Origin of the sequence: Acrocarpospora pleiomorpha, assembly GCF_009687885.1 — a bacterium.
In the GTDB taxonomy this organism is placed as follows: Bacteria; Actinomycetota; Actinomycetes; order Streptosporangiales; family Streptosporangiaceae; genus Acrocarpospora; species Acrocarpospora pleiomorpha.
This window is the reverse complement of the sequence record NZ_BLAF01000008.1, coordinates 1-55,753: the sequence shown is the minus strand read 5'-3', so window position 1 is coordinate 55,753 and position 55,753 is coordinate 1. Positions and strand designations below refer to the sequence as shown.

58 protein-coding genes (1 of these 58 cut by a window edge) are annotated in these 55,753 nt (G+C 68.9%); 24 read left to right on the top strand and 34 right to left on the bottom strand.

The features are described 5' to 3' along the window. The 6 genes from Aple_RS07480 to Aple_RS07455 all read right to left on the bottom strand — a co-directional run. On the bottom strand, window positions 1-575 hold the start of the coding sequence (locus Aple_RS07480) for an immune inhibitor A domain-containing protein (protein ID WP_246264226.1). The gene continues 2,254 nt to the left of window position 1, outside the view; 575 of the gene's 2,829 nt are visible here — the first part of the coding sequence; the start codon lies at window positions 573-575; its stop codon lies off the left edge, out of view. Window positions 576-805: 230 nt separating this feature from the next. Further along, entirely contained in the window at window positions 806-1,147 is a 342-nt protein-coding gene (gene frdD / locus Aple_RS07475; protein ID WP_218038172.1) for a fumarate reductase subunit FrdD, read from the bottom strand. Beyond that, on the bottom strand, window positions 1,144-1,512 hold the full coding sequence (locus Aple_RS07470; protein ID WP_155343750.1) for a succinate dehydrogenase/fumarate reductase transmembrane subunit: 369 nt from the start codon (window positions 1,510-1,512) through the stop codon (window positions 1,144-1,146). The genes frdD and Aple_RS07470 overlap by 4 nt, the downstream gene beginning before the upstream one ends. After that, the gene (sdhB, locus tag Aple_RS07465; RefSeq protein ID WP_155343749.1) at window positions 1,509-2,219 is read right to left on the bottom strand and encodes a succinate dehydrogenase iron-sulfur subunit; all 711 of its coding nucleotides are present in this window, start codon (window positions 2,217-2,219) and stop codon (window positions 1,509-1,511) included. Before sdhB ends, Aple_RS07470 begins: the two co-directional genes overlap by 4 nt. After that, window positions 2,216-3,970 carry a fumarate reductase (quinol) flavoprotein subunit gene (frdA, locus tag Aple_RS07460; RefSeq protein WP_155343748.1) on the bottom strand — a complete coding sequence of 585 codons (1,755 nt, stop codon included), beginning with the start codon at window positions 3,968-3,970 and terminating at the stop codon, window positions 2,216-2,218. Before frdA ends, sdhB begins: the two co-directional genes overlap by 4 nt. Next, window positions 3,960-4,193, bottom strand: a complete 234-nt coding sequence (locus Aple_RS07455; RefSeq protein ID WP_155343747.1) for a hypothetical protein — start codon at window positions 4,191-4,193, stop codon at window positions 3,960-3,962. The genes frdA and Aple_RS07455 overlap by 11 nt, the downstream gene beginning before the upstream one ends. A 124-nt stretch (window positions 4,194-4,317) precedes the next feature. Here Aple_RS07455 and Aple_RS07450 point away from each other — a divergent pair, with 124 nt between their 5' ends. From Aple_RS07450 to Aple_RS07410, 9 genes are all read left to right on the top strand, one after another. Then, entirely contained in the window at window positions 4,318-5,670 is a 1,353-nt protein-coding gene (locus Aple_RS07450; RefSeq protein ID WP_246264224.1) for an FAD-binding oxidoreductase, read from the top strand. 43 nt (window positions 5,671-5,713) lie between these two features. Further along, window positions 5,714-7,219 carry a serine/threonine-protein kinase gene (locus tag Aple_RS07445; protein ID WP_246264222.1) on the top strand — a complete coding sequence of 502 codons (1,506 nt, stop codon included), beginning with the start codon at window positions 5,714-5,716 and terminating at the stop codon, window positions 7,217-7,219. Window positions 7,220-7,267: 48 nt separating this feature from the next. Continuing rightward, window positions 7,268-8,863 carry an acyl-CoA carboxylase subunit beta gene (locus Aple_RS07440; protein ID WP_155343745.1) on the top strand — a complete coding sequence of 532 codons (1,596 nt, stop codon included), beginning with the start codon at window positions 7,268-7,270 and terminating at the stop codon, window positions 8,861-8,863. A 5-nt stretch (window positions 8,864-8,868) separates the two neighbouring features. Beyond that, a complete protein-coding gene (locus Aple_RS07435; protein WP_155343744.1) occupies window positions 8,869-10,776 on the top strand; it encodes an acetyl/propionyl/methylcrotonyl-CoA carboxylase subunit alpha in 1,908 nt (635 codons plus the stop codon). Between the two features lie 4 nt (window positions 10,777-10,780). Further along, window positions 10,781-11,545 carry an enoyl-CoA hydratase family protein gene (locus tag Aple_RS07430; RefSeq protein WP_155343743.1) on the top strand — a complete coding sequence of 255 codons (765 nt, stop codon included), beginning with the start codon at window positions 10,781-10,783 and terminating at the stop codon, window positions 11,543-11,545. A 65-nt stretch (window positions 11,546-11,610) separates the two neighbouring features. After that, window positions 11,611-13,239 carry an acyclic terpene utilization AtuA family protein gene (locus Aple_RS07425; protein WP_246264243.1) on the top strand — a complete coding sequence of 543 codons (1,629 nt, stop codon included), beginning with the start codon at window positions 11,611-11,613 and terminating at the stop codon, window positions 13,237-13,239. An 84-nt stretch (window positions 13,240-13,323) separates the two neighbouring features. Continuing rightward, window positions 13,324-13,530 (top strand): hypothetical protein, encoded by a 207-nt coding sequence (locus Aple_RS07420; RefSeq protein WP_155343741.1) that lies wholly within the window; start codon window positions 13,324-13,326, stop codon window positions 13,528-13,530. A gap of 80 nt (window positions 13,531-13,610) precedes the next feature. Beyond that, window positions 13,611-14,462 carry a helix-turn-helix domain-containing protein gene (locus Aple_RS07415; RefSeq protein WP_155343740.1) on the top strand — a complete coding sequence of 284 codons (852 nt, stop codon included), beginning with the start codon at window positions 13,611-13,613 and terminating at the stop codon, window positions 14,460-14,462. Between the two features lie 71 nt (window positions 14,463-14,533). Continuing rightward, window positions 14,534-14,791: a hypothetical protein gene (locus Aple_RS07410; RefSeq protein WP_155343739.1), complete on the top strand. Its 258-nt coding sequence runs from the start codon at window positions 14,534-14,536 to the stop codon at window positions 14,789-14,791. On the opposite strand, the gene Aple_RS07405 is transcribed toward Aple_RS07410, so the two are convergent. Genes Aple_RS07405 through Aple_RS07395 form a run of 3 tightly spaced genes read right to left on the bottom strand, consistent with a single transcriptional unit; the run spans window position 14,764 to window position 18,909 of the window. Next, a complete protein-coding gene (locus Aple_RS07405; protein WP_155343738.1) occupies window positions 14,764-16,164 on the bottom strand; it encodes an aspartate aminotransferase family protein in 1,401 nt (466 codons plus the stop codon). The genes Aple_RS07410 and Aple_RS07405 overlap by 28 nt on opposite strands. A gap of 1 nt (window position 16,165) precedes the next feature. Then, a complete protein-coding gene (locus Aple_RS07400) occupies window positions 16,166-17,290 on the bottom strand; it encodes an aromatic ring-hydroxylating oxygenase subunit alpha (RefSeq protein WP_155343737.1) in 1,125 nt (374 codons plus the stop codon). After that, window positions 17,287-18,909 (bottom strand): phytoene desaturase family protein, encoded by a 1,623-nt coding sequence (locus tag Aple_RS07395; RefSeq protein WP_218038171.1) that lies wholly within the window; start codon window positions 18,907-18,909, stop codon window positions 17,287-17,289. Before Aple_RS07395 ends, Aple_RS07400 begins: the two co-directional genes overlap by 4 nt. 142 nt (window positions 18,910-19,051) lie before the next feature. On the opposite strand from Aple_RS07395, the gene Aple_RS07390 reads away from it, so the two are divergent. The 3 genes from Aple_RS07390 to Aple_RS07380 all read left to right on the top strand — a co-directional run bounded on the left by Aple_RS07390 (window position 19,052) and on the right by Aple_RS07380 (window position 22,280). Continuing rightward, on the top strand, window positions 19,052-20,248 hold the full coding sequence (locus Aple_RS07390; RefSeq protein ID WP_170321329.1) for a polyamine ABC transporter substrate-binding protein: 1,197 nt from the start codon (window positions 19,052-19,054) through the stop codon (window positions 20,246-20,248). 151 nt (window positions 20,249-20,399) lie between these two features. Continuing rightward, a complete protein-coding gene (locus tag Aple_RS07385) occupies window positions 20,400-21,332 on the top strand; it encodes an ABC transporter permease (RefSeq protein ID WP_155343735.1) in 933 nt (310 codons plus the stop codon). A gap of 120 nt (window positions 21,333-21,452) precedes the next feature. Then, window positions 21,453-22,280 carry an ABC transporter permease gene (locus Aple_RS07380; protein ID WP_155343734.1) on the top strand — a complete coding sequence of 276 codons (828 nt, stop codon included), beginning with the start codon at window positions 21,453-21,455 and terminating at the stop codon, window positions 22,278-22,280. Window positions 22,281-23,026: 746 nt separating this feature from the next. On the opposite strand, the gene Aple_RS07375 is transcribed toward Aple_RS07380, so the two are convergent. Further along, window positions 23,027-23,512: a hypothetical protein gene (locus Aple_RS07375; RefSeq protein ID WP_155343733.1), complete on the bottom strand. Its 486-nt coding sequence runs from the start codon at window positions 23,510-23,512 to the stop codon at window positions 23,027-23,029. 203 nt (window positions 23,513-23,715) lie between these two features. Here Aple_RS07375 and Aple_RS07370 point away from each other — a divergent pair, with 203 nt between their 5' ends. Next, on the top strand, window positions 23,716-24,108 hold the full coding sequence (locus Aple_RS07370) for a hypothetical protein (RefSeq protein WP_155343732.1): 393 nt from the start codon (window positions 23,716-23,718) through the stop codon (window positions 24,106-24,108). A gap of 413 nt (window positions 24,109-24,521) precedes the next feature. After that, window positions 24,522-24,656, top strand: coding sequence for a hypothetical protein (locus tag Aple_RS55475; RefSeq protein ID WP_281361531.1), 135 nt, complete (start codon window positions 24,522-24,524; stop codon window positions 24,654-24,656). 58 nt (window positions 24,657-24,714) lie between these two features. On the opposite strand, the gene Aple_RS07365 is transcribed toward Aple_RS55475, so the two are convergent. Then, complete coding sequence (locus Aple_RS07365; protein WP_155343731.1) at window positions 24,715-25,209, bottom strand: hypothetical protein; 495 nt, start codon at window positions 25,207-25,209, stop codon at window positions 24,715-24,717. Between the two features lie 615 nt (window positions 25,210-25,824). Continuing rightward, on the bottom strand, window positions 25,825-26,448 hold the full coding sequence (locus Aple_RS07360) for a TetR/AcrR family transcriptional regulator (RefSeq protein WP_155343730.1): 624 nt from the start codon (window positions 26,446-26,448) through the stop codon (window positions 25,825-25,827). A 72-nt stretch (window positions 26,449-26,520) separates the two neighbouring features. Here Aple_RS07360 and Aple_RS07355 point away from each other — a divergent pair, with 72 nt between their 5' ends. Next, window positions 26,521-27,096 carry a peroxiredoxin-like family protein gene (locus tag Aple_RS07355; protein ID WP_155343729.1) on the top strand — a complete coding sequence of 192 codons (576 nt, stop codon included), beginning with the start codon at window positions 26,521-26,523 and terminating at the stop codon, window positions 27,094-27,096. Between the two features lie 68 nt (window positions 27,097-27,164). Here the strand turns inward: Aple_RS07355 and Aple_RS07350 are convergent, their stop codons facing one another. The 5 genes from Aple_RS07350 to Aple_RS55470 all read right to left on the bottom strand — a co-directional run bounded on the left by Aple_RS07350 (window position 27,165) and on the right by Aple_RS55470 (window position 31,651). After that, window positions 27,165-28,508 (bottom strand): hypothetical protein, encoded by a 1,344-nt coding sequence (locus tag Aple_RS07350; protein WP_155343728.1) that lies wholly within the window; start codon window positions 28,506-28,508, stop codon window positions 27,165-27,167. Window positions 28,509-28,633: 125 nt separating this feature from the next. Further along, a complete protein-coding gene (locus tag Aple_RS07345; RefSeq protein WP_155343727.1) occupies window positions 28,634-29,557 on the bottom strand; it encodes a hypothetical protein in 924 nt (307 codons plus the stop codon). Continuing rightward, window positions 29,554-30,096, bottom strand: a complete 543-nt coding sequence (locus Aple_RS07340) for an RNA polymerase sigma factor (protein WP_246264220.1) — start codon at window positions 30,094-30,096, stop codon at window positions 29,554-29,556. Before Aple_RS07340 ends, Aple_RS07345 begins: the two co-directional genes overlap by 4 nt. A gap of 67 nt (window positions 30,097-30,163) precedes the next feature. Beyond that, window positions 30,164-31,327, bottom strand: a complete 1,164-nt coding sequence (locus tag Aple_RS07335) for an acyl-CoA dehydrogenase family protein (protein ID WP_155343725.1) — start codon at window positions 31,325-31,327, stop codon at window positions 30,164-30,166. A gap of 192 nt (window positions 31,328-31,519) precedes the next feature. Then, the gene (locus Aple_RS55470; RefSeq protein WP_281361530.1) at window positions 31,520-31,651 is read right to left on the bottom strand and encodes a hypothetical protein; all 132 of its coding nucleotides are present in this window, start codon (window positions 31,649-31,651) and stop codon (window positions 31,520-31,522) included. Window positions 31,652-31,752: 101 nt separating this feature from the next. Between Aple_RS55470 and Aple_RS07325 the strand changes: the two genes are divergently transcribed. Beyond that, entirely contained in the window at window positions 31,753-32,304 is a 552-nt protein-coding gene (locus tag Aple_RS07325; protein ID WP_155343724.1) for a YciI family protein, read from the top strand. Between the two features lie 210 nt (window positions 32,305-32,514). On the opposite strand, the gene Aple_RS07320 is transcribed toward Aple_RS07325, so the two are convergent. After that, on the bottom strand, window positions 32,515-33,186 hold the full coding sequence (locus tag Aple_RS07320) for a cytochrome b/b6 domain-containing protein (protein WP_155343723.1): 672 nt from the start codon (window positions 33,184-33,186) through the stop codon (window positions 32,515-32,517). Between the two features lie 236 nt (window positions 33,187-33,422). After that, window positions 33,423-34,058 carry a TetR/AcrR family transcriptional regulator gene (locus Aple_RS07315; protein WP_155343722.1) on the bottom strand — a complete coding sequence of 212 codons (636 nt, stop codon included), beginning with the start codon at window positions 34,056-34,058 and terminating at the stop codon, window positions 33,423-33,425. 95 nt (window positions 34,059-34,153) lie between these two features. Between Aple_RS07315 and Aple_RS07310 the strand changes: the two genes are divergently transcribed. Both Aple_RS07310 and Aple_RS07305 read left to right on the top strand, forming a co-directional pair. Then, window positions 34,154-36,256 (top strand): acetate--CoA ligase family protein, encoded by a 2,103-nt coding sequence (locus tag Aple_RS07310; protein WP_170321328.1) that lies wholly within the window; start codon window positions 34,154-34,156, stop codon window positions 36,254-36,256. A 25-nt stretch (window positions 36,257-36,281) separates the two neighbouring features. Further along, window positions 36,282-37,487 carry a hypothetical protein gene (locus Aple_RS07305; protein ID WP_155343720.1) on the top strand — a complete coding sequence of 402 codons (1,206 nt, stop codon included), beginning with the start codon at window positions 36,282-36,284 and terminating at the stop codon, window positions 37,485-37,487. On the opposite strand, the gene Aple_RS07300 is transcribed toward Aple_RS07305, so the two are convergent. The 3 genes from Aple_RS07300 to Aple_RS07290 are packed head-to-tail and all read right to left on the bottom strand — an operon-like array spanning window position 37,456 to window position 41,064. After that, entirely contained in the window at window positions 37,456-38,814 is a 1,359-nt protein-coding gene (locus tag Aple_RS07300; protein WP_155343719.1) for a sensor histidine kinase, read from the bottom strand. The genes Aple_RS07305 and Aple_RS07300 overlap by 32 nt on opposite strands. After that, window positions 38,811-39,533, bottom strand: coding sequence for a response regulator transcription factor (locus tag Aple_RS07295; RefSeq protein ID WP_155343718.1), 723 nt, complete (start codon window positions 39,531-39,533; stop codon window positions 38,811-38,813). The genes Aple_RS07300 and Aple_RS07295 overlap by 4 nt, the downstream gene beginning before the upstream one ends. Window positions 39,534-39,543: 10 nt before the next feature. Continuing rightward, complete coding sequence (locus Aple_RS07290) at window positions 39,544-41,064, bottom strand: phytoene desaturase family protein (RefSeq protein ID WP_155343717.1); 1,521 nt, start codon at window positions 41,062-41,064, stop codon at window positions 39,544-39,546. A gap of 250 nt (window positions 41,065-41,314) precedes the next feature. Between Aple_RS07290 and Aple_RS07285 the strand changes: the two genes are divergently transcribed. From Aple_RS07285 to Aple_RS07275, 3 genes are all read left to right on the top strand, one after another. Beyond that, window positions 41,315-42,220, top strand: a complete 906-nt coding sequence (locus tag Aple_RS07285; protein ID WP_155343716.1) for a pseudouridine-5'-phosphate glycosidase — start codon at window positions 41,315-41,317, stop codon at window positions 42,218-42,220. Window positions 42,221-42,222: 2 nt separating this feature from the next. Then, entirely contained in the window at window positions 42,223-43,149 is a 927-nt protein-coding gene (locus Aple_RS07280; RefSeq protein WP_246264217.1) for a carbohydrate kinase family protein, read from the top strand. A gap of 74 nt (window positions 43,150-43,223) precedes the next feature. After that, window positions 43,224-45,014: a hypothetical protein gene (locus tag Aple_RS07275; RefSeq protein ID WP_155343715.1), complete on the top strand. Its 1,791-nt coding sequence runs from the start codon at window positions 43,224-43,226 to the stop codon at window positions 45,012-45,014. 162 nt (window positions 45,015-45,176) lie between these two features. On the opposite strand, the gene Aple_RS07270 is transcribed toward Aple_RS07275, so the two are convergent. The 6 genes from Aple_RS07270 to Aple_RS07245 form a co-directional block, all read right to left on the bottom strand. After that, window positions 45,177-45,653: a GNAT family N-acetyltransferase gene (locus tag Aple_RS07270; protein WP_155343714.1), complete on the bottom strand. Its 477-nt coding sequence runs from the start codon at window positions 45,651-45,653 to the stop codon at window positions 45,177-45,179. Between the two features lie 170 nt (window positions 45,654-45,823). After that, entirely contained in the window at window positions 45,824-46,561 is a 738-nt protein-coding gene (locus tag Aple_RS07265; protein WP_246264215.1) for an NIPSNAP family protein, read from the bottom strand. 81 nt (window positions 46,562-46,642) lie between these two features. Further along, window positions 46,643-47,074 carry an Rrf2 family transcriptional regulator gene (locus Aple_RS07260; RefSeq protein ID WP_155343713.1) on the bottom strand — a complete coding sequence of 144 codons (432 nt, stop codon included), beginning with the start codon at window positions 47,072-47,074 and terminating at the stop codon, window positions 46,643-46,645. Between the two features lie 43 nt (window positions 47,075-47,117). Next, the gene (locus Aple_RS07255) at window positions 47,118-48,323 is read right to left on the bottom strand and encodes an MAB_1171c family putative transporter (RefSeq protein ID WP_155343712.1); all 1,206 of its coding nucleotides are present in this window, start codon (window positions 48,321-48,323) and stop codon (window positions 47,118-47,120) included. A 2-nt stretch (window positions 48,324-48,325) separates the two neighbouring features. Next, complete coding sequence (locus Aple_RS07250; RefSeq protein WP_174889798.1) at window positions 48,326-48,856, bottom strand: hypothetical protein; 531 nt, start codon at window positions 48,854-48,856, stop codon at window positions 48,326-48,328. After that, window positions 48,856-49,323, bottom strand: coding sequence for a helix-turn-helix domain-containing protein (locus tag Aple_RS07245; protein WP_218038170.1), 468 nt, complete (start codon window positions 49,321-49,323; stop codon window positions 48,856-48,858). Before Aple_RS07245 ends, Aple_RS07250 begins: the two co-directional genes overlap by 1 nt. Window positions 49,324-49,525: 202 nt before the next feature. Here Aple_RS07245 and Aple_RS07240 point away from each other — a divergent pair, with 202 nt between their 5' ends. The 3 genes from Aple_RS07240 (at window position 49,526) to Aple_RS07230 (ending at window position 50,840) form a co-directional block, all read left to right on the top strand. Beyond that, window positions 49,526-49,879 carry a hypothetical protein gene (locus tag Aple_RS07240; RefSeq protein WP_155343711.1) on the top strand — a complete coding sequence of 118 codons (354 nt, stop codon included), beginning with the start codon at window positions 49,526-49,528 and terminating at the stop codon, window positions 49,877-49,879. Continuing rightward, a complete protein-coding gene (locus tag Aple_RS07235) occupies window positions 49,876-50,238 on the top strand; it encodes a hypothetical protein (protein WP_155343710.1) in 363 nt (120 codons plus the stop codon). The genes Aple_RS07240 and Aple_RS07235 overlap by 4 nt, the downstream gene beginning before the upstream one ends. 248 nt (window positions 50,239-50,486) lie before the next feature. Further along, complete coding sequence (locus Aple_RS07230) at window positions 50,487-50,840, top strand: alpha-amylase inhibitor (RefSeq protein WP_155343709.1); 354 nt, start codon at window positions 50,487-50,489, stop codon at window positions 50,838-50,840. A gap of 149 nt (window positions 50,841-50,989) precedes the next feature. Here the strand turns inward: Aple_RS07230 and Aple_RS07225 are convergent, their stop codons facing one another. The 6 genes from Aple_RS07225 to Aple_RS54280 form a co-directional block, all read right to left on the bottom strand. Next, complete coding sequence (locus Aple_RS07225) at window positions 50,990-51,415, bottom strand: Rieske (2Fe-2S) protein (protein WP_246264213.1); 426 nt, start codon at window positions 51,413-51,415, stop codon at window positions 50,990-50,992. Between the two features lie 211 nt (window positions 51,416-51,626). Further along, window positions 51,627-51,992 (bottom strand): Mth938-like domain-containing protein, encoded by a 366-nt coding sequence (locus tag Aple_RS07220; RefSeq protein WP_155343707.1) that lies wholly within the window; start codon window positions 51,990-51,992, stop codon window positions 51,627-51,629. A gap of 149 nt (window positions 51,993-52,141) precedes the next feature. After that, entirely contained in the window at window positions 52,142-52,522 is a 381-nt protein-coding gene (locus Aple_RS07215; protein WP_155343706.1) for a hypothetical protein, read from the bottom strand. Window positions 52,523-53,321: 799 nt separating this feature from the next. Then, on the bottom strand, window positions 53,322-54,473 hold the full coding sequence (locus tag Aple_RS07210) for an acyl-CoA dehydrogenase family protein (protein ID WP_155343705.1): 1,152 nt from the start codon (window positions 54,471-54,473) through the stop codon (window positions 53,322-53,324). After that, entirely contained in the window at window positions 54,473-55,381 is a 909-nt protein-coding gene (locus Aple_RS07205) for a hydroxymethylglutaryl-CoA lyase (protein ID WP_155343704.1), read from the bottom strand. Before Aple_RS07205 ends, Aple_RS07210 begins: the two co-directional genes overlap by 1 nt. Next, window positions 55,381-55,662, bottom strand: a complete 282-nt coding sequence (locus Aple_RS54280; protein ID WP_281361529.1) for an acyl-CoA carboxylase biotin carboxyl carrier protein subunit — start codon at window positions 55,660-55,662, stop codon at window positions 55,381-55,383. The genes Aple_RS07205 and Aple_RS54280 overlap by 1 nt, the downstream gene beginning before the upstream one ends. Window positions 55,663-55,753 lie beyond the last annotated feature (91 nt).

Below are 55,753 nucleotides of genomic sequence, written 5' to 3'. Positions count from 1 at the left end.
GTCGCCGGGTTCGGGATCTTGTTGTGCAGCGGGCCGTTGACCTTGGTTCCGGCCGGCTCCACCACGCAGGTGTTCGGGGTCGCCGTGGACTCCTGGCGGCTGAAGCCGGAGAAGTCGTCGTTGGCGTTCTCGTTGAACTCGACCAGCAGCGTCAGCAGCTTCGCGGTCTGCTTGGTGCCGGCCTTCTTGAAGATGAACTCGAACGGGTTCTTGCCGGTCCTGACGGCGCGCCGCTCGTTCTCGGCGAGCCTGCGGGCCGCGACGGGGTTGCCGCCCGCGTACTTGCGGTCGATGGTGTGCGCGGTGGTTTCCTGCGCGGACCGGCCGGCCCGGCTCTGGGAGCCGGTGGTGATGCGCTCCTCGTCCCGGGAGGAGACGTCTCCCTGGACCGTCGGGGGCGCGTAGTTGATGTAGTAGTCGCTGGCTGACGGGATGTAGTTGGCCACCGTGGTGTCGGCCGCCGCGATGGTGACCGTGGCCCCGGGAATGGCCACGAGTCCCGCTGCCGCGAGGCCGAGGGCGGGCACGATGGCGGCCAGACGCCGGACCCGTCCTGAGGATGTTCTGCCTGACAAGGTATGTCCCTCCCTGCCCGGGGTTACCGGGCGACATCCGAGACGCGCTAGGGATGTCGCGCGCCCACGCGACGCGAGCCGGACGAGGCCTGCCTGCGCCGCATTACGACGCATGTGACAGAAGGCCACACACGCCGCATGCCGGACGTTAGATGAACGAGTAATGCATTGGTAAAGTCAACTGGTGATGTTGCGAAACCGTAATCGATCTGTATTTGTCACACGGGGAGTCAGAACAAGATCAACACGGTAATGGCGGTTCCGGCCAGGGCGAGGCCGTAGCAGGTCAGCGCGATGAGGCGGTCCCAGCGGGCGATCCCGAGCAGTTCCTCGGCGGTGAATCTGATCCGGTGCGCCGCGTGGAAGAGCGCCAGCAGAACCAGCCCGACGAGCGCCAGCCGGACCAGCACATTTGACAGCAGCGCAGTCAGATCCGGCCTTGACAGGACCCCGAGCGGGACCAGCACGCCCAGGATCAGCACCAGCGCGGGCAGGGTCATCGCCGACACCACCCCGCCGCCCCCGAACAGCAGCCACAGGTACGGCTCCGCCCGCCGCCGCAGCGGGCTCACGACAGCACCCACAGGATGAGCGCGGAGACCACCAGCCAGGCCGAGAAGTTCCCGCCCGAGATCATGAAGTCGGGCACCCGCCACCCGTCCAGCCGGATCACGGTGGCCTTCGGCGCGAGGTTGAGGAAGGTGACCGCGTGGAAGGCGGTGGCGGCGAACGCGAGCACGTTCACCGCGACCACCCAGGGGGCGCCCGCCCAGGCCCAGAACGCCGGCAGCGCGCCGGTCATGGCCGCGTCCAGGAGCAGGATCAGGTAGACGATCGACCAGGCCACGAAGACGCTGGTCAGCTCGCGCAGCACGAACACCAGGTAGGCGCGGCGGCGCAGAAACCAGAGCCGGTCGCGCGGCGGCGAGTAGCTCACGACCGCCTCCTGGTGAACGGCAGCACGCTGCGCATCGCGGCGGTCAGCTTGTAGCGCTGGATGGCCTCGGCCGGGTCCACGTGCTTCGGGCAGGCGGAGGTGCACTCGCCGACGAACGTGCACCCCCACACGCCCTCCTCGGCGGAGAGCACGTCGAAACGGTCCCCCATGTCCCGCGAGTCCAGGTTGTAGCGCTGCGCCAGCGCGATCGCGGCGGGCCCGAGGAAGTCCGGGTCGAGCACGTAGACCGGGCAGGCGGAGTAGCAGAGCATGCAGTTGATGCACATCGAATACTGCTTGTACGCCTCCAACTGCTCCGGCGTCTGCGCGAACTCCGTCTCCGGCTCCTCCCCCTCCCGGACCAGCCACGGGCTGACCTTCGACAGGTTGGCCAGGAACGGGTCGATGTCCACCACCAGGTCCCTGATCACCGGGAACCCGCGCAGCGGCTCCACCGTCACCGGCCCGGAGTAGTCGGTCAGGAACGTGCCGCAGGTCAGCTTGGGCTCCCCGTTGACGTTCATGCCGCAGGACCCGCAGATCCCCATCCGGCACGACCAGCGGAACGACAGCGTGCCGTCGACCGTGTCCTTGATATGGGTGAGGGCGTCCAGGATCGCCCAGTCCTCCCGGTCCGGCACCTCGTAGTCCTGGAACACCGGCGCGTCGTCCACGCCCGGCCGGTAGCGGTTCACTCTCAGGATCATCGTCCGTAGACCCTCTCGCCCGGGGGCCAGCGTGTGATCGTGACGGGCAGCAGGCTGAGCCTCGGCGTCCCGTCGGGGCCGCGATGGGCCAGGGTGTGCGCGAGGAAGGCCGCGTCGTCGCGGGCCGGGAAGTCGGTGCGCTGGTGCGCGCCGCGCGACTCCTCGCGGTTGAGGGCGGAGGCCACGATGGTCTCGGCCACGTCCAGCATGGAGCCGAGTTCGAGCCCGGCCAGCAGCTCGGTGTTGAAGGCGGCGCTGCGATCCTCCAGCCGCGCCACGGCGGCGCGTTCCCGCAGGTCGGCGAGGGTTCCGGCGGCCTTCTCCAGGGAGTCGCGGTCGCGGTAGATGCCGGCCGACTCCTCCAGCGTGCGCCGCATCAGGGCGCGCACCTCGGAGATCCGCTCCCGGCCGCCGTCCCGCCCGTCCCGCTCCCGTTCCAGCCGCCGCCGCTCGTCCGCGCCCTGCGCCCGGACGGCCTGCTGGTCCGGCGCTGCGGCCTGTACGGCGTACCGCGCCGCCGCCGCCCCGGCCCGCGCCCCGAACACCAGGCACTCGGGCAGCGAGTTGGACCCCAGCCGGTTGGCGCCGTTGATGCTCACGCACGCGGTCTCCCCCGCCGCGTACAGGCCCCGCACCGGCGTCTCCCCGGCCACGCCGGTGTGCACGCCGCCCATCATGTAGTGCACCACCGGCCGCACCGGGATCAGATCGGTGACCGGGTCGAGCTTCTCGTAGCTCAGGCACAGCTCCCGGACGAACGGGATCCGCGCGTTGATCTTGGCTTCGCCGAGATGGCGCAGGTCGAGGTAGGTGACCTGCCCGTACGGGGTCTCCACGGTTCGCCCGCGCCGCATCTCGTGCACGAACGCCTGGGACAGCCGGTCCCGCGGGCCGAGCTCCATGCTGCGCAGCTTCGGCGTGTCGGTGGGCACGCCGAGGTCGTAGTCCTGCAGGTAGCGGTAGCCGTCCTTGTTGATCAGCCAGCCGCCTTCGGCCCGGGCCGCCTCGGTGATGAGGATGCCGGTGAACGGCAGCCCGGTGGGGTGGTACTGGATGAACTCCATGTCCTTGAGCGGGGCTCCGGCCCGGTAGGCCAGGGCCATGCCGTCGCCGGTCTTGATGGCGGCGTTGGTGGTGAAGGGGAAGACCTGGCCGCAGCCGCCGGTGGCCAGGATGACGGCGCGGGCGGCGATGGTGTCGATCCGGCCGGTTCTGATGTCGATCGCGGTGACGCCGTGCACGCGCTCGCCGTCGGTGACCAGGCGGGTGGCGTACCACTCGTCGAACCGTTTGATCTCGGTGTGCTTGAGGCTGGTCTGGAAGAGGGTGTGCAGCAGATGGAAGCCGGTCTTGTCGGCGGCGTACCAGGTGCGCAGCTGCTTCATCCCGCCGAACGGGCGGACCGCGACCCGGCCGTCCGGTTCCCTGCTCCACGGGCAGCCCCAGTGTTCGAGCCGGATCAGCTCGCGCGGGGCCTCCCGGACGAACGCCTCGACGGCGTCCTGGTCGCAGAGCCAGTCGCCGCCGGAGATGGTGTCGTAGGCGTGCTCGTCGAGGCTGTCGGCCAGGCCGATCACGGCGGCGGCGCCGCCTTCGGCGCTCACGGTGTGGCTGCGCATCGGGTAGACCTTGGACAGGATGGCCACCGTGGCGCCCGGCTCGGTCTCGGCGACCGCGATGGCCGCGCGCAGACCGGCGCCGCCGCCGCCCACGATAAGAACGTCGACCTCCTCGGCCGCCTCAGCAGCCATGATCCGGGCCGAACTCGTCGCTCACCCTGCGGCCGTCGTGACGGGTGGCGTGCACGTGGATGCTGCCGTCGTGGTACTCGTGGCGCATCCTGCGGCAGCCGCAGTCGAAGTAGTCGTCCCGGATCAGGAGCCCGTCGCCGTCCTCTTCGACGAAGTGCTCACCACCACCCTTCCGTCCGCAGGGCGCGAGTAAGTCATGGAAAGTCGTGCGAGTTCCGGTCATCTTCGCCCTCCTTCCGAGATCAAGGGTGCTTTCCACACAAGCACCGCTATGGCCCTTCGGAAAGGCCAGAACATCCTTTCGGGGTGTTCACACTCACTCCGAATCCGGCCATAGGGTCGAAACCGTGAAAGACCTCATCGCCGCTCTTCCGGAAGGCCGCGTCGTCACCGATCCGGACGTGATCGACTCCTACGCCCGCGACCGCACGTTCCTCGGCCCTGGACAGGCCGCAGGAGCGGTGCTCGCCCGCTCCCGCGACGAGGTCGCGACCACGCTGAAGTGGGCGACCGCGAACCGGGTGCCGGTGGTGCCACGCGGCGCCGGGACCGGCCTCGCGGGCGCGGCCACCGCCGTCGAGGGCTGCCTGATCCTGTCCCTGCACCGGATGACCGCCATCACCGAGCTCTCCCCGGCCGACGAGATCGCGGTCGCCCAGCCCGGAGTGATCACCGCCGACCTGGACCGCGCCGCCCGCGCCCACGGCCTGATGTACGCCCCTGACCCCTCCTCCTATGAAATTTCCACCATCGGCGGCAACCTGGCCACCAACGCGGGCGGCCTGCGCTGCGTGAAATACGGCGTCACCCGCGACTCCACCCTCGGCCTGGAGGTCGTGCTGGCCGACGGGCGCGTCCTGAACACCGGCCGCCGCACCATGAAGGGCGTCACCGGCTACGACCTCACCGGCCTGTTCGTCGGCTCCGAGGGCACCCTGGGCGTGATCACCGAGGCCACCCTGCGGCTGCGCCGCGCGCCCGCCGAGCCGCCCGCCACGATCGCGGCCGAGTTCACCTCGTTCCGGGACGCGGCCGCGGCGGTGGCGGCGATCATCGCGGCCGGGTGCCAGCCGTCCATGCTGGAGCTGCTCGACCGGGCCACCCTGAAGGCCATCGACGACTGGAAGCACATCGGCCTGGAGGCGGCCACCCAGGCGATGCTGATCGGCCAGTCCGACGCCGCCGACTCGGCCACGGCCATCGCCAGGATGGGCGAGCTCTGCGAGGAGAACGGCGCGACCTTCGCCGCCGTGTCGAGCACGCCCCAGGAGGCCGAGGAGCTGGTCGCGGTGCGGCGGCTGGCGTACGAGGCGAAGGAGCGGCTGGGCGCGTGCCTGGTGGAGGACGTGTGCGTGCCCCGGTCGGCGCTGCCGGAGATGATCTCGGAGGTGGAGGCCGCCGCGGCCCGGCACGACGTGCTGATCTGCACGGTGGCGCACGCCGGCGACGGCAACGTGCATCCGGTGTTCGTCTTCGACCGGGGGTTCACCGAGCCGCCGCCGCAGGTGTGGGCCGCGGCCGACGAGGTGTTCCGGGCCGCGCTGCGGCTGGGCGGGACGCTGACCGGGGAGCACGGGGTCGGCCTGCTGAAACGGCGCTGGCTGGCGCTGGAGGCCGGGCCGGTGGTGACGGACCTGCAGCGGGAGATCAAGGCCGTCTTCGACCCGTTGAACATCATGAACCCGGGCAAAGCCATCTGAGGTACCGTTCTGCCACACTAGTCACGAAATTTCGGGGGGTGTGGTGGAAGGCGATCCGAGTCGGCTGGGGCCGTTCGCGATCGTCAGGCGGCTGGGCGAGGGCGGGCAGGGGGTCGTCTTCCTCGGGGAGGGGCCGTCTGGCGAGCAGGTGGCGATCAAGCTGCTGCACACCCGGCTGACCGGCGACGCCGACGCCCGCTCGCGCTTCCTGCACGAGGTGGCGCTGGCCCAGCGGGTGGCCCGGTTCTGCACCGCGCCCGTCCTGTACGCCGACCTGGCCGGGAACCAGCCGTACATCGTGAGCGAGTTCGTGCCCGGCAAGTCCTTACGCGACCTGGTCGAGGAGGAGGGCCCGCGCCGGGGCGCGGCGCTGGATCGGCTGGCGATCAGCACGGCCACCGCGCTCGCCGCCATCCACCGGGCGGGGATCACGCACCGGGACTTCAAACCGGCCAACGTGCTGATGGGTCCCGAGGGTCCCGTCGTGATCGACTTCGGGGTGGCCAAGGCCCTGGACTCGCCGCAGACCACGGGGACCGGGACGACGATGGGGACGCCGTCGTATCTCGCGCCGGAGTTGATGAGCACCGGGGTGGCCACCGGCTCCTCGGACGTGTTCGCGTGGGCGGTGACGATCGTCTACGCGGCGACGGGCAAGCCCGCGTTCGGGGCCGATTCGATCCCGCAGGTGATGCACCGGATCCTGACGAGCCCGCCTGATCTGGGGGAGATGTCCGGGCCGCTGCGCGACCTGATGCGGATCTGCCTGGCCAAGGATCCGGCGACGCGGCCCACGGCCGAGGCGATCGTGGCGCACCTGACCGGCGGTCCCGCCATCGACCTTCGTACTAGAAGGGATATCAGCCCGCCCGAGGCCGGGAACCGCCGCAGGCCGCTGCTCTTGGCGGCGGCCGTCACCGCGGCGGCACTCGCCGTGACCGCCGCGGCGGTGCTCACGACGCTCCCTTCCGAACCCGCCGGACCGTCGCCGACCCCGGCCGCCGCGCTGCCCTCGGCCGCGCCGCCCTCACCGTCCCCCAGCCCTCGCCGCCCGTCCGCCACCCGGTCGGTACGGCAGCAGCAGCCCTCCCCCACGCGCAGCACGGTGGTCCCGGTGAAGCAAGCGCTCCCGGTGAAGTCACCCAGCCCGTCGCCCTCGCCCACTCCGTCCCCGAGCCCCTCGCCCACGGTGACGCCCACCGTGAAACCGCCGCCCACGCCGAATCCGCGGAACCCGCGCGGGCTCTGCGGCTGGGCCTTCACGATCGTCGACTCCCATGTCTGGAACGGCAAGGGAACCACGTACCTGCTGGTCAACGAAACGACCGGCCGCGCGTGCGTGGTCACCCTGTCGACCAACGTGATGCCCGGCAAGATCAAGATGGGGGTCTCGCTGCGGGTCCAGGGCGGCCAGAACGCGAGCGACTGGCGCAGGCACATCACGCACGCGGGCCCGATCAAGCTGCCCGCCGCGGGCAAATGCGTCATCTGGGGCGGCGGTTACGGCCAGGCCACCTGGAAGAGCGGCTGGTCGCACTGCGGCTACTGACGGGCTACTGAGGCCGGTCACAATATAGATCGCACGAGGGGAGGGTTCATGAGTGTGATCACCAGCCGGCTGGACACGTCCGCCGCCGAGTACGAGGCGCGCCGGGCCGCCATGCTGGCCAAACTCGCCGAGCTCACGGCCGAGCAGGAGAAGGCGGTCGGGGGCGGCGGCGAGAAGTATGTGGACCGGCATCGCGCCCGCGGCAAGCTGCTGGCCCGGGAGCGGATCGAGCTGCTGATCGACCAGGACTCGCCGTTCCTGGAACTGTCGCCGCTGGCCGCGTGGGGCAGCGATTTCCCGGTCGGGGCGAGCGTGGTGACCGGCATCGGGGTGATCGAGGGCGTCGAATGCGTGATCGTCGCCAACGACCCGACCGTGCGCGGCGGCGCGTCCAACCCGTGGACGCTGCGCAAGACGCTCCGCGCGGCGGACATCGCCCTGCGGAACCGGCTCCCGCTCATCAATCTGGTCGAGTCCGGCGGCGCCGACCTGCCGACGCAGAAGGAGATCTTCATCCCGGGCGGCCAGATATTTCGGGATCTGACCCGATTGTCGGCGGCGGGGATTCCCACCATCGCGCTGGTCTTCGGCAATTCGACGGCGGGGGGCGCGTACGTTCCCGGCATGAGCGATCACGTCGTCATGGTGAAGGAACGCGCCAAGGTGTTCCTCGGCGGCCCGCCGCTGGTCAAGATGGCCACCGGCGAGGAGGCCGACGACGAGTCGCTCGGCGGCGCCGAGATGCACGCCCGCGACTCCGGCCTGGCCGACCACCTGGCCGCCGACGAGCACGACGCCCTGCGCATCGGCCGCCGGATCGTCCGCCGCCTCGACTGGCACAAGCTCGGCCGCCGGCCCGGATCGGCGGAAGATCCCCGCTATGACGAGGACGAGTTGCTCGGCGTCGTCCCCGAGGATCTGCGCGTCCCGTTCGACCCGCGCGAGGTGATCGCCCGGATCGTGGACGCGAGCGACTTCGACGAGTTCAAGCCGCTTTATGGAGCGAGCCTGGTCACCGGCTGGGCCAAGCTGCACGGTTATCCGATCGGGGTGCTCGCCAACGCGCAGGGGGTGCTGTTCGGCGCGGAGTCGCAGAAGGCCGCCCAGTTCATCCAGCTGGCCAACCAGTCCCGGACTCCGCTGCTGTTTTTGCAGAACACCACCGGTTACATGGTGGGCAAGGACTACGAACGTGCGGGGATCATCAAGCACGGCTCGATGATGATCAACGCGGTGGCCAACTCGACGGTCCCGCACATCACGATCGTGCTGGGTGCCTCCTACGGCGCGGGCAACTACGGCATGTGCGGCCGGGCGTTCGATCCCCGGTTCCTGTTCGCGTGGCCGAGCGCGAAGGCGGCCGTGATGGGCCCGGTCCAGCTGGCGGGCGTGCTCTCGATCGTCGGCAGGGCGGCGGCCGAGTCGCGCGGCCAGGTCTACGACGAGGAGGGCGACGCCGCGATGCGAGCCATGGTGGAGGCCCAGATCGAGGCGGAGTCGCTGGCGTTCTTCCTGTCCGGCCGCCTCTACGACGACGGGGTGATCGACCCGCGCGACACCCGCACCGTGGTGGGCCTGTGCCTGTCCGCGATCAACAACGCCGCCGAGCCCGAGCCCGCCGGGTTCGGCGTCTTCCGGATGTGAGCCGCATGACCGTGCAGAAACTTCTGGTCGCCAATCGGGGCGAGATCGCGCGGCGGGTGTTCCGTACCTGCCGGGATCTGGGCATCGAGACCGTCGCGGTGTTCACCCACGCGGACGCCGACGCGCCGCACGTGGCCGAGGCCGACCACGCGGTGCTGCTGGGCGACGGGTCGCCGAAGGCGTACCTGGACATCGCGCTGGTGGTGGAGGCGGCGCGGGTTTCGGGGGCGGATGCCGTACATCCGGGGTATGGGTTCCTGTCGGAGAACGCCGCGTTCGCGACGGCGGTGCTGGAGGCGGGGCTGACCTGGATCGGTCCGCCGCCGGAGGCGATCGCGGCGATGGGCTCGAAGGTCGAGGCCAAGGCGCTGATGGCCGAGGCGGGCGTGCCCGTGCTGCCCGGCCTGTCCGAAGGGGACGCCGGTCCCTTCATCGTCAAGGCGTCGGCCGGGGGCGGCGGGCGTGGCATGCGGATCGTGCACGACCCGGCGGAATTGCCCGAGGCGCTCGAATCGGCCGCGCGGGAAGCGGAGGCGGCGTTCGGGGACGGCGAGGTGTTCGTCGAACGGTTGCTGGTGGGCGCGCGGCACGTCGAGGTGCAGATCCTGGCCGACGCGCACGGCACGATCTGGGCGCTCGGCGAGCGTGAGTGCTCGATCCAGCGCAGGCACCAGAAGGTCGTCGAGGAGGCCCCCTCCCCCGCCGTCACCCAGGAGCTGCGCAAGGAGCTGGCCGAGGCGGCGGTGAACGCCGCCCGAGCGATCGGTTATCGCGGCGCGGGCACGGTGGAGTTCCTGCTCGCCGACGGGGGTTTCCACTTCCTGGAGACCAATACGCGCCTCCAGGTCGAACACCCGGTCACCGAGTCCGTGTACGGCGTGGACCTGGTCCGCCTGCAGATCGAGATCGCCGAAGGGGCCGCCCTCCCCGGCCTGCCGCCGAGCCCGGTCGGCCACGCCATCGAGGTCCGCCTGTACGCCGAGGATCCCGCTCACGACTGGCGTCCCGGCAGCGGCCCGCTGCACCGCTTCGAGATCCCCGGCATCGAGTCCGAGTTCACCGTGAGCGGCCTGCGCCTGGACTCCGGCGTCGTGGACGGCTCCGCGATCGGCACCCACTACGACCCGATGCTGGCCAAGCTCATCAGCTACGCCCCCACCCGCGAAGCCGCGGCCCGCCGTCTCGCCACCGCCCTGGCCAGGGCCCGGATCCACGGCCCCGCCACCAACCGCGACCTGCTGGTCAACGTGCTCCGCCACCCCGAGTTCCGGGCGGGCACGATCGACACCGGCTTCCTGGACCGCCACGACCTCACCGCCCCGCTCGCCGGCCACGAGGCGGTCCGGCTCTCCGCGCTGGCGGCGGCGCTGGCCCAGGCCGCCGCGAACCGCACCACCGCCAAGGTCCTCGGCGGCCTCCCGAGCGGCTGGCGCAACGTGCCCGCCAAACCCCAGCGCACCGAATTCGCCGAGCAGACCATCACCTACCGCCTCACCCGGGACGGCCTGCACTCCCTCCCCGGCGTCAGCCTGATCAGCGCCGACCACACCCACGTCGTCCTGGACACCGCCGGCGTCCGCCGCAGGTTCGACATCGCCGCCTACCCCGGCGCCACGTTCGTCGACTCCCCCCTCGGCCCGGTACGGCTCACGCCCGTCGACCGCCTCCCCGAACCCGCCGAGAAGGCCGCGCCCGGCTCGTTGCCCGCCCCCATGCCGGGCACCGTCCTCCGCGTCGAGGTCAAAGCGGGCGACCCGGTGAGCCAGGGCCAGCCGGTCGTGGTGCTGGAGGCCATGAAGATGGAACATCGAATCCTCGCCCCGGCGGAGGGCGTCGTGGCGGAACTGAACGTCGCCCCCGGCGATCATGTCGAGGGCGGGACCGTGCTCGCGGTCATCCAGAAGGGCGAGTAAGCGCATGGAGAGTGTGGTTCACCTGGAGACGAGCCGGGGCGTGGCGACGGTCACGCTGGACTCGCCGCGTAACCGCAACGCCCTGTCCCGGCAGCTGACCGAGGAGCTGTCCGCCCACCTGGAGGCCGCCACGGCCGACGAGGACGTCCGGGCGGTCCTGCTCACCCACACCGGCTCGGTGTTCTGCGCGGGCGCGGATCTGGGCGAGGCCGCCGCCGAGGGCATGGACGCGGGCAGCCGGCGCCTGATCGATCTGCTGACGCTGATCGTCGAGCTGCCCAAGCCTGTCCTCGCCAAGGTGACGGGGAAGGCGCGGGCGGGCGGGCTCGGCCTGCTCGGGGCGTGCGACATCGTGCTCGCCGACGACCGGGGCGACTACGCGTTCACCGAGGCGCGGCTCGGCCTGAGCCCGGCGATGATCTCCCTCACCCTGCTGCCCCGCCTGGACGCCCGCGCCGCCGGGCGGTATTTCCTGACCGGCGAGACGTTCGGCGCGCCGGAGGCGGAGCGGATCGGCCTGCTCACTAAGGCCGTGCCCGCCGACGAGCTGGACGCGGCGGTCGAGACCGTGCTGGCGGGCCTGCGCGCGGGCTCGCCGCAGGGGCTGGCCGAATCCAAGCGCCTGGTCACCGAGCAGGTCAGGCATGCCCTCGCCGAGCGCGGCGCGGAGATGGCCGCCCGGTCCGCCCAGCTGTTCTCCTCGGCCGAAGCCCGCGAGGGCATGAGCGCGTTCCTGACGAAACGGCCCCCGTCCTGGGCCGTGCAGTGAGCGCGCCGCTGCGTATCGCCAACTGCTCCGGCTTCTACGGCGACCGGCTGTCGGCCGCACGGGAGATGGTCGAGGGCGGCCCGATCGACGTCCTGACCGGCGACTGGCTGGCCGAGCTGACGATGCTGATCCTGGCGGGGAACCAGCTGAAAGGTCGGCCAGGTTATGCGCCGACCTTCCTGACGCAGCTGGAGCACGTGCTCGGGCGCTGCCAGGAACGCGGCATCAAGATCGTCTCAAACGCGGGCGGTCTGGATCCGGCCGGGTGCGCGCAGGCGGTCGCCGACCTGGCCACCCGATTGGGCATCCACGGGCTGCGGATCGCACACGTCACCGGGGATGACGTGCGGGAGCTGGCCGGGGAGGGGGCGGTCACCGCCAACGCGTACCTGGGCGGGCGACCGATCGCGGCGGCGCTGGCGGCGGGCGCGGACGTGGTGGTGACCGGCCGGGTCACCGACGCCGCCCTGGTCACCGGGCCCGGCATGTGGCGGCACGGCTGGGGCCCCGGCGATCTGGACGCGCTCGCCGGTTCCGTGGTCGCCGGGCACATCATCGAGTGCGGCTGCCAGGCCACCGGCGGCAACTACGCCTTCTTCGCGGAGGTGCCCGGCCTGGCCGACTGCGGCTTCCCGATCGCCGAGCTGCGCGCCGACGGCTCGTCGGTGATCACCAAACATCCGGGCACCGGCGGCCTGGTCAGCGTCGGCACGGTCACCGCGCAACTGCTGTACGAGATCGCGTCCCCGCGCTACCCCGGGCCGGACGTGACCGCCCGCTTCGACACCATCCGCCTCACCCAGGACGGCCCCGACCGCGTCCTGGTCACCGGGGTGACCGGCGAACCGCCGCCGGAGACGCTCAAGGTCGCCGTCAACCGGCTGGGCGGCTACCGCAACACGATGACGCTCGTGCTCACCGGCCTGGACCTGGCCGCCAAGGCCCGGCTCGCGGAAAAGGCGATCTGGGCCAGAGTGCCGAAGGAGTCCTTCGAGCAGGCGCACGTGGACCTCACCCCGCTGGACGGCGAGACGGCCCTGCTCCGGATCACCGTCATGGACCCCGACCGGAAGCGGGCCGGGCGCGGGTTCTCCGCCGCCGTCGTGGAAACCGGCCTGGCCTCCTACCCGGGCCTCTACGGCCTCACCCCGCCCGGCGACGCCACCGCCTACGGCGTCTACACGCCGTCCACGATCGCCAGGGACAAGGTCCACGTCCAGGTGTGGCTGGACGGCCGGGAGATCCCCGTCCCTCCCGACGATCCCCCGCGACCCCGGCCGATTCCCGCCGCGCCTGAGAACGGACTCCCGTACGGCACCCACGTCGGCCCGTGGACCACCGCCGGGCTCCCCCTCCCCGCCGACGTGACCGAGGAGACCGTCCCGCTCGGCCGCATCGCCGGCGCCCGCTCCGGCGACAAGGGCGGCGACGCCAACCTCGGCGTCTGGGTCCGCACCCCCGAGGAATACGCCTGGCTGTCGGACTACCTAACCGTCGAGCGCCTGCGCGAACTCCTGCCCGAGGTCCGCGACCTCCCCATCGAGCGGTTCCCCCTGCCCAACCTGCTCGCCCTCAACTTCGTCGCGTACGGCCTGCTCGGCCAGGGCGTCGCCGCCAGCCCCCGGCTCGACCCCCAGGCCAAAGCCCTGGGCGAACGCCTCAGAGCAGTTCGGGTACCTTTGCCCGGTTTGTAATTCTCTGAAATGAGATGCCATGGAAACATGAGCCGTCCTACAATTGCCCGCAATTGCGACAATTGTTCGGGGAAGGGCGTCGTCATGCGACTCCGATTTCTAGGCTCCACCTCCGAAGCGGGGGCCTGCCCCTCACTGTACGAAACCGACCGCGGCACCATCGTCGTCCAGGGACTCGAACTGGTGGACGCGGACGCGCGAGCCGATCTGCGGCACGTGCTCGACGGGGAGACCGCCGTGGAGGTCCCACGGGAACTGCTGGTCGAGATCGCCAGAAGGGTGCTGAGTTGATCGGACTGTTAGGGAGTTCCCTATGGTCTGAGCGGTAGTCGCGCGTCTACCTTTGAGCGCACTACGGCCGGAGGTTATGGGTGAGCGGGTTCCAGCAGGCGCGGATCGATCTGGGGCTGCAGCTGCGGCAATTGCGGGAAAGTGCGCACCTGTCGGGCAAGGACCTCGCCGAACGGCTCAACTGGCAGCCCTCCAAGGTGTCCAGGATCGAGAACGCGCGGCAGACCGCCACCGAGGACGATGTAGTGGTGTGGGCGCAGGTCGTACGGGCCGAACCGGCGGTGGTGGACGGGCTGATCCAGCAGGCGGTCGGCCTGGTCGAGCGGCAGGACTCCTGGCGCGGGAGGCACAAGAGCGGCCTCGCCGCACTCCAGGAGGATATTCGTGACCTAGAGTCACGAACCAGGACGTTCCGGGCGTTCGAGCCAGGCGTGGTGGTCGGCCTGCTCCAGACCTCCGAGTACGCCCGCCACATCTTCGCCAAAGTCCGCCGCCTGTACGAGGCCACCGACGACGTGGACGCCGCCATCCGGGTTCGCATGCAGCGCCAGGAGATCCTCTACGACCCGGCACGCTCGTTCCGTTTCATCATCCCGGAGTCGGTGCTCTACTACCGGCTCGCCCCGGTGGACGTGATGCGCGGCCAGATCGACCGGTTATTGGCCGTCACCACCCTGCCCAACGTCGAGTTCGGCGTCCTGCCGTTCACCACCCCACTCCCCGCGGCCCTGCTCAACTCCTTCTGGATCTACAACGACGCCCTGGTGGCGGTCCCCACCCGGACCAAGGACATCCTGTTGCGCGACCCCGACGACATCGCCTTCTACGCGCGCGCATTCGAGGAGTTCGCCGAGGTCGCCTCCTTCCGGGAGGAGGCACGATCGGTTCTGGTGCGGGCCGCCGACGACTACGCGAAACAATCGGTGGATTAGCGGCAACAATTGCTTGCACTGTAGAAGTCAGCCGTGCAATCCTTTTCCCTTAACCGGGAGGTGATTGTGCAATGCTGGACACAATGTCCTGCCTTGAGCGGTTCGCTGCAGCGACACGTGAGCACATCGATCTTTCGGTCCGGCTGATGACCGCGGCCCCACCCCGGGTGCAGGTCCGCAACCGGTTCAGCGACAACCTGACCGAGACGGTCACCTGCACCGAGCGCGGCGCCTTCATCACCTCCTGGGGTTACCGCCTCGGCACGGTGGACTCGGTCGAGGACGCGGCCGCCCGGCTCGCCTACCTGATGGCGGCGCTGCCCGCGTAGTCGCGGGCCATCCGCTCCAGATTCACCAGGAACCTTCTGACGTCGTCCTCGCCGTGCTGGACCGACACCGTCCACTGCTCGCACTTTCCCCACGGCGGCAGGAACACCCCGCCGTTGTGCTGGTAGAGCCAGTGCGCCTGCCCCCACTGGTCGGGGTAGTCAAGGAAGTCCCGGTAGTTGCGGAGCAGCCGGTCGTGGAAGATCACCGCGCCCTTGGCGCCGAACGACTGCACGTATCCGGCCAGGCCGTGCGCCCGCAGGACTGCCACCGCACCCTCGGACATGATCGCCCGCAGCCGTTCGAAGTGCCGGTAGGCGCCGTCGTTCAGCACGTCCAGCAGCACCGTCCTGGCCGCGGCCATCGTGAGCGGGTTGCCGTTGAAGGTGCCCACCTGCTCGTACACGCCCTCGGCGATCAGGCCCATCAGCTCGGGGGTGCCGCCGATCGCGCCGCAGGGCAGCCCGCCGCCGAGCGCCTTGGCCAGGCAGATCAGGTCGGGCGCCACGCCGAGCAGCTCGCTGGCCCCGCCGGGAGCCACCGCGAGCCCGGTCTTGACCTCGTCGAAGGCCAGGTAGGCGCCGTGCCGGTTGAGCAGCGCCTTCAGCGTCCCCAGGTAACCGTCCGGCGGCGGGATCAGCCCGATGTTCATCATGATCGGTTCGACGATCATCCCGGCGATCTCGCCCGGGTTCTCGATCAGCGCCCGCTCGACCGCCTCCAGGTCGCCGAACGGCACCACGATCGTCAGCCGGGCCAGGTCCGGGGGCACGGCCAGGCCCTGGCGCACCGAACGCGGCCGGAACGCGGGCCCGGCGTCCTCGGCCGACGGGTAGACCGACACCTCCACCGAGTCGTGGTGGCCGTGGTAGCTGCCCTCCACCTTGATGATCTTCATGCGCCCGGTGGCCACCCGCATCAGGTGCACCGCGTCCATGGTGGCCTCGGTGCCCGAGTTGCCGAACCGCCACATCGGCAGGCCGAACCGGCGGGCCAGCGCCCGCGCGACCACGACCGCGTCCTCGGTCGGCTGGGCGAAGTGGGTGCCCCTGCGGACCCGCTCGCCGACCGCCGCCACGATGGCCGGGTGGGCGTGGCCGACCAGGCCGACGCCGAAGCCGCCGTGCAGGTCCACGTAGGAGGTGCCGTCCACGTCGACGATGCGGGAGCCGGAGCCGTGCGAGATCCACACCGCGCCGGGGGGCGCGTCCTGCCAGTTGGAGGCGACGCCTCCGGCCAGCACGTCGGCGCAGTCCCGGCGGATGCGCCGGGATTCGCCGGTCCGGGCCAGGAAGGCGGCTTCCTGGTCCGCGATCATGCTGTCCAGTCGTGCCAAGCTGTCCGGGCGAACCAGGGGCTCGCTGACGACAGGCATGTCAGATCCTCTCGGGAAGGGCCGGAGCTCGGCCCGTGAGATACGCGGTCGCCATGGTGGCGATCCACTGGTAGGTGACGTCCTCGTCCGCGGTGAACGGGCCCGGCAGGTAGCCGCGCGAGGTGACGCCGCGCTGCACGCCCTCGCAGGCCGACCAGTCCTGGCGGTTGGTGACGTCCCAGAAATCCACGGCGTAGGCGACCTCGGTGGTGCCCGGCGGGAACAGCCACTGGCAGGTGACCTTCGTCCGGCCGCCGCTGACCGGTTCGAGCACGTGGGTCATGACGTAGTCGGGGTGCATGCTGAGCAGCAGGTTCGGGAACAGCTGCACGTATTCCACGATGCGCAGCCGCTCGCCGGTGATCCCCGGCAGCGGCCCGGCTCCCGAGGAGCCGTCCATGGACATGGTCTGCGCGCCGTCGACCAGGTCCATCCTGCCCCCGGCCCACAGGCCCTCCGGGCGGTAGTTGTCGCCGCTGTCCGGCGGGGAGACCCGGCACAGCTCGGGGTGGATGGCCGGGCAGTGGTAACACTCGTGGTAGTTCTCGACGGCCAGCTTCCAGTTGGCGTCCAGCTCGTAGTCGTGCGAGGCGGCGACCTCCAGGCCCGCCATGCCGTAGGGGGCGACGATCTCCTCGAGACCGGCCAGATACTCCCCGATGGGCGGCGCGTCGCCGGAGGCGTTCACGAACACGAACCCATGCCATTCGATCACCGGCACCGGAACCAGGCCGAGCTTGGGCGGTTCGGCCCGGGGGACCTTGTGCAGGTCGCCGCGCAGGTCGTAGACCCAGTTGTGGTACGGGCAGGCGATGAACCGGCCGGTGGCGCTGGAACCGCAGGGCAGCAGCTCGTGGCCGCGGTGGCGGCAGACGTTGTAGAAGCCGCGCAGCGTGCCGTCACCGTCCCGGACCAGCAGCACCGAGTCGTCGCCGACCGCCACGGCCATCCGGGATCGCGGCGCGAGCGTGGTGGCCCGGCCCGCGCACACCCAGCCGCCGCCGAAGACGACGCGCCGCTCCCAGGCCAGGACCTCGTCGCTGGTGTACGCCTCCCGCGGCAACATCATCCCCGGCGGCTCCAGGCACGCCCGGACGGCATCGAGGTCCAACGGGGCCGGCGTCATCGCCACCACTTCCTGTCCTTGAGAACGCGTTTTCCGCACAGATATCCGGCGATGCCGGTCACCCCGCCGCCGCCGTGGGTGGCCGAGGAGCACTGGTAGAGGCCCTTCACCGGGGTCGTGTAGTCGGCGAAGCCGGGGGCGGGCCGCAGGTGGAAGAGCTGGTCTGGGGAGAGCTCGCCGTGGAAGATGTTGCCGCCGACCAGGCCGTACTCTTCGGCCATCTGGTGCGGGCCGATGACCTGGCGGTGCAGTACGGAGGCTTTGAAGCCGGGGGCGAGCTGGTCGTAGCCCTCGATGACGCGGTCGGCGTAGGCGTCGAGCTCCTCGGTGTGCGGTTCGTCCGCCCAGGTGTGCGGGACCCATTGGGTGAACATCGACATGATGTGGGTGCCGTCGGGGCAGAGCGTGCGGTCGAGGGTGGAGGGGATCACGCTGTCGGAGAATGGGGCGGTGGCGGCGCGTCCCGCGCGGGCGTCCTGGAAGGCCTGCTCGACGTATTCGATGGAGTGGCAGAGCTCGACGGAACCGCTGAGCTGCTCCTCGGTCAGGTCCGGATTTGCCGTAAATTTCGGGAGTTCGGAGAGGGCGACGTTGATCTTGACAACGCCGCTGCGGGAGCGCCATCGTCCGATGTCGGCGACGAAATCGTCCGGGAGGTGTGTTCGGTCCAGCTGGTCCAGGAAGGTGATTCTCGGGTGGGTGGCGGCGACGACCGTACCGGCCTGGAATTCGCGGCCGTCGCGGAGGGCGACGCCGGTGACGCGTCCGTTCTTTACCAAGATGCGGGCCACTGGCGCGTCGGTGAGCACGGTCGCGCCGAAAGCCTCCGCCGAGCTGCGGATCGCGGCGCTGACCGCGCCCATGCCGCCGACCGGGTAACCCCAGCTGCCCATCTTGCCGTCGCCGACGTCGCCGATCGTGTGGTGCATCATCACGTAGGCGGTGCCGGGCTCGGCCGGTCCGGCCCAGGTGCCGATCACGCCGTTGATCGCCATCATGCCCTTCACCTCGGGCGACTCGAACCACTCGTCGAGCAGGTCGGAGACCGACATGGTGAACAGGCGGACCGCGTCGGCGGCGCCCCTGGTCGACAGGCCGCGCATGCCCCAGGCCAGGCGGAGCTGCTCCAGCAGGTCGCGCGGGCGGGTGGAACCGACGTTGGGCGGGGTCTTCATCAGGAGCGGGGAGAGCACGTCGCCGATGCCGCGCAGCCACGCCTCGTATTTCGGCATGTTCTCGGCGTCCTTCGGGCTGAAGGCGGCCAGCTGGGCGTGCTCGTGGGCGGGGTCGCCGGTCTCGGTGAGCAGGGATCTGCCGTCGGGGAACGCGACGAAACTCGGGCCCATCGGGATGACCTGGTAGCCGTGTTCGTGCAGGCGCAGGTCGTTGAGGATCGTGGGGGGCATCAGGCTCATCACGTACGAGAGCGCGGTCACCTTGAAGTCGGGGCCCCAGGGGGTCTCGGTGGTGGCGGCGCCGCCGGTGACGGGGCGAGCCTCGAGGACGAGGGGGTCGAGGCCCGCGCGAGCGAGGTACGCGGCGACGACGAGCCCGTTGTGCCCGCCGCCAACGATGATTGCGTCGTATGTCTGTTTGAGGTCGGTCGGCTTCAGGTCCACTGCGAGAACCCCTTCTGCGCGGCGTTACGACCCGGAAAACTTGTGTCCGCAAGCCTTGTGGCCTTTGGTCCTCAGCGACAGACTAACTGGGCAACCAGTCAGTCTGGCAAGAGGTGATTTGGGTTCCAGAAGAGAGACCGCCATGCCCCCCTCGATAGATAGACGCAAGTTCCTGCTGGTCAGCGCACTCGCGAGCGTGACCGCCGCGTGCGGATCCGAGCGGCCGAGAAGACCCTCCGCCGCCTCCGCGGTGCCACTCAGCCGAACCGACTCCCCGGCCGCGCTCCCCCTGCACGACGATGTGCCGATGATCGCCAACGGCCTGTCGCCGGAGACGGGTGGCACCCTGAAGTTACTCAACTACGCCGAGTACATCTCCCCTGATGTAGTGAAAAAGTTCGGTAAGGAGCACGGGGTCGAGGTGGAGATCACCACCTTCATCACGCAGGAGGAGGCGATCGCCAAGCTGCGTACGGCCGGAGCCTCCTTCGACGTGTGGTTCCCCACGCCCGACGTGATCGGCAAGGCGGCGGTGGGCAAGCTGCTGCTGCCGTTGAACAAGACGTATCTCGGGAATCTAGGCAACGCCTGGCCGCAGTTGCAGAGTCCGTTCTATGACGAGGGCGCGCGGTATTCGGTGCCGTACAACGCGTACACGACCGGAATCGGGTATCGGGCCGACAAGGTCAAGGACGTGACCGGGTATGACCTGCTGTGGAATCCGGCGTACAAGGGCAAGGCGTATCTGATCGACGATCCGCGGGAGGCGCTGGCTCTGGCCATGCTGAAGAACGGGTCCCTCGAGATCAACACCGAGGATCCCGCCAAGATCGCGCAGGCCGGGACCTGGCTGACCGAGCTGGTCGACCTGATGAACATCAAGCTGGGCATCGTCGCCTACCAGTACGTCCCCGAGGGCCAGGCCACCGTGCACCACTGCTGGTCCGGCGACATGATCAACGCGCAGTCGTACCTGCCGAAGGGGGTCGAGGCCGACGTCCTCGGCTACTGGTACCCCGGCGACACCACCGGCGTGGTCGGCACCGACTCCATGGCCATCCCCCGCACGGCCACCAAGCCGGTCCTCGCCCACATGCTCCTCAACCACCTGCTGGACAACGGCGTCGGCCAGGAGAACTTCTCCTACACCGGCTACCAGCCCGCGCTGACCGCGATCACCCCCGAGAAGATGGTCACCGACGAGTTCGTCACCGAGCAGCTGAAGAGCGCGATCGTCACCCCGGACGTGTACGCGCGCAGCCAGCAGATCTTCCAGATCACCCCGGCCGCGGAGGCGCTCTGGAACGACTCGTGGGCCAAGTTCAAGGCAGGCCAGTGACCCGTCGCGGGCTGCGCGCGGGCAGCGCCTCGATGAACGTTCACAGGGGTCGGCGCCATGTCCAGGACCCTGTTCCCCGACGGCCGGCCGCTGTCGCCGTTCCCCGACGGCCGGCCGCTGTCGCCGCGCTGGCGATGACTGGTCCACTGACATGACCCCGGAGCCTGGGCCTCCGCGTCGTGTCCCGCGACGCAGGACAGCGGCACGAAACGGACTGTGGGCAGCCCTGGCCGCCCCCGGCACGCTGTGGATCCTCGCCCTGTTCGCGGTCCCGTTCTACGCGGTCGCCGCCGTGGCCTTTGGATACACCGATCCGGTGTTCAACGCGCCGGTGCCGGAGTGGGACCCGCGCTACTGGGACTTCACGGCGTTCGGCGAGATCCTTTCGCAGTCGATCTCCGGGAATCTGCGGCCGGTGTTCCTGCGCACCCTGCTCTACGTGCTGCTGGCGCTGGCGATCTGCGTGCTGGTGGGGTATCCTGTGGCGTACTACCTGGCCAGGCATGCCGGGCGGCGGCGCGGGCTCCTGCTGGCGCTGATCCTGGCGCCGTGGTGGGTCAACTACATCACCCGGATGCTGGCCTGGCTGAACCTGCTGCAGGACGACGGCTACGTCAACGACCTGCTGCTACTCACCCGCCTGGTGGACGAGCCCGTGCGCTGGCTGTCAGGCAATCCGGTGACCGTGGTCCTCGCCCTCGTTTATGGATATATCCCGTTTTTCATCGTGCCGTTGTTCTCGTCGCTGGACCGAATCGACGAACGCCTGCTGGAGGCGGCCCGGGACCTGGGCTGTTCGGGCCGCCGGGCGTTCTGGCATGTCACGCTGCCCTTGTCCCGCTCCGGCCTGATGACAGCAGGGGCGATCACCGCGCTCCCCATGTTCGGCGATTACTACACGAACACGCTGGTATCCGGCTCCCCCAAGACCACGATGGTCGCCAACCAGATCGAACTCTACCTACTCGGCGGCAACCGCAAGGAACTCGGCGCATCCCTGGTGCTGCTCATGTCAGCGCTGCTGATGGTCCTCATGGCCTACTACCTGGTGGCGTCCCGACGCGCCGAGGAGGCAACCGCATGAACCGCCGCCCTACCTTCCTGGCGTACTACCCGGTGGCCTCGCGGCGGGCCGAGGAGGTCAGCGCATGAAACGCCGTCCTACCTTCCTGGTGACCTCGCGGCGGGCCGAGGAGGTCAGCGCATGAGACGGCGTCCCATCTTCCTGGCCACGCTCACCTGGGCGTATGTGGTGTGGTCGCTGGTGCCGGTGCTGATCGCGATCCAGTTCTCCTTCAACGACGGCAAGTCCCGCAGCGCCTGGCAGGGCTTCTCCACCCAGTGGTACGTCGGCGGAACCGGCTCGGTGGCCGAAGACCCCTCCCTCCGCCTGGCACTGACGAACACCCTGATCCTGGCCGTCCTCACCACCCTGATCGCGACCCCACTGGGCGTGGCGATGGCACTCGGCCTGTCCCGCTGGAAAGGCCGCACCAGCCGCGCCGCCAACGGCCTCATGCTCCTCCCCCTGGCCACCCCCGAAATCGTCATGGGCAGCGCCCTCTACCTGGTCTTCACCAACCTCTACCTCTTCGTCCCACTAGGCCTCCCCGCCCAGGTCCTCGGCCACGTCACCTTCTCGGTCTCGTACGTCGTCGTGATCGTCCGCTCCCGCCTGGCCTCCATCGGCGCCGACTACGAAGACGCCGCCCGCGACCTAGGCTGCAACCGCCTCCAAGCCCTCCGCCTGATCCTCCTCCCCCTCCTCTCCCCCGCCATCTTCGCCAGCGCCATGATCGTCTTCGCCTCCTCCATGGACGACTTCGTCATCTCCTCCTTCCTCTCCCCCGACGCCTCCACCGCCACCGTCCCCATAAAGCTCTACACAGCAGTCCGAAACGCCCCCACCCCCGCCCTCAACGCCCTGGCCACCGTCCTCCTGGCCGGCTCAGCCCTGGCCCTCATCCTCGCCTGGCTGGTCCTGCGCCGCAGGGCGGGCACCAAAGCCCTGGAAGAAATGGCCTCGTTCTAACGGATGCCCTTAGGGACACTAATAGCGATATCTGTTCTCATGAGACGCCCCCTCCTTTTGCGTCCACTGCCTCGACCAACTCGAAGAACATTCTTCGCCCGAAGCGGGTGACCGAACCAACGGACTCGAACCTGCTCTCCCTCAGGACAAGATCGACTATATATCTCCCATATCTCCCCCTGAAGCCCCATCCCGAACATTGGGATTCGAATGAGGACAAACTCCTCCTCGACGCACAGAATACGTTATAATCGACGGCGGAGAGGTCAATTTCGCCTTGACTATACGCGCGATAGCCATCTACTAGATGATAGTTCCGGCCATTAGGCGCCGCACCGAACTCGGCCCGCGCGAGATCGGTGTCCGAGAATTCAAAAATCTCCTCATACAGCAGAGGGACGTTCTTCGTATCTCCCCAAGCCCGAGACCTATAGGCATCCGCCCCCAGATAGCGTGGCAGGGGTAATTCGGCACTGCCGGAGGGCGAGACACCTCGGAATAGGCCTACCAATTCTGGCCCGAAATCAGCTTCGGTCAAGGCCAGACTGTCGATGGAATCAGCGGCCTGTTTTGCTTGTGCGACATCGGCGGATCGTTGACCGCATCCCGTGAGCAGGCAGGCTAGGACAGCGGCAGCAGAGAGAAGCCGGCAAGAGCGCGCCTTGAAGAATGTCCGCTCTCGTCGAATGGCCGGGTAAACCATACCCGCCTCCTTCCGAAGGACGATGAGTGTTCAACGATCTGGTTCAGCCGACGTGGCGCAGCGTCACAAGGACGAGTTTCGACGGATCATCGACCTTCTCTGCGATCAGGAGTGCTGCTCGCTGCTCGGGGAAGATCGACGGCCCAGTTCCCCATTGCCGCAAGAAGGGCTCGAGAGGTTCGACCATGGCGATGGTTTGTCGCCGGTCAGAGACCAGATGATACCCTTCTCCTTGGCCTATCGGCTCGCCGCTCCAGCCGGAGGATCGCATTTTCTCCACTTGCTGATCGATTGCGGCACCGACGTCCACCTGCTTTCTGTCCATGGCGATATACTCGTATTCGAAGAGCGGACTGCTCGCATTCGTCAGCTCCTCGGCCACGGCCAAGACCTCACCACCGTACGCAATCTCCTCCCGCACGGAGTCGTCCACGCGAACGGGGGCCCGATGCGATATCCACGCGCCCAGTCCGGTCAGGGCCACCGCAATCAAAAGAACCGGGACGGCGATATGAGGACGGACCCGCATTCAGAGACTCCCATCCTCAGCCAGCGACCTACTCACAGCTTCACCTCCAGAACTTAATCGACGAAGCGCTACGGCTGTTCACCGAACGCGGCTACGACAAGGCCACGATCGCCGACGGACCTTCTTCAGCTACTTCGCCGACAAGGACGACCTGCTGTTCGCCGACGCCGACGACCTGGAACGACTGCACGCCTCGACCGCGAATGGGCCAACCTGCGCGCCGCCCTCGACACGGCGGTCCGGCTGGCCGACAGCGCGGCCCGGCTCGTCAACGCGCTCACCTGGTACTGGCTCCTACGCGGCCGCCTGGCCGAGGCCCGGCGCGCGCTCGACCTGACGCTGGGCGCGCACGACGACGCGGGGCGGCAGGCGAGTCCGGCCTGGCCCTGGTTCTGGCCGAGCTGGGCTTCGCCGCCGAACAGCGCGGCGACCCTCAAACCGCTCTGAAGCTGCACCTGGACGGCCTGGCCTCGGCCCGCGCGATCGCTGACCCCCGCGCCGTGGCCCTCGCCTTCGAGGCCATAGCCGGGGCACTCACCACCGCGGACGCACCACACGCGGCCCGCCTGCTGGGCACCGCCGCCACGCTGCGCTAGTCGGTCGGCGCTCCCCTGCCAGCAGCCGAACGAGGCGACGTGAACCGCATCACCACGGCGTTACGTGAAACCCTGGGGAACAGGGCGTTCACCGCCGAGTTCGAGCACGGCACGCACCTGACCCCTGACCAAATGATCCAGACCTTCGAGTAAAGCGCCGAAGACCGACCCTGGTCTAGACGCCCTGGCCACACTCCTCCTGGTTGGCTTCGCCCTGGCCCGCAGCCTGGCCCGGCTGGCCTCCGCCGCCGCACGGGCACCAAAGCCCTGGGAGGAAAGGGCCTTGTTCTGACGCCATCAGGGACGACTCCGATGGGTTCAGGGTCCAAGATCCTCAGCAAATGTAACCAGATTGCAGGCAAAGGTAACCGGATCCTAGGCAAATGTAACTGCGAACCGGTTACATTTGACTCTTGATCCGAGATCTCATCGAGTTCGTCGGCCGCCTGTGCGCGACCGGAGGCGACACCGCCGAGGTAGGACCGAGCCTGCGCGCCGATCTCGCCGTCGAGATGCACGCTGAGATAGGCAGCCGTAGCGCGACCTAACCAGTTACCATGTCGAAAACATGAAAAAACCCGATGGAAACACCGGCTCAAATGCCGATTATTCCATTTCATAAGGCTCGGCTTCCACGACCACAAGGCCATCGGGGTTGGGCCGCGTCCGAAGGTCCTGGATCATCTTGAGCACCTTAGAGTCGGCCGCGTTATGTGACTCAGAGGCCGCTATTCCTTCGATGTACACCAGCGCGTTCTCCGGCTCGGGCGAATCCATCGCCACGGACTCCGGGAGCCGATCGATATTAATCGTCCACCCACGCGCTACCAGGCGTTCACTCGCTCTGGGAACAGCCTGTTTCCCAGTCACGCCACCGACGTCGAGGACCAGGACGTCGGTGATGGTGGTGAGCCCCTCCCAGGTGTACTCCGTCGTTGTCCGGGCGACTACCTTCCCGATGCCTCGCACGTCGCTCAAAACGCCGGGATCGACCCGTTCCGTTCTTAGAAAGATCCCCGGGATGCAGCCCGCTAGGAGAAACATGCCGCCCACGAGTGCGAGTGACCTTACGGCGTGTTCTCCTCTCATGGATTCGACCACCAGCAGTTCCTTTCTAAGCAGTTCCAATACTCGCGAGCTGCGGCGGTCACCCAGCCATACAGGGCTTCCTGGCGTTTGACCGCGCCTCTCACTACCGCACCGCAAGCGGTGAGGGGAGGAAGCGACGCGGTCACGAGCAAGGAGCAGAGGACGCGTTTCATGGGCTGCGTCCTCCCTCCACCGGCAAGACCCCCAAGTGGGCGTACGGAAAGACCTTCGCCGCTTCGGCCTCGTCCATCAAGGCAGAAGAGCTCATCAGCATCAAGTCCAGCTTCACCGGCGAGGGCGCAATCGGCTCGTCGTGGCTGCTCAGCTACAAGAGCGCCCGTCGTCTTGGCTACCTGAACGGTGCGACCATCGGCGTCTCCGACACCGAGCGATCGCGGCCAGCAACGGCCCGGCCGCCACGCTGTCCTGGCCGCCGAAACCGAGATAGACCTCCACCTGCTGGTCTGGCCGAACATGGCCGGGTTGCCCGCACCACCCCCCACAGCCCATCGCGCGTGGCCCGGCCCCGCGTGACGCCTTCCGCTGGGGCGGCTTGCCGATCCCATAGCTCGGATTGCAGCGCTGTGCGCGCAGCGGTGTCGAGGGTGCTAATCCCACTGAGGTCGTTCAGGGCAATTCAGATGTCATGCCTCGGAGCAGGTTGGCCAGGCCTCCGCGGAACTCCTCGTCGGCGTTGACGGTGCGGGCGTGGCCTGCGGTTTCGGACATGTAGGGGAACTCGGTTGGGGGGAGGTCGGCGATCGCCTGGGTGCCTGGGCCTGCCAGTGGGCCGAGGTGTTCGAGTTGGATCGCGCCGACGATGTAGGCGAGCAGGCAGCGCAGGCCGATGACGCGGTCGCGACCGTTCAGGCCTGCGTCGGTGAGGATGCCGACGACTGTCTCCGACCAGCGCAGCAGGCGAGTGGATCGGTGGCGGTGGGCGATGATCAGCGGGACGACCCCGGGGTGGGCGCCCACAATGTCGCGGACCCGATTGGCCATGATCTCGATCCGCTCGGGCCAAGGCGTGTCCGGGGCGGGAGGGTTGGTGTCGACGGCGCCGAGGACGAGGTCGATGACGTGCTGTTCGAGTTCGTCCCGATCGTCGACGTATCGGTAGAGCGCCATCGTGCTCATGCCGACCTGCTGGGCGACCGCGCGCATCGAGAGTCCGGCGAGTCCGTCGTGGTCGATCACGTGGAGAGCGGCCGAGGCCAGCTGGGCGGGAGTGAGCGAACGCGGGCGCGGCATGGCGATTGACAGTGTACGGCATACGCTTTACCGTCGTAGGCGTATGCCGTACGCCTATAGAAGGGCTGTCCGATGGGTGCGACCCGAACCGCGGTGAAGCACGGGGCCGTGCTCACCGCCCGCGAGCTGACCGCGGTCACCGGCCAGCCGATCGCCATCCCCGACCGCGAGCGGCTGATCCATCTGCAGTTCCGCCGATTCGCGGGCTGCCCGGTCTGCAACCTGCATCTTCGTTCCGTGGTGCGGCGGCATGAAGAGATCGAGGCGGCCGGAGTCCGCGAGGTCGTCGTCTTCCACTCACCCGCCGAAGAGCTGGTCGAGCACACGGCGCACCTGCCGTTTCCCGTGATCGCTGATCCCGGCAAACGGTTGTACGTCGAGTTCGGCGTGGAGTCGGCGGCCCGCGCGGTGCTCGACCCACGCGTGTGGGGAGCGATCGTCCGCGGGATCGCACTGAGCGCATGGGGGATCCTCCGCGGCCGCGATCGCGCACCGGCTGCCCGGCCGCACGGCGGCCGATTCGGCCTTCCCGCCGATTTCCTGATCGGCCGCGACGGCCACGTCCTCGCCGCCAAGTACGGCGAGCACGCCTACGACCAATGGTCCGTCGACGAGCTGCTCATCCTGGCGTCCCATGCGCCGAAGTGACAGCTCCTGACGTTCTACAAGGCAATCCCCCAGGTGATGGGGGGTGCCGTGCGGGCCAAACGGGCGGTTCAGGACTTTCTGGCGGGGGCGTCCTTCGGCCTGAACGCGAGCGCTGCGGCCCAGCAGGCGACCGGGATCATCGGCAGGACGTAGCGGTGGTCGAAGTCGAGGACGGCGATCGGGGCCAGGAGCAGGTATGTCGCCGTGATGAAGGGCAGGGCCGCGAGATGTGGGCGTCTTAGTGCGGCGTACGCCCCTGCGAGAAGGATCATCGCGATCATCGGGCCGCGCAGGTATGCCGGGTATTGGTAGGCGATCAGGAAGCTCGCGTATGGCTCGACGCTTTGGATGCCCTTGATGTCGGAGTAGTTGTGGTGAGCTTGGGCGATGAGGGGCTGGTTCGGGAGGGTCTGGGTGCCTTGGGCGAAGCCGAAGGCGGGGGTGACGCGGGCGGGGTGCGGGATGGGGGTCCAGGCGAAGGTGATCGCGGTGTCTTTGAGTACCTCGCGGAGGTAGTCGAAGGGCTGGGCTTTGATGGCTCTTATCGCGAAATTTCGGGCGAGGGTGTTGTGGGTGAAGCGGCCGCCGGGGAGGCGGTTGATGGCTGCGGCGGGGTCCCAGACGTATTCGGACGCGGCGTCCTGGACGGCTTCGGTGGGGCAGAGCCGGGCCTCGTCGGGTGGGGGGTCGATCACCCGGCAGTCGGCGAAGGTCATCGTTCTGGCCCAGAGGGCCACGCCGTCGGCGCCGCTCAGGGCGAAGTGGCCGTGGTGGGTTTGGTACCAGGTGGCGTACAGGAGTAGCGGGAGGATTCCTGTCAGGGCGAAGGTGAGGGCGGGGCGCCAGTGGCGGCGTACCAGAAGGAAGATCAGGACCAGCAGGATCAGCGGGACCGCCACCGTGCGGGTCAGGCCCGCGAGCGCGAGCAGCAGGCCCGCGGCGAGGGGTGTCCGGTCCACGAGCGCGAGTGCGGCGACGATCAGGAAGATGAACAGCGTGTCGGAGAGTACGGCGTGTTCCAGGCGGAGGAACGAGGCGTCGAACAGGAGTGGGACGGCGGCGAGGGTGGCGGCCCAGGCGGGCAGGCGATGACGGCGCAGGGACAGGTAGATGATCAAACCGGTGGCCAGGCCGAGCACGTGCTGGACGGCCGCCACCACGGTCACGCTGTGGAAGGGCGCGAGCAGCCGGAGGAACAGCGGGTAGCCGACCGGGTGGAAGGTGGCGGATGGGCGTAAGTTGTGCGCGGTGTCCAGGTAGGTGAACGAGTCGTACCAGTACAGCTGGGCGGGTGGGTAGCCGAGCATGGTGATCACGCGGAGGGCGGTGGCGGTCACCAGGACGGCGATGAACAGCCGATGGCGGGATGGCCGGGCGTTTTCGGGCAGCGCGAAGCGAACCTCGGTGAGCATGGCGAAATCAGTCCTTGGCGAAAGGGGCAGGTCAGCAGGAGTCGACGGCCTGGGATGGGTCGATCCGGCGAAGGACCTCAGATCAGACGGTCTAGGACGGGGTTGGTCCGGCGGAGGGCCTCAGATCAGCAGGTGTCGACGGCCTCGGTTTTAGTTGGGCCGACGTAGAACAGCACCGTGTCGGCCGAATACGGCCAGCCCTCGTGTACGAACCAGGAGGCCGGCGGCGGGTTCAGCTCCCTGTTGCCCGCCCGGTACACCCATTTCACGGTCCCTATGCCCTTCCGCGCGACCAGCGAGCGGACCTCTGACACCGTCCGGTTGACGAATGGGACGCAATGCAGCAGCTCGCCGGGCATGTCCAGCCGGGCGGTGGATCGGTAGATCTCGCCGGGCCGCGCGGGACGACCGAGCCTGATCACGGTCTGGGCGGTTGCCGTGGCGAGGATCCGGACGCCCAGCACGCAGGGCTGGTGAGCGGCGCACGACTCCAGAGGCTCGATCCCGGAAATCGGGCCTGGATCCCCCTGCCACGGTAGATCCGAGTTGTCCCCGGTCGGGGTGCTGCTGGACGTGGCGTCCGGGACCGGGTCGGGGGCGGTGGTGAAGGTGCCGACGCGGCTGGGCGACACGGGTTCGGTGACGATGCGGATCGGCAGTCCCACGGAACGCAGTTCGGAGCTGTAGACGCGGGGGTCCGCGTGCGGGTTCTTGACCACGACCATGAAGAAGTCGCCCTCGCGCCTGATGTCAAGGGCCGCCTGCGCGGGCGCGGTCAGCGCCCAGGCCAGGACCACCGCGAAACTGGCGGGCAGCAGCGCCCACATCCGCCGCTTGCGTATCCGGGTGGCGGGCACGATGGCCGGAATCTGGGCTGCGTGCACGAGGGTCGGAAGCCGGGTAGGGGGTGCGGCGGCCGGAGTCCGGACTGCGGGCACGGCGGCTGGAAGCCGGGTGATCTCGTCGAGGAGTTCGCGGCTCCCGGGGGTCAGGCCAGGGCCTGGATCGCGGGCGAGACCGGCGACAAGGTGGTCGATTCCGCGTGTCATGACTGGCCCTCCGCGAGCTTCACGGCGCGGGAGCCGTACCTGGATAGATCGAGACCGGCGGAGTCGAGCTCTCTGGCCAGTCGTTTTCTGGCGCGGTGAAGGCGGATTCGGACCGCGCCGTGGGAGCAGCCGAACACGGTCGCGATCTCGGGGGCGGTCAGGCCCTCCCAGCTGACCAGCGACAGGAGTTCGCGGTCGTCGGGGCTCAGCCGGCCGAACGCGGCGCGCACGGTGTCCTGGTCGGTGATGGGTGTGCCCTCGTCCCAGACCGTCAACTCCTCGCGGAGGCGGAGCGCGAGGGCCGACCGGCGGGATTCGCCCCGGCGCTGGTTGGCCAGGACGCGGCGGGCGACGCCGTACAACCAAAGGCGGGCCTGCGGCCCGGCCGGGAGTTCGTCGATCCGCCGCCATGCGGTGGTGAAGGTCTCCGCGATCGCGTCGGCCGCGTCGTCCGGCGAGTCCGTACGGCGGCGGACGTAGGCCAGTAAATCCGGATAATGCGCGAGGTAGAGCTCCTCGAACCGCTGCCTGAGGCCCACATCGCACCCTTCCGGAGGTGACACTTCATTCCTACACATGTCCGGAAGAGCACGAGTGTTTCAGGCTTTATGCGATCACCTGCCGGACGCCTCGGCGTTCCAGCGAACGGCTGATGATGAGCCGCTGGATCTCGCTGGTCCCCTCCCAGATCCGGTCCACCCGGAGCTCACGCAGGAACCGCTCCGCCACATTGGTACGGATATATCCCCGCCCCCCAAAGGTCTGCACCGCCCGGTCAGCGCACCGGTAGGCGGCCTCGCTGGCGAAGAGCTTGGCCACGGACGCCTTGGCGTGCACGATCTTCCGGTCCGCGCCGGAGTCGGCCAGGGCGGCCACCTCGTACACGAGCAGCCGAGCGGCGGTGGCGTCGGCTGCCGAGTCGGCCAGCGGGAAGGCGACCCCCTGATGGTCGATCAGCCGGGCTCCCCCTTGCTCACGAGTCCCAGCCCAGGCGACCGCCTCCTCCAGCAGCCGACCCATGGCCGCGACACAGTGCACGGCGATACCCAGACGTTCCTCCACGAACCAGCTCTGCTGCAGCGCGTCCGCCTGCCCGAGCCCGCCGAGCACCGCGTCCCCCGGCACCCGCACATCGGTCAGCCGCACAGTCGGATGCCCATGCGGGAAGGTATGGGTGAACAACGGCTCATCCACGAACTCCACACCCTCGGTATCGGCGTCGACGATGAACAGCGTGGGCCCATGCCCCTCGACCACCGCCACCACGATGTGCGCCGCGGCCACATCCCCACTGGTCACGAACCATTTCTCACCATTCAGGATCCATTCGTCCCCGTCTGGTACGGCGGTCGTGGCGATACCGGAGGGGTCGGAACCCGCGTGCTCTTCGGTGACGGCATAGGAAATCCAGGCGTCGCCCTTCAGCGCGGGACGCAGGTAACGATCGACCTGCTCGGGGGTTCCAGCCGCCAGCACGTTGTACGCATCCGGGACCCACCACCACAGACCATTGGTGTTCCGCCCAAACTGCTCATGAACCAGCACATAATCGACGGCGGACCACCCTTGACCGCCATGCTCGGGCGCGTGCCGCCCCCCGTTGAGCCGAGCCGCCACCGCCGCCTTCATGATCTCTTGAACGTCTTGCTCGGGCAGCCGCCCTCCGGCCCGCTCGGCGGCTTCCTCACGCGGAATGAGGACGTCGTCCACGAACGCCCTGGCCCGCTCCCGCAACTCAACCTGCTCCGCCGTCAGCCGAACCAGCGACATACCGGGCTCCCTTTAACTGATTGGTCACCCAGTCAAATAGGGAAGGTGAGGCCATGTCAAGCGTGCTCAGTAGAAGAGCATGTGGACGTCGAGATCTCCCGGCGACGAACACCTCCCCGATCGGTGGGCTTGTGCCGACAGGAACTGCCGCGGACGCAAGCTTGCTCAGCTTGTCAGTCGTGAGGTGACGGGTCACACGTGCTGGTCGAAGAGGATCGGGTTGCCATCGGGATCCACGATGATGAAGCTGGCGGGTCCGGTGCTCGACTCGTCGGCGGCGGTGCGCGGGAGCCACGTCGTGTGAAGGCGACGTTCCTGGGACACCCAAGCTCTACGCCGACGCATCATTCCAAACCCGGCGACAAACGCCATCGCTCCGCACCGGCTTGATCAGGATCAGGCATGATGATCGAGATAATGGGGCCATGGAGTTCTTCTGCTACCACCGCGACCGGCCCGGCTCGATGGCGTTGCGCGACAAGTTGCTGGAAGAGCACTGGTCCTACATGGACCGGTACGCGACGGAGATGATCGCCCGCGGCCCGACCCTCACCGGCGACCGCGACCTGCCTACCGGCAGCGTGCATATCGTCGACCTGCCCGACCCCGCCGCCGCCCGCGCGTTCGCCTTCGACGAGCCCAACTACCAGGCCGGCGTGTACCGGGACGTGCTGCTACGCCGGTGGCGCAACACGTTGGGGCGCACCATGTGGGACTTCTCTGGCGGCCCGACTGAGGGGGACCGCTATCTGGTGCTCGGCCTCGGTTCAGGGCAGGCCGCCGACCTCACCCTGCCGGCCGACCGGGACGAACTTATTGCGTACGGGCCGCTGCTGTCCGACAACGGCGCCACCTGGCTGGGTACGGCGGCGCTGGTCCGGGCGCCGGACACGGACACGGCACGCGCCATCTTGACCCCGGACCGGTACGCCGACATCGAGGTGCACAACTGGCAGTTCGGCGGACGGCCGTCATGACCCGGGGACGTGCTGGTCGTACCTGACGACAGGAAGATTGACCGATCACCGGCGCAGCAACCTGCCGCTGAACGGCGCCGCAGCGAACGCTCGTCCTTAGAGCACCCAACAGACTGCCGCCACCGTTCTTGGCGCCGGTGCGGGAGACGCCTGTATGGCGTCCTCAGAAGGGTGTGCTAGATCGGCGGGGGCCAGATGCGCTGCGCGAGTCTAGGCTGTGTCTCCTCGGCGCCGTCGGGCAGATGACGTCCCGTCGCGCCCGCTCGTAGCCCGTTCATAGTGGTCGAGCCAGCCGGGCCAGATGCGGTGCGCGACCGCCCGCGGCAGCCTGCCCCCGAGATGGATCGATCGCCAGACCCCTTGGTAGCCGGGCAGCACCCCGGCGGCCACGACGATGTGGCCGACGATGACCGGTGTGAGCACGAACGTCGCCCATCGGTGGACATCGGCGGCGAGCAAGCTCACCGCTCCGGCGGGCAGGTACAGCATGCCGAGCCCGCTCAGGGCGATCAGGGTCAGCGTGCTCACCATGACGACGTTGGCGAGTCGCTGGCCGGGGTCATAGCGGCCGTCGTGGTAAGGGAACCGTCCGGTGAGCGTGGCTCGGGGCCAGGCGGCCAGCCAGCGTCCGTCTCCGCGCCGATACTCGATCGACTCGCCCAGGAACGCGGCGACTGCGCGGGCACGCGCGATGCCGTATGCGAGGGTGGCGCCGATCAGTAGGAGACCGGTGGTTTCGTGGAGTCCGTCCGGGCCCGGCAGGGGGTGCCGATACCGGTCGACAATGAACCACCAGCCGGTCGTGAGAAGGACGAGGACCACCGTGTATACCAGGGCGTGGAACCAGCGCGCCGCCCTGCCATAGCGCTGCACATACCTCATGCCCCTTCTACAGCCCGGCGCGAGCTGGGGTTCCCCAGCCGCCGAAGGTCTTCCGTTGCGGTAGGGGAACCGCGCCGGTCCCACCCCGATCCGCCACCGAATCCCATTGATGAGCTGCCGCCTACTCCACAACGGCTGTGGCCAAGGTCCCCGGTTCGAGGTCCTCCCAGCAGACGACGGCCGTCACTTCTGAAACACGACCTAACGGCGGGGCGGGGTGGACGAGCCGCCGCGGTTCAGGCTGGGAAGGCGGAGCGGGGGATGCCGACCTCGTGGGTGGCGGCGATGCGGGCGTGTTCGAGGAGGCGTTTGCGGGACATCGCGCCGGAGTGCAGCGTGTAGCGGACGACCAGGCCGTCGAGCATGCCGTCGAGGCGTTCGGCCGCGCCCATGGGGTCGTCGCAGACGAACTCGCCCTTGTCGACGCCTTCGGAGATGACCTCGGCGAGGATCTCGATCCAGCCGCCTTCGAGTTCGAGCAGGATCTCGCGGACGTGCGGCTCGCGGACGCCGAGGGCCCAGGCGTCCAGCCAGAGGATCCAGCTCTGGTCGGAGCGGGAGCTGGGAATGTAGTAGCGCAGCACCCGATCGAGGCGCTGCACGGCCGTGCCGGGGCCGCTTATGATCTCGCGGAGGCGTTTGACCTCGGTTTCCGAGGTGGCTCGGAGCATCGCGGTGATGAGATCGTCTTTGGTGGCGAAATGGTAGTGGATCAACCCACCGCTGACGTTGGTGGCCTTCGCGATGTCGGCGACCCTGGTGCTCGCCAGGCCTCGCTCCAGCACGACACGCCGGGCGGCGTCCAGCAGTTCGGCCCGGCGCTGATCAGCCTGATCGGCCCGGCTACTCCGGGCGCCCTCCGCACTGCGCACGCCGCCAAGACTACCGCAGCGATCGGCGGCACACGGGCGCGTGGATACAACCCTAGCCTTGACGGTTGACTGGTCAACCAACCAGTGTAGAAAGGGTGAAACCCGCCCGGCTGCTCGCTCCCAGATCCGTCGCCGTGGTCGGCGCCTCCACCCGCCCCGGCTCGTACGGAAACCAGGCCGTGGCCAACCTGGTGAGCGCGGGATTCCCTGGTCCGATCTTCGGCGTGCACCCGACGGCGGACGAGGTGCACGGGGTGCCGTGCGTACCTCGCATCTCTGATCTGCCGCTGGCTCCGGACGCGCTGGTCATCGCCACTCCGGCGGCGAGTGTGCCCGCGCTGGTGGCGGAGGCGGGGGCGTACGGCTGCGGCGGAGCCGTCGTGCTGGCCGCCGGGTTCGCGGAGATCGCCGAGGGCCGCCCGCTTCAGGACGAGCTCGCCAGGCAGGCCCGGCTGCATCGCCTGCCCATCTGCGGACCCAACGGCAACGGCATCGTGTCCGTGGTGAATCGGGCCCCCCTCTGGGGCGACGCCTACACCGCCCGACGCCCCGGCCCCGTCGCGCTGATCTCGCAGAGCGGCAACGTCGCCGTCAACGCCCTGCTCAGCACCCGGGCGCTCGGCCTGCACACGGTTGTCTCCTGCGGCAACCAGGCCGTCCTCGACGCCGCCGACTACCTGACGGCCCTGGCCCGGCTGGACGGCGTCCGTTCCGTGGCCCTCTACCTGGAAGACGAAGGCGACGGCCACCGCCTGGCCACCGCCCTCGCCGACTGCGCCGACCACGACATCCGCATCGCAGTCCTCAAAGCAGGCGCCAGCCCCCTCGGCGCCTCAGCCGCCGCAGCCCACACAGGTTCGATAGCGGGCGACTCCCGCGTTCTCCGCGCCTTGATCGAAGAAGCCGGCGGCGCCTGGGCCCACAACCCCCACGAACTCCTAGAACTCGCCAAAACCTTAGCCACTCCTCGCCGCCCCCACGTCTCCCCCACCACACCCGTGGATGCCACGACTGCAACCAATGTCGGGGTTCTTGTGGTGACGTGTTCCGGTGGGGATGCCGCGACAGCTGCCGACGAAGCGGAGCGTTTAGGGGTGTGGTTGCCGCAGTTGGGGGCGGCGACTGTGGAAGCGCTCGGGGAGGTGTTGCCGACGACTGCGACGGCGGGGAATCCGTTGGACTATACGGCGGTGATTTTCGGGGAGACCGAACGGACGGCCGATCTCATCACGGTCGGCGCACGGGATGATGCCATCGGCCCCGTTCTGGTCTACTACGACCGTCCTGCCCGGATGAGCGAGGACGCGGCGGAGAGCTGGGACGGTGCGCTGGATGGCGTGATCCTGGCTGCCTCCCGATTGGATCAGCCGGTTATCGTCGCTTCAACGCTGCCTGAGCTGATGCCGGAGGAGACCGCCGAACGGCTGGCCGCGCATGGCATCGTCGCCGTGGCCGGGCTCAGTGAAGGCATCCTGTGCGCGGGCGCACTCACCGTACCGCCCCCGGACGCCACGAGGCTTCGCTCCATCGCGGCCATCATGAGCGGACCAAAGCCTTCAGCCGAGAGTCCAAGCGTTGTTTCCGGATGGGTGGCTGAGCATGAGGCGAAGGAGATGCTTGTTGGGCGTGGGTTGGCTGTTCCTCGTGGGCGGGTGGTGCGGGATGTGGATGACGCCTTGAGGGTTGCCGGTGAGTTGGGCGGGCCGGTGGCGCTGAAGGCCAGTTCGCCATTTATCCAGCACAAGTCGGATATTTCGGCGCTTGTGTTGGGGGTGGAGGGGGACGCAGTCCGGGAGGCGTACACGAGGGTTGACGGGCTGGGCGGGGTCGTACTCGTCGAGGAGATGGTGGCGCCGGGAGTTGAGGTTTTGATCGCGGTGCGGCGGGATGGGGTCGTGCCCGTGCTGGTGGTGGCTCTCGGCGGGGTATGGGTGGAGATCTTTGATGATGTGGTGCTGATACCGCTTCCCGCCGACGCGGATCGGGTGGAGCAAGCGGTGCGCCGGTTGCGGGCGGCTCCCCTGCTGGTCGGCGGCAGGGGACGTCCCCCGGGCGACATCCGGGCGCTGGCCGAGACCGCCGCGACGGTGGGCGCGATGGCGCTGGACGAAGGACTGGACCTCGTCGAACTCAATCCCGTCTTCGTCCGCCCCGACGGCGTGACCGTGGTCGACGCCGTCATCCGCCGCGGAACCTAACCCGCCGCACCGGTGTAAGCAGGACATGAGACGACGCGATTTCCTGGGCATCTGCGGCGGAGTCGCCCTGATCGGAGCCTGCGGAGCCCCCGAAGCCCCGCGCACGACCACCACACCCGGGCAGCTGCTCTACGCGGACACGAAATCCGGCCTGTCCGTGATCAACACCGGCACCGGCCTGTCCCTCGCGGCGGCCACCATCGCCGACCCGAGATGGAACCACCTGTACACCCTCTCCGGCCGCCACCTGCTCACCCTGGACGGCACAACCGGCCGCGAACTGGCCAGAACAACGCCACCCGAGGCTACGACCGTCAGAACCGTCTCAAACTCGGGCCGCCGCGTCGTCCTCGCCGACCCATCACCCTCCAACCCCTACGACGCACCCGGCCGAACCCAGACCCGCCTGGTCATCGCCGACCCAACCGGCGAATGGCCCGCGAAGACGTACACACTGAAAGGCAACTACGAACCGGACGCCTTCTCCAACGACGACGGCTTCCTGTTCGTCGTCGACTACCTTCCGGCGGACGCTCCCGAGGGCTACCGCGTCCGCATGCTCAACCTGACCGACGGCTCCGTCAGCCCGGTCCTCACCAGGACAAAACAGGTCGTCCCCGCCGGCGCGGAAGAGATCATGCGCGGCGACGGCCGCCTGGGCGTTCCGTCCCCGCTCGGCGACCGCCTCTACACGCTCTACACCCACCAGCCCGATCACCTGCACACCCGCGACCTGGTCGCGGGCCGCTCCACCGGCGTACACGCCTTCGTGCACGTACTCAGCCTGACCGAACACTGGGCCTACTGCCTGGACCTCCCGGAGCCCTTCGGCCACGGCCCGGCGGAAGGCCACGCCATCACGGTCTCCGACTCGGCCTTGCACGTCTTCGACACCGCGAGCGGCCGAGCCATCCACGCCGAAGCCCCCGACCTGACGAACACCACCGAACAGGCCATCCCCAAGTCCACCGGCCCGGCTTTCGCCGTGGCGGCCTCCGACGCCGTCCACCTGGCGGCCGGCGGAACGCTCTTCACCGTCGTCGACCGTGAGGTACGCCGTGCGGGCCCCACCCCCGGCACCCCGCGCGGCCTCGCCCTGGGCCCGGCGGGCACCCTCTGGATGGGCATACCCGACGGAGCAGTCCACCTCGACGCCGGCACCGGCCGCGAACTGGCCCGCGTCACCATCCCCGGCCTGATCACCCTCCGCCACGCACAACCGGCCGTGTAGCCAGCCGAATCGTGGCCCGAGTCCCACCCCCCGGCGGCGAGGTCAGCGTCACCTCGCCGCCCGCGTCCCTGACCGCCTGCGCCACGATCGCGAGCCCAAGCCCCGACCCCGGCAAGCTCCGCGCCGACGGCGACCGCCAGAACCGGTCGAACACATGCGGAAGCTCATCCGCCGGAATCCCCGGCCCTTCATCGGCCACGGTCAGTTCCCCGTCACGCAGCCGAACGGTCACCGTCCCCCCAGGCGGGCTGAACTTCACCGCGTTGTCGAGCACGTTCACCGCCGCCCGCGCGAGCCCCCGCGCGTCCCCATGCACCCGCCACGGCCGCAGATCCACCTCGAACCGCAGCCCAGGCCCACGCCGCCGGGCCCGCTCCACCGCCGCCGCGACCACCTCATGGAACTCCACATCCGTGGAAAGCTCCCCGGTCTCGGCGTTCCTGGACAGCTCAAGCAGGTCGCCGATCAGGCTGGACATCTCCTCGAACTGCTCCTTCACGCTCACCAGCAGCAGCCGCTTGGCCTCGGGATCGAGCGGCCGCCCGGTGTTCTCGCTCCGCAGCAGCAGGTCGATGTTGGTCCGCAAGCTGGTCAGCGGCGTGCGCAGCTCATGCCCAGCGTCCGCGATCAGCTGCCGCTGCCGATCCCGCGAACTGGACAGCGCGGTCGTCATGGTGTTGAACGACGTGCTCAGGCGAGCGATCTCGTCAGTACCCTCGACCGGAATCCGCACCGCCAGGTCATCAGTCCGAGCGATGTGCTCGACCGCGCTGGTCAACCGCCCGACGGGCCGCAGAGCGGTACGGGCCAGCCAGAGCCCGGCCAGGGCGGCCCCGAGCACCCCGACGGCGGAGACGACGGTGAGGACCGCGCCAAGGACCCGCAGACCGGCGTCCATGTCCTCAACCGAGCGAAACGTGCTGACCGCGGCACCGGGGTGCGAGCGGCACTGCGAGGTGAAGACGAGCACGGGCGTGCCGTCGTCGGTGACCGCACTGCGGGTGATCGGCTCCCCGCCCGACACCAGCGCCAGCTCCGCGGCGGTGGGCGTGACCTGCCCGTACCCGCCCGAGCAGACCCGGCCGTCGGCCCGGATGACCTGCCAGCCACGCCCGGAGGGATCCCATTTGGGCGCGCCGCCCAGGCTGTGACCGCACGCCTCCAGCGCCCATTGCACCTGATCGGCGGGGACCGGCCGTTCGATCGACTCGATGATCTGGCGGCGCAGTAAATCATGCACGACCAGCCAGCTGGCTCCGGCGCAGACGGCGATGGCGACCGCGACGGCGACCGCGATGAGCAGGGTCAGCCGCCCGCGCAAGCTCACGGGGTGGCCCGGAGCACGTACCCCACCCCGCGCACGGTGTGGATCAACCGCGGCAGCTCGCCCGCCTCGGTCTTGCGGCGCAGGTACATCACGTACACGTCGAGGGAGTTGGAGGACGGCTCGAAGTCGAACCCCCACACCTGGCTGAGGATCTGCTCCCGGGTGAGAACCTGGCGCGGATGGGCGAGGAAGAGCTCGAGCAGCAGATATTCGGTCCTGGTCAGATCGAGGCGGCGGCCGTCCCGGGTGACCTCGCGGCTGGCGGTGTCCATCCGCAGCCCGTCGAAGACCAGCACGGACCCGCTCACCGGAGCCGACAGCGCGCTGCGGCGCAACAAGGCCCGGACCCGGGCGAACAGCTCGTCCAGCTCGAACGGTTTGACCAGGTAGTCGTCGGCGCCCGCGTCCAGCCCCGAGACCCGATCCCCGACCGCGTCCCTGGCGGTGAGCATCAGCACGGGCACGTGGTTCCCGCCGTGGCGGAGCCTGCGGCAGGCGGTCAGCCCGTCCATGCGCGGCATCATGACGTCCAGCAGCACCGCGTCGTACGGCTCCCGCGCCAGCTCCCCCAGCGCGGTCTGCCCGTCGGCCACGGTGACGACCTGGTAACCCTCGAACTCCAGGCTGCTCCGCAACGCCTGCCGCAGCGCGGGCTCATCATCAACGACCAGCAGCCGTGCGGTGTCCTCACTCACGCTCCCAAGGTAGCGAGAGTGCATGAGAACAGCGTTAACCCAGAACCGCCATTGCCGCGTTATGTCCGGGAATACCGGAAACGCCACCGCCGCGCCGGGCTCCGGCGCCGCACAGCAGCAGGCGCTCGTGGGCGGTCTCGACGCCCCACGTCCCGTCCTCGGCGGACTCGGCGAACGGCCAGGTCAGGTCGCGATGGAAGATGTGGCCTCCCGGGAGCCCCGCCTCGCGTTCCAGGTCGACCGGGGTCTTGGCCTCCAGGCAGAGCTCCCCGGCGGGGGTTCTGAGCAGGCACGACTCGATCGGCTCGGCGAGCACGCTGTCGATGGAGGCGATCGTGCGGCGCAGCGCATCCTCCTTGGCGCCGTCCCGGTCGAACAGCCTGGCCGGCATGTGCAGGCCGAACAGCGTCATGGTCTGCGCGCCGGACGCGCGCAGGTCCGTACCGAGGATGGAGGGGTCGGTGAGCGAGTGGCAGTAGACCTCGGCGGGCGGCAGGTCGGGCACGCGACCGGCGGCGGCCTGGGCGTAGGCGGCGGCGAGCTGGTCGCGGCTCTCGTTGATGTGGAAGGTTCCGCTGAACGCCTCGCGCGGGTCGACCGAGCCGTCCTTCAGCCGGGGCAGGCGGGACAGCACCATGTTGACCTTCAGCTGCGCGCCCTCCGGGCGTTCCGGCGTCTCGCCGAGCAGCCGGGACAGGACGGCGGGCGGCAGGTTGGCCAGCACGTGCCCGCCGGTGACGGTGTGCTCCCCCGCCGAGTCGCGGAACGTGACCTCGCCGGTGCCGGGATCGATGGACACGACCTCGGCCCCGGTATGGATCTCCGCGCCGCCGGCCCGGGCGATCGCGGCCAGCCCGCCGGAGACCGCGCCCATGCCGCCGACGGGGACGTTCCAGTCGCCCGTGCCGTCGCCGACCACGTGATAGAGGAAACACCTGTTGGCCAGCAGATCCGCGTCCGGATCGGCGAACGTCCCGATCAGCGCGTCGGTCAGCACCACGCCGCGCACGGTGTCGTCGCCGAACCGCTCGCCCACGACCGCGCCGATCGGCCGCTCGAACAGGTCCCGCCAGGCCTCCTCGTCGGCCACGACCGCGCGCAGCCCCGCCCGATCCCGCAGCGGCTCCAGCAGCGTGGGCGCGACCCGCGCGGCCACACCGGCGGTCATCGCGTAGAACCGCTTCCAGGCGTCCAGATCCTTGGTGCCGCCGGTGACGGCCGCGAACGAGGATTCCGTACGGCCCGCGTCGCCGTTGTCCACCAGCAGCCCCGTCTCCCCCACCGGCGTGTACGACGCGAACCGCCGCGTCCTCAGCTCGAGCGCGAGCCCCAGATCCCGCACCACCTTGGCAGGCAGCAGGCTCACCAGATACGAATACCGGGAGACCCGCGCGTCCACGCCGGGAAACGCCTGCGCCGAGACGGCCAGCCCGCCCAGATGCCCGAACCGTTCCAGCACCAGCACCCGCCGCCCGGCTCTGGCCAGGTAGGCGGCCGCCACCAGCCCGTTGTGCCCGCCGCCCGCGACGACGACGTCATACCGCGAAGCCTTCATGTGTCCTCCTCGTGAGCCACCGGGAAATCGGGACGACCCGGATCGCTCAGAGGCCGGTCTGCCAGTGCGGGGCGGGGCGGAGGGCGGTCACGGCGAGGGACACCATGCCCCGACATTACCCCGGGCGCTAAATTGTGGCCAGAGGCGATTTGCGCTGGTCGGAAAGGTGAAACTGACCGGTTACTCAGCGCGTTGGACGGGTGACCGGCCTGCTGCCTAGCGTGGTTCGACCAACACGGACTGGAGAGTCATGATCAAGCGTTCCGACGAGGTGGCGACCGCGCTGAGCGAGGGCAGGCCGGTGGTCGCGCTGGAGTCGACGATCATCTCGCACGGCCTGCCGCAGCCGCGCAACCTGAAGGTGGCGGCCGAGCTGGAGGAGATCGTGCGGGCGGCCGGCGCCGTCCCCGCGACGATCGCGGTGCTGGACGGCGTGCCGAGGGCGGGTCTGAACAAGGGCGAGTTGGAGCGGATCGCCACCGAGCCCGGCCTGCGCAAGCTGGGCTTCCGCGACCTGGCCCCGGCGGCGGCCCTGGGAGTGAGCGGCGCGACCACCGTGTCGGCGACCTCGTTCCTGGCCGCGCGGGCCGGGATCCGGGTGTTCGCCACCGGCGGCCTGGGCGGGGTGCACCGCGGCTGGACCACCGTGCAGGACGAGTCGGCCGACCTGGACACGCTCAGCCGGACCCGGATCACCGTGGTGTGCGCGGGCGTGAAGTCCATCCTGGACGTCCCGGCCACCCTGCAGCGCCTGGAGACCCGCCAGGTGGCCGTGGTCGGCTACCGCACCGACGAGTTCCCCGGCTTCTACCTGACCACGTCCGGCGAACCGGTCGACTGGCGGATCGAAACCCCCGCGGAAGCCGCCGGGATCATGCGCGCCCAGGACCGCCTCGGCGGCCCCGAAACCGCCCTGATCGTCGCGAACCCGGTCCCCGAGGCGGAACAGCTCGACCCCGCGTTACATGACCGCGTGCTCGCCGAGGCGCTGCGCGCCGCCGACGCCGAGGGCGTCACCGGCCAGGCCATCACCCCGTTCCTGCTCGAATATCTGGTACGGGCGACCGCGGGCGCGTCCCTGGAGGCGAATCTGGCGGCCGTACGCGGAAATGTCGCCCTCGCCACGCAGATCGCTCTGTCCTGGGCGCAGGACTGAGCGTGGGCCTGCTGGTGATCGGCGATATCGTCACCGACGTCGTCGCGCTGCATCGCGCGCCCCTGCGCAGCGGCACCGACACCGAGGCCGACATCGTGCTCCGGCCCGGCGGCTCCGGCGCCAACACGGCCGCCTGGGCCGCGTACCTGGGCGCGGACGCCCGCCTGCTGGCCCGCGCGGGCTACGACACCGCCGAGTGGCACCTCACCGAACTCACCCGCGCCGGGGTGCGCCCGCACATCGTCGTCGACCCCGGCCACCCGACCGCGGTCGTCATCGCGATGGTCGACGCGACCGGAGAACGCTCCTTCCTGACCAACCGCGGGGCCAGCCGCCTGCTGGGCCCCGCCGACTGGTCCGACGACTTGCTCGACGGCGTACGGCACCTGCACCTGTCCGCCTACACCCTGTTCGCGACACCCGGTCTGGAACTGGTCAGACTCGCGATCCAGGCGGCAACAGGACGAGGAGTGACGATCAGCGTGGATCCCGCCTCAACCGGATTCCTCAGAGATTTCGGTGTGGCCCGATTCCTCCGTGAGACCGCTGAGGCGAGTATCGTCATCCCCAACCGGGACGAGGCACTCCTGCTGACCGGCGAGACCGAACCAGAGGCCGCTGCGGCACGACTCAGCGACCGGTACGGCACGGCCGCCGTCAAGCTGGGAGCCTCCGGCGCGATCCTCGCGGAACAGGGCGGGATCGTGTCACGCGCCACGTTCCGGGCGCCCGGGGACGCCGTCTTTTCGACGGTCGACACGACGGGTGCGGGTGACGCGTTCGCGGCGGGATTCCTCGCCGCGAGGCTGGCCGGATTTCCGGCCCCGGAAAGTGTGGAAGCCGGTTGCCGCGCAGGTGCGGAGGCGGTCGGCGCAGTTGGCGGGCGGCCTCCCGGCCGTTCCGTGCCGAGGGAAGCTTTACCCTATTGACACCAATTGATAGCTTGCGGCGTAAGCTGCACCATTAGCAACAAGCGTCACTCTCGGGAGGGTGCGGTCAACCGATGGACGCCGAGTCAACGATCTGCCTGAGCGATCTGGTTCCGGCCCTGCGCTGGTCCCGCCCCCAGCAGGTCGCCGAGGTGCTGGCCGATCCCCGGCTGCCCGGCGGCTGGTGGGGTTCGGTGGCGCTGGGCCGTGCCCTGGGGACGACCGGCCTCGACTGGCTCTGCGACCGGCTGGCCCGCCTCGCGGTGAGCCGCTGGGACCATGTCACGCTGACCGATCTGCTGCCCGCGCTGCAGGTCCACTCGGTGGACCCGGCGCTGCCCGGCTGGCCGGAACCGGCGAAATCGGTGATCACGGGGCTGGGCGGCTGGCATCGGCTGCGGCGGCTCACGCCCGGGGATCTGCAGGGGCCGTCGAACCCGGCGACGCCGGAAGCCGTATTGACCATCGTGTTCCGGGAAATTTTCAGTCATATCCGGATTGAGGCGCCGCTGGCCGAGCAGGCGCCCGCGGCCGCCCAGACCCCGATTCCCGCCGTGGTGTCCCGGCAGGCGCTCACCCAGACTCCCGCCGGGTATCCGACCGGCGAGTTCGCCGCGCAGGTCCCGGCCGCGCGCAACGGGCGCGCCGAGACCGGGCCGATGCCGGCCGTGGCCTCCAGGCCCGCCACTCCCGCCGCCGCCACACCTCCGGCCGCCGCGTCCCCCGCGCCGCCGCCCCCCGTTCAGCCCCCGGCCCAGCCCGCTGTGCCGCCCGCGCTTCAGCCGGACGCGCCCCTGGCCGCGCCGGTGTCGGCCGCCGAACATCCGATGGTCTCGCTCGTGGACAGCCTGTTCCGGGAGTGGAACCCGCTGGAGCGGTCGGTGGCCGCCGAGCGGCTGTTCGCGGCCGAGCCGGTCAGCCTGCGTACGCTCGCCCACCAGCTGAACGTGGACCGGGACGTGCTGTCCCAGGCGCAGCGGGCCGCCGAGGAGCGGGTGCTGCTGTGGCTGCGCTCGCCCGACTCGGCCGCGCTGACCGGCCACCTGTTCGGCCTCACCGAGTGGCTGGGCACCGCCGCCACCCAGGACCAGCTGATCGGCGCAGACCCGTCGCATCCGATCGAGGTGCCCTCGCTCCGCACCCAGCTGTGGCGAGTTCTGGTCACGCTCATGCCGGACCGGCGCCTCCAGGACGGCTGGCTGGTCGTCGGCGACCTGGGCGGGCTGCGGGAGCGGACCAGGCAGGTGCTGGCGAACAAGACCGGCGATTCCGATGTCATCGAACTCCTCGGCCAGCTCGGCATCCGGGCGCACTCGGCCAAGGCCTGGATGGAGTCCATGCCGCAACCTCCACAGCAGCGCCCCGGCTCCCCCGCCGCTCCCGCCGGGCCGCCGGACCCGCAGTCTCCGTTGCCGCGCCGTACGCCGGGTGCGAACGGCCATCAGCAGCGCGGCGGCATGCCGATACCGTCCATGGCCAACAGCGGGCCCGACCCGGCGACGGCGCTGGCGGCGCTCAACGCGCTGACCGGCCAGCCGCGGCCGCACCTGGTGCCCAGCCCGCGGACCACCGCCAGCCCGTCCTCCGACCCGCGCCGCTGGCAGCGCATCGACGTGACCAGCGGCCACCTTCGGGGCGAGCCGGTGGCCGTGCCGGAGGGCTACGCGGCCCAGCTCGGCATGCGCCCCGGCACCCTGCTGTCGGTCACCGGCCCCGGCGACAACGCGGTCGTCCTGGTCTGGCGGGACCGCCAGCCGGTGTTCGACTCACTCCAGCCGGTCCTGATGCGACTGAACGCCCGCCCAGGCGACTCCGTCTACGTGACCGTGGACGGATACCGCCTGGACGCCCAACTAACGTCCTGATAAATCCCGACACGCACCCAAGCGTTCACTCACGCTTCTGGACGTACCCCAACCGCACATGACCTTGCTGCCACCCTGACGGACGTGACCCTGCCGGACGTGACCCTGCCGGACGTCACCTTGTCGGACATCACGGCCACGGCCACGTCCCCCTGCCGGACGTCAGCCTGCTGGCGGCGTCGCCGGCGGCTGGGTCGCCGGTGGCTGGGTCAGCATTTTGCGGTAATACGTGGCGGAGATGTCATATCCGAGAGCCCGGTAGAACTCGGCCGCCCGTCGCGTGGCCAGGGCGACATATCCGGCGTCCCTCGTCCGTGCCCACGCCTCGAACTCCTCCAGCAGCAACCTCCCGAGGCCATGCCGCCGGAACCCGCCCTCGATCATGGCCTCCTCCACCCATGCCACCCGCCCGTTGGCGAACAGCGTCAGATGGGTGAACCCCAGCAGATACCCCCGGACCACCCCGTCAACGGTGGCCACCATCAGGAACGCGTCCTCGTTCTCCATCAACTGCGGCAGCGCCGCGTCGAACGGAGCCCGCTCCGGCCGGAACGACAAGGCGAACTCCCGCGCGAGCGCGAATATCTGGTCGGCATCGGTCTTCTCGGCCCTGCGCAGCTGTAGATCATCGCCCGTCATGAGAGGACTCTAGAATTCGCACGCCAAATACGTCCATCATCACCATGACCGCAACAACCGGTTAGGACCGAAATTCAAGCCCCACGACGGCGAATCCGGGCCCGGATGACCGGATTGTGGGGAATTGTCCGGCGACGAGGTCTGCACGGCTGACGGGCACCCTCAGGGCGTTAGCGCAGGGACGAGCGTGCAGTGGGAGCCAGTCGCAATCGCTGCGGCGGGGCGGCGAGCGTCGCCGACAGGTCTGGGAGTACGTCGGTTTGCCACTGGTGGGAGCTGTCGAGGCGGCGCAGGTGGTCGTCGAGGTGGGTCTGATCGGCGAAGCGTGCGAACCAGACGAAGACGTTCTCGCCGGTGCGTACCGGTAGGGCGGGGAAGGTGTTGGGGGCGTGCTCGCTCTGCAGCGAGGCCATGGGTGTGGCGCCTGTCTTGGCCAGGACGGGGTGGGCTCGCTGGTGAAAGAAGTCGGCGAACGCCTTATCGAACGGCCGGTCGCGCTGGTAGATCGTTGCCAGGATGAGCGAGGGCGGCGCCGGGGCGCCGGCCGGGGGCCTGCCGATGGCGGGGGCGGGGAATCCTGAGTACCCCGGCACCGGTCGCAGGAGCAGCACGTCGTCAGAGTCGATCATCGTGGCGTTGGCCTCTGCGCGGTGCGCCCGCCAGACCGGTCCAGTGTAGAAGCGGTCCAGCGCCTGTGCCCGGCCCGGCATGTCGTTGAATCCGCGCAGCCAGACGAAGCGGTCGAGGTCGTCCAGGTCCCGGAACTGCCCCAGGATCGTTATACCGACGGCTTCCTGGGTTTCGACGAACTCGCGGTCGAACAGGTCGATCAGCACCTCGCGCTGACCGGGGTGCAGCGTGTACTGCCGCAGTTCAACGATTGGGCATTGCACTGAGTGGCCGGTCACCAGGATCCCTCCATCTTTGCTGGAACATTCTTTGTTACAACTAAGGGCGCGTCGACGGGGTGGACGTCTTCCATGGCAGGCTCAGCGCACCCGCAGGATCTCGCGCAGCACGTCGGCTATCGAGGTGGCGGCCAGCTCCTGCCGCACGGCCTGCTCGACCCGGTCGTAGATGTCTCCCAGCGCGGGCCGGATACCCCGGCCAACCGGGCACTCCAGGTTGGGCTCGGTGCGGTGCATGCCGAAGGGCGGTTCCTGCTCGACGGCGTCGTACACCTCCAGCAGCGTGATGTGCTCGGGCGCCCGGGCCAGGCTCCACCCCGCGCCCGCGCCGTGGCGCACGTTCACCAGCCCCGCGCGGCGCAGGTCGCCGAGGCTACGCCGGATGATCACCGGGTTGGTGTTCACGCTGGCCGCGACCTGTTCGGAGGTCAAGATCTCCTGACCACGCCGCTGCGCCAGCGCCAGCCACGCCAGCGCGTGCGCGGCGATCGTCAACCGGCTGTTCGCGGCCATCACCCTCCTTGTCGTAACATTTTCTGTTACATCGGAAGAGCGGTCAAGTCACCGGGGCGGAGTCGGTGGCCGTGGTCTTCAGACGGCGGAAGGCTCGGGCGACCTCCCGCAGGAAGGCGGTGTCGCTGTCCAGGTCTCCCCCGCCCGGGGTGTGGACCACAGAGTCGGGGAGGGCGATCATGCCGCAGGCCTTCGCCCGCAGGGCGGCGTGGAGGGCGGCGGCTTCGGCGGCCGCGTCCAGCGCCTGGCCGTGCAGGCCGGTCCTGGCGGCGCTGGCGCGGGCGGCCGCGGCGACGTCCGGGTCCAGGTAGGGCGTCAGGGCCAGGCGGCCGTCCCTGATCTCGATGACGCGGCGGTAGAGGCGCAGGTTGAGGTCGCGCACCGTCAGCAGGTCGAGCAGGGCTGGAGTCGCCGGGGTGAGTGCGATGTGCGGGCTGGCCACGTACAGAGCTCGCCATAGGGGACGCAGCGCCTGGTAGGCGCGATAGCGGCCGAACCAGACGAGCGAGGCGGGCGCGTTCACCAGCCTGCCCCAGGCCGGCAGCGTGGCGCCGCTGAGGACGAGCAGGTGGGCCAGCAGCGGCAGGATTCCGTCGGCGAGAAGGTCGCCGGCAGGCGGGTAGGAGAAGGCGAAGCGCTCCGCGGCGAAGGCCAGGGCCTTGTGCACGTGGTAACCGATGGCGAGGTACGCGCCCATGGTGACCAACCGCAGGCCTACCCGGAGCAAGGGTGCGGTGCTCATTCGCGCGTACTGCCAGCCGAGCACGGCCATGCTTCCGAAAGCCGGGATCAGGTAGGCGATGTAGACGAGCCAGTACTCGAGGACCCACGGCGCGGCCGCGTAGCGCGCGGCGAAGCGCGCGTCGTTGACCGGCGCGTCCGCCGCCCAGAACAGCACGCACATCCCCGCGAACGTGAGAGCCATGGCGGAGAGGTGAACGCGGGTGAGCGGGCGTACGGCGGAAACCGGGTGGTTCAGGTGCCACAGAAAGCTCCTGGCCGACCAGGCGACGACGAGCATGCTGCCGTGGCCGAGCAGCCGGGCCAGGTTCGGGATCCCGGTCACGTCGCCGACGAACCCGTACACGGCGGGAGTGAGCAGCGTCAGCGACAGTGACAGGCCCAGCAGGAGGAGCCAGACGGTTTCCCTGGCCGGGTCGGGCGGCCCGCGCCGGCCTTTGCGCACGCGGTAGGCGAGCAGCACCCAGGCGATCACGGCGGGCCCGTAGTGGCGCAGCGCCTCGGCCATGGTCAGGAGGGCCGCTCGGAGTCGGACCAGTCGAGCAGGGCCTTGATGCGTCCGGTCAGCGCGTTGGTCTCGGCGACGACCTCGAGTGCGGCGAGCTTCCCCGCGCGAGCTTGGATGAGCGAGGCCAGCAGCTCGGCTTCCTGCTCCTCGACATCGGTGTACGTCGTGCGCCCCAGGACGCGGTGCACCATCTGAGGATCGAGGTCCGGGAGTAATCGCCGCCACTGGTCAGGGCCGGTGAGGCCGGAAGGGTAGTGGTCGCACAGCAGGTGGCTGAGCTCGTGCAGGATGATGTGCTGCTGATGGGGAGTGGTCGTGGCCTGATCGTAAAAGATGAGGTCACTGTCTCCGGCTGACACCCACATGCCGCACACACCAGAGCTGCGTGTCATCGGCAGGAGCAGGATGGGCCGTCCGCGCTGGGCGGCCACCTGCGTGCACAGTGCCTCGGCGGTGAAAGGCTCCGGCAGTGGCAGTTTGTCCAGCCTGGCCTCACAGCGGCGGCGCAGGCGTCTGAACGGAACTGCGGACATTATGCCCCTTTGGTCGCGTCAGGCAGTCCTTCCAACTCGCGTACCCGCTCGACCATCTCGGTGATGGCGTTGAGGCTCTTGGGGGAAAGGCCCGATGCGCGCAGCGCGATCTGTCTGACCGATGCGTCCCGCAAGGCGATGAGGAGCTCGAGTTCCGCGTCGATGCGCTCGGCGGCCTCCTCGTCGAAGAAGTAGGCCGGTGGCACGCCGAAGAAGCCCGCGAGCGCTTCGAGGTGACGCTTGGTCGGGTTGTCGCGCAGCCCTTTGCGTAGTTGCCAGACGTAGGTGGCCGAGATCGTCGGACCGCCGCTGTCACGCAGCGCCGCGGCGACCTCCTCGTGTGTGTATTCGCCGCCTTGGCGCGGACGCACGGTGTTGAACAGGTGGTTGAGCTTGGCCGCGAGCGTGCGGGCGGCCTCCGTTGAGCCTTTGGGCATCCACACCTCCTCGCCCCCGTACACGACCACGGTAGCAGACGAAACAACTCATGCGGCTGGTCTCGATGCGGTTCCACTCACGCCAGTTGACGAGGGCGTATCGTGGCCATGAACTGAGGTGTATGAAATATCGGTCTTCACCACACACTAGTTGACGATCTGGTTATGTCAGTTTACGCTCATTGAAGCGAAACCAACTCATGTGAATGACCTTGACCGCGTAGGAGATCTCGTGAAGACCCTGCTCGGAGTGGCGGCCACGGCCGCACTCATCACCACATGCGCCATAGTCACCACACCGCCGGCTTCCGCGTCGGCGACGCAGGAACAGGTCGCCGCATCCATGGGATGCCAGTCGTCCCGGGCGGTCCTGCGGTTCCGTGACAACACCACAGGCTCGTACTACTGCAGCGGCGTGCACGCGGTGGGCAAACGGGCCGACTACTTCACCGCCAACGGATGGTCGGGCTGGCTCGACACCACCGAGGGCGACATCCTGTTCTGCGACGGCGAACGCTTCCCCGTGCTCGGCGTCCACGTCTACAACCTGGTCCTGAACGAGACCAAGCCGGGCTGGTGCCCGTGAACAGAGCCATCCTGACGGCAGGCATCACAGCGGCGGTCGGCTTGCACATGCTGCTCGCGGCGGGCCCCGCCGCCGCGGCGAGCGGGAAGGTGACCCTCTACCGAAACGCCGACTTCACGGCGCCCGCCGTCGCCCGCATCTACAACAGCTGTACGGGAACCGCGACACTTACCAACCCCGTCGCATCCTTCGACAACCAGCCTCTGCCGGGCTGCGCCGTCATCCTCCAGACCCGCGCGGGAGCGACTTTCACGCTGTGCGCCGGGCGCGGCATCGTCCCCCCGGCCTACCGGGAAGCCGACCGCGCACTCATCAAGCCGGGCACGACGCCACCGTGCGCGATCACCACGTCCGCGTAGGAACACGCCACATCCGCAGTACCTGCATCACCCCTTGAACACCTCCGCTCCCCGGCTGAACGTTCGTGACGCTCTGGATGAGCGCCACAGTCCTCCTGGCAGCGGACGGTGACCGGCGAGCCGACCTCCCTGGCCGCCGGTGACCCCACCAGGCCGACACGCTCGCCTCCACGCTGCTCGCGCTGATTCACACGAGCACGAACGAGCCGTCAGCCGCCATCGCTCACTTCATCTCAAAGGAGACCACTATGGGCAAAATGACGCGAATCGCCGCTATCGCCGCGGGTATCTGCGCGGCGGGAGCCGTGACTTTCGCCACGGGTACGCCCGCGTCGGCCACCTCCGCGGCGATGCCAAGCGCGGCCACGTCCTCGCTGCAAGCCACGTCCGCGCTGCGAGCCTTCCCGACCTGCATAAGGATCGACGTGCGCACCTTCAACCACGTCGTGATCTTCAACAACTGCCCGTTCGCCCACAACATCAAGATCATCTGGAACAACGCGCCCGACACCGAGTGCTACCGTCTCGGCAGCGGCCGGACCTGGGACAAGGCCGCCTACAGCTGGCCCTTCGCGTCGTACGACACAACGGTTCTCTGCTGACCCTCACCGATCGGCCGCATGCCAGGCACCCGCGGCTTCGAGCCGTGCCGGCGGTGTGCGGTCACAGAGCAACCACCTGGGGCTCTGCCGGGCACGCGGAGGTGTACGGCAGAGCCCCAGGTCTTGACGGCACTCGGAGGTGTCCCTGCTTACGCCAAGGTGATGTTGGTCCCGTCTACCTTGATCGGAACCTCGGGGAGTGGGGTGGTCGCCGGGCCTGAGGTGACCGAGCCGTCGGCGATGGAGAATTGCGAGCCGTGGCACGGGCACACGATCTGGCTGTCGGCGACACTGGTCACCTTGCAGCCCTGATGGGTACAGGTCGGGCTGAAGCCCTTGAAAGTCCCCGCCTCCGGCTGCACGACGACAACCTCGCCCAGAATGACGCCGCCGCCGACAGGTACCTCGGCCGTGGTCGTCAGGGCTCCTCCCCCAGCGGCGGGCGCGGAAGACCCGGCGGGTGCGGCGGGCGCGGCGGTGGTGTCGCCGCCGCCGGAACAGGCCGCCACGGCGACCCCGGCCCCAGCGAGTGCGGCCACACTGATCGCGTGCCGACGCGTGACGTTCTTATCCACGAAAATGCCCTTTCATCCGGTTAACTGGCCCCCAGCCCAGCCAACCACCCGTACCAGGGCATGCTCGTGGTCTTGATCGTATTCTCATCCTTTATTAATGCGGACCCAGGGCCAGACCGAGACGAGCTCACCTCAATCCCTGCCGAGACTCCCGATCAGGTGATCCAGGTCGGCGACCGCGTTCTTGACCGGTGCACGCAGCGTGCGCGGGTCAGCATGTCGAGTGGAACAGACCCCCTACCGGGGTCGTCTCAGCCAACGCGTTGTACCGCTCAACCGCGGCCCTCGTCTCCTCCACGAAGACCTCGATGCCCTTCTGCTTCAGCAAGTCCAGAGTCTCCGGGCATGTCTGAAGGACCAAGTCCATTCCTCGTGAGAGGACAACCACCTCGCTACCGTGGTCAAGCAGCTCGCTGACATCGGCGGGCTGGATGCCCGGACTGTGACGTGTACCCGTCTCGTTCCAGTCCCAGGCCCGACCACCACCCGGGTACAGCTTGAAGTCCTTTCCTTGACCCACCCCCTCGACAACCATGCGGCCCCAAGAGATGTGCGTGATCAGTGGAGATCGCTTCATAGCCGGGAGACTAACCTGCTGGTGCACTTGCCACCTACACAGCTGAGCTGCCAGTCAGAGGCGGCTGAGTCCTGCCCGTGGCTGACCGCTATCGCTGGCGGGCAGGTGGCACGGTAAGGCCGCATGGAATGAGGTCAGCTCGACTGCGCCTATTGCCGCACTCCCGCATTTCCCGGCATACACCCTATGGCCATTCGAGATCCACATTGTTCGCGCAGTTTCCACCAAACGTCGAGAACGAGATGGGTGCGCCAATACCTCTGCAATGATGGGTTTTCCCGCACATCCGGAGTCCAGTAATCAAAGCTGACCTGCAGATCCGCGACGAACCCACCCAAGTCCTTGGCGAAACAGGTGGTCGTGGGCCAACTCTCGCTCTTTCCCGGCCTGGGCACGAACTTGAGCAAGCCGTCCCTGGTCAGACGCCATCCCTCCGCCGCCGCCTGCTCCTTGTAGAACGCGACCACGTCACGAGGAGAACCGAAGAACTGGTAGGACAACTCGACCTCTCCGATGAGGTCGTCGTCCATACAGGCGAGCTGCTCCGAGTCCGTCGAGCGCGGAAAGGCCCCGGCAGGAACTTGGTGGCGGATGGGCTCCTGGAGCACTCGCTGCAACATGGGCTCAGTCGGGTCGCCGATGCACGTCAGGGCGGTGACACTGGCCGGGATCCCGCACCCCGACCCTGCTGCCAGCAGAGTCGCCACCAGTGCCATCGACCGATTCCCGAGCGTTCTCATGCGAGCCCGCACCTTCGCTGAGCACCCCCTTCCGGCTTTCTCCCTTTCGCCAGTGTCGTCACTCTGGTCTCCGGGATTTCTCGGCCCATGCTCACTCCGGGCCATGTCCGTTCCCCTGCTAGGGAGCCCGCCGGGTTAGAACGGAGGTTGCTGGTCTCGATCACGGGCAAGCCAAGCACAGTGATGTGGTGTCCTCAGGGAGAGAATGCCGAGATTTCGTGCAGCTGGGCCTCTCGGTATCTGAACAAAGGGAGGATCGCTCTACTGATCACAGCGCCAGCTGGGGTGAGAAAGGGGCTACCGAGCGTGAGAATTGGCGTTTACTTCGGCGGATTGTTGCTCGCGCTGGTCGCCGCTGCCGTGACCTACCTCTATGGTTTCTGGGTCGGTGGCTTCCTTGAGCTGCGAGCTACCAGCGAGTACTGCGCCGATAAGCCTCTGGCGTTCCCAGCGACCAGTTGGTCCTGGGTTCCCCTGAGGCATCAGTGCCGTTGGAGCGATGGTGGTGCCACCGATCTTGTGCCTTGGTACGTGAATCCGGTCGTGTTCAGCTGTCTTGGCGTCGCGGCGGTCTGCATGGTGCTGGCCATCAGAGGCCGGACAGGCCGAGTTCGCGGGCTATGAGCATGCGTTGGACCTCGCTGGTGCCCTCGCCGATTTCGAGGATCTTGGCGTCGCGGTAGAAGCGGGCGACTGGGTACTCGTTCATGAAGCCGTAGCCGCCGAAGATCTGGGTGGCGTCGCGGGCGTTGTCCATGGCCGCGTTGGAGGAGGCGAGTTTGGCGATGGCGGCCTCCTTCTTGAAGGGGAGGCCGGAGCGCATGCGGTCGGCGGCGTGGTAGTAGGCGAGGCGGGCGGTGTGGGTGCGGACTTCCATGTCGGCGATCTTGAACTGGATGGCCTGGTAGCCGCCGATCGCGCGGCCGAAGGCGTGCCGCTCGTGGGCGTAGCGCAGGGATTCGTCGACGCAGCCCTGGGCGAGGCCGACGGAGAGGGCGGCGATGGCGATCCTGCCCTCGTCGAGGGTTTGCAGGAACTGGGCGTAGCCGCGGCCGCGCTCGCCGAGCAGGTTGGCGGCGGGGACGCGGCAGTCGGTGAAGGCGAGTTCGCGGGTGTCGCTGGCCGACCAGCCGACCTTGGAATACTTCTCGGAGAAGGTGAAGCCGGGGGTGCCGGACGGGACGATGATCGTGGAGATCTCGGGGCGGCCGTCCGCGCGGCGGCCGGTGATGGCGGCCACGGCGACGAAGCCGGTGATGGCGGTGCCGGCGTTGGTGATGAACGCCTTCGAGCCGTTGATCACCCATTCGCCGCCGTCCAGGGTGGCGGTGGTCCGCATGCCGCCGGGCACGTCGGAGCCGCCTCCGGGTTCGGTGAGGCCGAACGCGCCGAGCTTCTCCCCGGCGGCGAGCGCGGGTAGCCAGTGGGACCGCTGCTCGTCGGTGCCGAATCTCAGCAGCGGCATCGCGCCCAGGGAGACCCCGGCCTCCAGCGTGATCGCCACCGAGGAGTCCACCCGGGCGAGTTCCTCCAGGGCCAGGCAGAGGGCGAAGTAGTCGCCGCCCATGCCGCCGTGCTCCTCCGGGATCGGCAGGCCGAACAGGCCCATCGCGCCCATCTTGCGGATGATCTCGTATGGGAACTCCCCCCGCTCGTACAAGTCGCCGATCACCGGGGCGACCACCTCGCGAGCGAAGGACTCGACGGATTTGCGCAGGTCATCGTATTCGTCGGTGAGCATCACGGCTCCTTGGAGAGGGCGCGGACGACGGAGGAGGGGCTGGGGCGGCCGAGCCGCTTCGCCAGCCAGGTGGAGGTGTCGACCAGGGAGCCGAGGTCGACGCCGGTTTCGACGCCGAGGCCGTGCAGCATCCAGACCAGGTCTTCGGTGGCGAGGTTGCCGGTGGCACTCTCCGCGTACGGACAACCGCCGATGCCGCCCGCCGCGGCGTCGACGACGGTGACGCCGCAGCGCAGGGCTTCGAGGGTGTTGGCGAGCGCCTGGCCGTAGGTGTCGTGGAAGTGCACGGCTAGCGGGCCAGGGCCGCACGGGAAGGACTCGATGAGGGCGCGGGCGTGGCCGGGGGTGCCGACGCCGATGGTGTCGCCGAGGGAGAGTTCGAAGCAGCCCAGGTCGAGCAGGCGCATGCCGACCTCGACGACCTTCGCGATCGGCACCGGGCCCTCCCAGGGGTCGCCGAAGCACATCGACACGTAGGCGCGGACCCGGACGCCGCTTTCCAGCGCGCGCGACACGACGGGGGCGAACATCTCGAACTGGGAGTCGATGGTGCGGTTGAGGTTGCGCTGGGCGAAAGTCTCGGTGGCGCTGCCGAAGATCGCGATCTCGGTGACGCCGTGTTCGAGGGCCCGGTCGAGGCCGCGTTCGTTGGGGACGAGCACGGGGTAGCGGATGCCGGGGCGGCGTTCGATGCGGGTCAGCAGGTCGGCGGCGTCCGCGAGTTGGGGGACCCAGGTGGGGTGCACGAAACTGGTCGTCTCGATGGTGGTGAGCCCGGCGTCCACGAGGCGTTCGACGAATTCGGCTTTGACGTCGACCGGGAGGATGGCCGCCTCGTTCTGGAGGCCGTCCCTTGGGCCGACTTCGTAGATGGTCACGTGGTCGGGTAGTCCGTCGATGCGGTGCATCAGGCCTCCTCGGGGGTGATGGCGGCCAGCATCGCGTCCATGGCGACCTGCTGGCCCGCGCGGACGGGAAGTTCGGCGATGACGCCCGCGATGGGCGCGGTTACGGTGTGCTCCATCTTCATCGCCTCCACGATCAGCAGTGGCTGCCCGGCTTGGACTTGGTCCCCGACGGCGGCTTTCACCACGAGCACGGTTCCCGGCATCGGACTGCGAACCGTTCCATCTCCGGTACGGCTTGCGCCGGCGCGGTCACCTGGATCACCCGGATGGTGCAAGGTCACCGACCAGGTTTGACCCGAGGCAATCCACAATGTGTCGTTGTCTCGGGGGGATTTTTCCCACCCACCCACCCTTTGTTTTCCCTCGGGGCTC

Coding starts and splice junctions, on each gene's coding strand:
- sdhB (WP_155343749.1), bottom strand. CDS start 2,219: ATGATCCTGAGAGTGAACCGCTACCGGCCGGGCGTGGACGACGCGCCG.
- frdA (WP_155343748.1), bottom strand. CDS start 3,970: ATGGCTGCTGAGGCGGCCGAGGAGGTCGACGTTCTTATCGTGGGCGGC.
- Aple_RS07455 (WP_155343747.1), bottom strand. CDS start 4,193: ATGACCGGAACTCGCACGACTTTCCATGACTTACTCGCGCCCTGCGGA.
- Aple_RS07440 (WP_155343745.1), top strand. CDS start 7,268: ATGAGTGTGATCACCAGCCGGCTGGACACGTCCGCCGCCGAGTACGAG.
- Aple_RS07435 (WP_155343744.1), top strand. CDS start 8,869: ATGACCGTGCAGAAACTTCTGGTCGCCAATCGGGGCGAGATCGCGCGG.
- Aple_RS07430 (WP_155343743.1), top strand. CDS start 10,781: ATGGAGAGTGTGGTTCACCTGGAGACGAGCCGGGGCGTGGCGACGGTC.
- Aple_RS07425 (WP_246264243.1), top strand. CDS start 11,611: ATGGTCGAGGGCGGCCCGATCGACGTCCTGACCGGCGACTGGCTGGCC.
- Aple_RS07420 (WP_155343741.1), top strand. CDS start 13,324: ATGCGACTCCGATTTCTAGGCTCCACCTCCGAAGCGGGGGCCTGCCCC.
- Aple_RS07410 (WP_155343739.1), top strand. CDS start 14,534: ATGCTGGACACAATGTCCTGCCTTGAGCGGTTCGCTGCAGCGACACGT.
- Aple_RS07405 (WP_155343738.1), bottom strand. CDS start 16,164: ATGCCTGTCGTCAGCGAGCCCCTGGTTCGCCCGGACAGCTTGGCACGA.
- Aple_RS07400 (WP_155343737.1), bottom strand. CDS start 17,290: ATGACGCCGGCCCCGTTGGACCTCGATGCCGTCCGGGCGTGCCTGGAG.
- Aple_RS07390 (WP_170321329.1), top strand. CDS start 19,052: ATGCCCCCCTCGATAGATAGACGCAAGTTCCTGCTGGTCAGCGCACTC.
- Aple_RS07385 (WP_155343735.1), top strand. CDS start 20,400: ATGACCCCGGAGCCTGGGCCTCCGCGTCGTGTCCCGCGACGCAGGACA.
- Aple_RS07380 (WP_155343734.1), top strand. CDS start 21,453: ATGAGACGGCGTCCCATCTTCCTGGCCACGCTCACCTGGGCGTATGTG.
- Aple_RS07375 (WP_155343733.1), bottom strand. CDS start 23,512: ATGCGGGTCCGTCCTCATATCGCCGTCCCGGTTCTTTTGATTGCGGTG.
- Aple_RS07370 (WP_155343732.1), top strand. CDS start 23,716: ATGGGCCAACCTGCGCGCCGCCCTCGACACGGCGGTCCGGCTGGCCGA.
- Aple_RS07360 (WP_155343730.1), bottom strand. CDS start 26,448: ATGCCGCGCCCGCGTTCGCTCACTCCCGCCCAGCTGGCCTCGGCCGCT.
- Aple_RS07355 (WP_155343729.1), top strand. CDS start 26,521: ATGGGTGCGACCCGAACCGCGGTGAAGCACGGGGCCGTGCTCACCGCC.
- Aple_RS07350 (WP_155343728.1), bottom strand. CDS start 28,508: ATGCTCACCGAGGTTCGCTTCGCGCTGCCCGAAAACGCCCGGCCATCC.
- Aple_RS07345 (WP_155343727.1), bottom strand. CDS start 29,557: ATGACACGCGGAATCGACCACCTTGTCGCCGGTCTCGCCCGCGATCCA.
- Aple_RS07335 (WP_155343725.1), bottom strand. CDS start 31,327: ATGTCGCTGGTTCGGCTGACGGCGGAGCAGGTTGAGTTGCGGGAGCGG.
- Aple_RS07325 (WP_155343724.1), top strand. CDS start 31,753: ATGGAGTTCTTCTGCTACCACCGCGACCGGCCCGGCTCGATGGCGTTG.
- Aple_RS07320 (WP_155343723.1), bottom strand. CDS start 33,186: ATGAGGTATGTGCAGCGCTATGGCAGGGCGGCGCGCTGGTTCCACGCC.
- Aple_RS07305 (WP_155343720.1), top strand. CDS start 36,282: ATGAGACGACGCGATTTCCTGGGCATCTGCGGCGGAGTCGCCCTGATC.
- Aple_RS07295 (WP_155343718.1), bottom strand. CDS start 39,533: ATGCACTCTCGCTACCTTGGGAGCGTGAGTGAGGACACCGCACGGCTG.
- Aple_RS07290 (WP_155343717.1), bottom strand. CDS start 41,064: ATGAAGGCTTCGCGGTATGACGTCGTCGTCGCGGGCGGCGGGCACAAC.
- Aple_RS07285 (WP_155343716.1), top strand. CDS start 41,315: ATGATCAAGCGTTCCGACGAGGTGGCGACCGCGCTGAGCGAGGGCAGG.
- Aple_RS07275 (WP_155343715.1), top strand. CDS start 43,224: ATGGACGCCGAGTCAACGATCTGCCTGAGCGATCTGGTTCCGGCCCTG.
- Aple_RS07270 (WP_155343714.1), bottom strand. CDS start 45,653: ATGACGGGCGATGATCTACAGCTGCGCAGGGCCGAGAAGACCGATGCC.
- Aple_RS07260 (WP_155343713.1), bottom strand. CDS start 47,074: ATGGCCGCGAACAGCCGGTTGACGATCGCCGCGCACGCGCTGGCGTGG.
- Aple_RS07255 (WP_155343712.1), bottom strand. CDS start 48,323: ATGGCCGAGGCGCTGCGCCACTACGGGCCCGCCGTGATCGCCTGGGTG.
- Aple_RS07250 (WP_174889798.1), bottom strand. CDS start 48,856: ATGTCCGCAGTTCCGTTCAGACGCCTGCGCCGCCGCTGTGAGGCCAGG.
- Aple_RS07230 (WP_155343709.1), top strand. CDS start 50,487: ATGGGCAAAATGACGCGAATCGCCGCTATCGCCGCGGGTATCTGCGCG.
- Aple_RS07220 (WP_155343707.1), bottom strand. CDS start 51,992: ATGAAGCGATCTCCACTGATCACGCACATCTCTTGGGGCCGCATGGTT.
- Aple_RS07215 (WP_155343706.1), bottom strand. CDS start 52,522: ATGGACGACGACCTCATCGGAGAGGTCGAGTTGTCCTACCAGTTCTTC.
- Aple_RS07210 (WP_155343705.1), bottom strand. CDS start 54,473: ATGCTCACCGACGAATACGATGACCTGCGCAAATCCGTCGAGTCCTTC.
- Aple_RS07205 (WP_155343704.1), bottom strand. CDS start 55,381: ATGCACCGCATCGACGGACTACCCGACCACGTGACCATCTACGAAGTC.